Below are 57,671 nucleotides of genomic sequence, written 5' to 3' on the forward strand. Positions count from 1 at the left end.
TTTGTTTGCAAGACTCCGGTCCAATACGAAGTGGCCGTCAAGAATCCCCCGGACTGTATCTGCGATTGGTTCATTCATGTCGTCTCCATCAACCAGGACCGTGTAAAAGGATGTGATCGAACCGAATTGATTTGTCCCTGTCCGCTCCAGCAGCCTTGACAACAAGGCGAATACTGAAGGTGTGTACCCTTTTGTTGTCGGAGGTTCGCCTACTGCGAGCCCGACTTCACGCTGGGCCATTGCCACCCTTGTCACCGAGTCCATCATCAGCATGACGTTGAGGCCTTTGTCACGGAAGTACTCTGCAATCGCGGTTGCTGTATAAGCCCCTTTGATCCGCATAAGCGCGGGCTGGTCGGAGGTTGACACTACAACGATAGATCTTTGTAAACCCTCCGGGCCGAGGTCTTTTTCGATAAATTCCCTTACCTCTCGGCCTCGCTCCCCAATCAGTCCGATCACATTCAAATCAGCCGTTGTATTCCTTGCAATCATGCCCATAAGCGTGCTCTTGCCAACGCCGCTCCCCGCAAAGATCCCAACCCGCTGACCGTTCCCCACTGTCAGCAAACTGTCGATCATGCGGACTCCCACTTCAATAGGTTCAGAAATGGGCGGCCTGCTTAAAGGATTTGGCGGATCCTGTTCTGTTGGGACAGAAGTCAGCCCCCCCGGCAGCGCTGAATCGTCAAGGGGCATCCCCAGTGAATCGATGACCTTCCCGATCAGTCCTTGCCCCACTTTTACCTCAAGTGGTTTCATCGTTGTTTCGACAAGGCTTCCCGGGGCAATCTCACTCATCGTCGTATAAGGCATCAGGATGACATTCTCTCCGCTGAACCCTACCACTTCAGCGCGGATCATCCGTTTATTCCTGCCGCCGACATGTATATAGCAGACATCTCCGACTGAGCTTTCCGGACCCTGGGATTCAACCATCAAGCCGACAACGCGTTTCACTCTTCCATAGCGCTTGAAGGAATCAATTAAATCAACCCGTTGTATTAAATCTGCAGCTTTCATGATTCACTCTCCAACATTTCCAACAGCTTCTCTTTGATTTCTTGAAGCTGGCTATCAACGCTGGCATCAATCCTGCCGTTAATGGACTCAATAATGCAGTCCCCCTCAGACAGGTCATCGTCAGGGAAAATATAGAAATCCGTTTCTTTAGGAAATACGGCTGAGAGCTCTTCTTTTTGCGAAAGCAGGAAGCCGTAATGCACCGGATGGACATGAAGCTGGATGTCCCTGTATTCCCTGGCATCCTTCAATGCCCGTTTTACGAGGGATAAAAAATCCTCCCCATGTTCCTTAATCCTTTTGCCCAGGATCCGTTCTGCGACCTTCAGCCCAAGCTGAAGTATTGTTTTCTCAGACGCTTCAATATGATCGTGATAATCCTTTTTTGCCGACTCAACAACTTCCCTTGCTTGCTGGATCGTCGCCTGATACTCACTGTACCCCTGTTTTCGCCCTTCGAGGACTCCTTTTTCAAATCCCCGGCCCTCTGCCTCGCTGGCCAGCCTTGATTTCTCTTGTTCCCAGGCCTGTTTCTCTTCCTGTATGTTCAGCCTGATCTGTTCAGCCTCACGAACAGCTTCTGAAACCATTTTTTCGGCATTTCTGGCTGCCTGCTCAAGAATTTCCCTTTTTTCGTTTTCTGTATGGACAAAAACTGGCGGTTCGTCCGGTTCTCCTGATTGCTCGAACATGCGGATGGAAATCACTCTTTTCTCCGCCTGTTCCGGGTATGCCGACTGTGATTTAAACAGCCTAGACAATGATATCATCTCCCCCGCCGCGGGCTACGACGATTTCGCCTGATTCTTCAAGGCGCCGGATTACTGTCACGATCCGTGTTTGGGCTTCTTCTACATCACGAAGACGGACAGGACCCATGTATTCCATTTCATCCTTGAATGTTTCGGCCATGCGTGTCGACATATTTTTAAAGACAATTTCCTTGACTTCATCGCTTGAAACTTTGAGGGCAAGCTTGAGGTCATCATTTTCACAATCGCGGATGACCCGCTGGATCGCCCGGTTATCAAGGGTGACAATGTCCTCAAAGACAAACATTCTTTTCTTGATCTCTTCTGCAAGCTCCGGATCCTGTATTTCAAGGGCGTCGAGAATGGTTCGTTCTGTCGCCCTGTCAACTCCGTTCAGCACTTCAACAACCGCTTCGATTCCCCCTGTCTGCGTATAATCCTGGGTAACAGTCGCAGACAGCTTTCTTTCAAGGATTTGTTCTACTTCATTGATAATTTCCGGGGAGGTGCTGTCCATGACCGCAATCCTCCTGGCGACATCGGCCTGCATTTCCTGGGGCAGCTCGGATAAAATCTGGCCTGCCTGTGCGGAATCGAGATATGAAAGAATCAGTGCAATTGTTTGCGGGTGTTCATTCTGGATAAAATTTAATATCTGCGCCGGGTCGGCTTTACGTGCGAAATCAAATGGCCTTACCTGCAAGGAGGATGTAAGCCTGTTGATGATTACTGCTGCCTGGTCCGGGCCAAGCGCTTTTTCAAGGACGGTCTTCGCGTAGCCGATCCCTCCCTGGGCAATATAGTCCTGCGCCAGTGCAATATTATGGAATTCTTCCAGTATCTCTTCTTTTGATGTTGAATCTACTTTTTTCACACCTGATATTTCAAGAGTCAATTTCTCAATTTCTTCTTCACTTAAATGCTTATATACAGAGGCTGAGACATCCGGTCCGAGCGATATGAGGAGGATCGCTGCCTTTTGCTTTCCAGTTAATTGTTTTGAGTCGTTTTTGGCCATTTTCTCCCCTCCTAATCTTCAGACAGCCAGGACCTGAGCAGCTTGGCAAAGTCCTCCGGTTTATCCTTTGCCATTTTCTCCAGCTGTTTCTTTTTCAACGAACCTTCAGTTTCTACTTCCTCGTTTACATCAGGAACCTTGATCGATTCGACGGATTCTTCAAACACTATTTCTTCCTCTTCTTTATTCCTGCGTGAGCGGATAAACATAAATACCAGCACTGCAATAATTGCCAGCAGCACTCCGCCGACTGCGTAGATCCACCATGGCAGCCCTGTTTCCTGCTCGCCATCGAAGTTGATTTTTCCGTTAAATGGCTGTACCGAAACAGCAATTTTGTCCTGCACGGCCTGTTCAGTCAATTCACCGCCAACAGAATTTTTGTCGATTGTAGTCCGGACGACGGTCCCCAATATTCTGGTGATATCGTCAACCCGTTCCTGCGGCAGCGAATTCGGATCATCAGGGGTAGGTGGTTCAACCATCACCTGGATGCCAAGGTCACGGATTTTATACGGGCTTTCTGTTATTTCCCTTCGGATTCGGTTCACTTCATTATTGATTGTTTCTTCAACCCGTTCATAATCACCATTCGTTTCACCTGCTGCACCACCCTGGTAATTCGCGACTTCATTTTCCCCGGTGCCGCCGATGCCGCCCGGAGGGGCTCCATTGCCTGTGAACGTTTCAGTAATTCTTTGGGCACTGATCGCGATGCCCTCCATATTTTCCTCATCCACTGGCTCAACGAGGTTTTCTTCCCTGTTTTCCTGGGTAAAGTCAATATCGGCAGTGACGGAAACAACCACTTTATCATGTCCCATCAATGTTCCCAGCATATTTTGCACCTGGCGCTGGACATCTCTTTCGATTTGCTTTTTAATTTCATGCTGGGAGGCAAAGGACGTGCCTGTCTCATTTTGATTATTTTTCAAATCGAAATACTCAAAAAATTGGTTCATGATGACGATATTATCAGTAGGAAGGTTTGGAACGCTTTTTCCGACCAAATGGTACAAGGCCTTAATCTGTTCCTCTTTAAACTGGTAGCCTGGGCTTGTGTTCAAAACGATGGACGCTGAGGCTTGTTCCCCTGCGTCATTAACGAATATCCCTTTGTCTGGCAGAGTGATCATCACCTTGGCGTCATTCACCCCATCTATGCCTTTCATCAACTCAGCCAATTCAGTCTGCATCGCTTCCAGCTTCAATACTTTAAATTCATTATCCGTCATGCCAAGGCCGGCATTCTGGCTGAAAAACGAATAATCTATGCTCCCGGATTTTGGGATCCCTTCTGCTGCAAGCTCGACCTTCAAGGAATCGACAGCTTCTTCCGGAACCATGATCGTCTTGCCGCCATCAGTAATTTCCGATTGTACCCCTCTTGCATCAAGGCTTTCCTTTATGGTCCCGGTTTCAGCTGGTGATAAATTGCTGTACAACGGCACCATCGATGTCCTGCTCATAAAGTAAGCAACGGTCCCCGCTGCCAGGAACACAAGCAAAACAGACGCCCCCAGAGCCATCCGTTGCTTTCTGGTGCGTCTATTCCAGAAATCCCTTATGTTATGTAACTGCTTTTGAACCGTTTCTTTCATCATATTCCCCCGGTTATTATGTCTGTTTATTGGTAAGCAAATAACCGCCAATCATTTATTTTGACCAAATTACTATTAAACTTGCATTCGCATCATTTCCTGATAGGCTTCTATGACTTTATTTCTTATTTCAAGTGTAGCCTGCATGGAAATGCTGGCCTTTTGTGCTGTGATCATCACCTGGTGGAGGTCTACGTTTTCTCCACGGGCTAGCTTTTCAGTCATTTTGTCCGATTCTAATTGTGCATGATTTAATTTTTCAATTGATTGCTTCAGGACGGACGAAAAACTCTTTTGTGCTTCGTATGGTGTAGTTGAAGGGGCCGCACCTTTTACATTAAAAGGCTTTACAAGCTGGCCGACAGGATTAAAAGTCACATTATTCATTTATCGGTCTCCTTACTTTCCAATTTCAAGTGCCTTCATCAGCATGCCTTTAGAGGCGTTAAAGACAGTGACGTTTGCCTCGTAAGACCGCGTTGCGCTGACCAGGTCGACCATTTCCCTCAGCGGGTCCACATTGGGGTATGCGACATAGCCTTCCTGGTTGGCATCGGGATGCTCAGGGTCATAAACCATTTTGTATGGGGTCTCCCTATCCTCAACGATACGGGAAACTTTGACGCCGTCCCCTGCTGATCCAGTCCTTGAAGTGCCCATCGCTGTTTTAAGGAATGATGAGAACTGGCTGCCTTTAGGCTCCAACACGACCATTTTCCTTCGGTATGCCTCTCCGCCGGCCGCCCTTGTTGAATCGACATTCGCCATATTGGAGGAAATGACGTCCATCCTGAGACGTTGTGCTGTCAACGCAGAAGCGGTCGTATTCATACTATGAAAAACCGACATTACTATTTCCCACCTCTTATAACGGATTGCAGTGTCCCAAATTTACCGTTGATACGTTCAGTCAACGCGTTGTAATAGATTTGGTTTGTCGCAAGCTCCGACATTTCTTTATCAAGATCGACACTATTGCCATTATGGTTGTACTGAACGCCTATCCTTTCTGTGACAGCTGTGTTCAGTGATGAAGCTGCTTTAAAATCAAAATGCCTTGCATCAGTCCTGTGTGCGCTGAAAGGCTCGCTCATCGCCTGCTGGAAAGCTGCTTTAAAGCTAACATCGTTCGCTTTATAGTCGGGCGTATCGACATTGGCAATATTTTGAGAAATTGTCTTTTGTTTTAACGAAGCATAGTTGAGTGCATTTTCAAGCGTTGAAACAGTGCCGGAAAATAATTTCAATATTTACACCTCTCATAGGTCACATTTGCGAAAATTGTTGTTATATGGAGAATTTCGTAATCATATTCCTAATTGTAATGAATCTGAAATAATCTGTCTATGCACTTTATCGTAAATTTTATCAGGCAATATACTCATTTTCACAATTAGTTCTTAAGTTCTATTTTGATGATGGTGATTCATTCGGCTTACCCATTCTCTGACAATATTCGACTTTATTCCCATAATCCAACCTGTTTTTCTGAGTAAAAAGCAGCTTCTGTACATTAAGGGGAATAGGTAATTTATACTTTTTTTAAAACGTAGGATTTTATAAAAAAACAAATCGCGTTTAGGAATTTTCAATAAGGGCAGATAGCACTGTAATCTTACCGTTACATTTTTGACAAATTAACGACAAAAAACCCCGCCTGGCCAGCGGGGCTTTTTGTAAATTGAATGATTAGTTTGTCTTTAACTTTTCCAACTCGAGCAAAAACTTATCGTTTAATACTTTAATATAAGTACCCTTCATGCCAAGGGAACGGGATTCAATCACGCCAGCACTTTCAAGTTTGCGCAGCGCGTTAACAATGACTGAACGTGTAATGCCGACTCTGTCAGCGATTTTCGAAGCAACAAGCAGGCCTTCTTTGCCGTTTAGCTCTTCAAAGATATGCTCAATTGCTTCAAGCTCGCTGTATGATAATGAACTGATTGCCATCTGGACAACTGCTTTGCTGCGGGCTTCCTCCTCGATTTCTTCGGCCTTTTCGCGAAGAATCTCCATTCCCACAACAGTTGCCCCATATTCCCCTAGAATGAGGTCATCATCATGGAATTGCTCCTCAACACGGGCAAGGATCAATGTGCCTAAACGCTCTCCTCCGCCGATAATAGGAACAATTGTCGTCAAACCGTTGCGGAACAGATCCCTGTTTTCTACTGGAAACGCAGTATATGCACTTTCCACATCGAGGTTTGGAGAAGTTTCTTGAATATTGAACAGGTTTTTAGTATATTCCTCTGGAAACTGTCGGTCTTCCAGCATTTTTTTCATCCGCTCATTTTCTATTTGCTGATTGATCGCAAAGCCCAGCAGCTTTCCGCGGCGGCTGACAACAAATACATTCGCCTCAATTACTTCACTCAGCGTTTCCGACATTTCTTTAAAGTTGACAGGTTTTCCTGCTGCCTTTTGCAGCAATGCATTAATTTTTCTCGTTTTTGAAAGTAAGTCCATTATTTCTTCCTCCTATTGTGTGTAAAGCTTGATATTGTTTATATTAATGAATAATACCTGTTTTTCATTACTGGGACGTGCCGGCGAACAAAGGTAATCCAGTATTCGTGTACCCTTATGCTTCTTCATTAAAACGGCAACGCTTTATAATATAAATTGGCTTAAATCTTTGTTCCGCGAAATGGCTCCCAGCTTTTCCTCGACATATTGGGGAGTGATCACGACCTTTTCAAGGGTGATGTCCGGAGCTTCGAAGGACAAGTCTTCCAGCAGCTTCTCCAAAATGGTGTGCAGGCGCCTCGCCCCAATATTGTCTGTATTCTGATTGACCTCAAAAGCAACTTCTGCAATCTTACGTATAGCATCGTCTGAAAATTCAATTTGTATACCTTCTGTTTCCAATAATGCCTGGTATTGTTTAATCAGGGCATTATCCGGTTCAATCAAGATTCTGTAAAAATCTTCAACCGTTAATTTCGTCAATTCCACCCGGATTGGGAAACGGCCCTGCAGCTCAGGTATTAAATCAGACGGTTTTGCCATATGGAACGCACCGGCAGCAATGAACAAGATATGGTCCGTCTTAACCGGGCCATACTTCGTGACAACAGTCGATCCCTCAACGACCGGCAAAATATCCCTTTGAACACCTTCACGGGAAACATCCGCCGATGAACCGCCGTTGTTTTTGCTCGCAATTTTATCGATCTCATCAATAAAAATGATACCGGTTTGTTCAGCGCGATAGGCAGCCTCCTGGGTTACTTCATCCATGTCGATCAGTTTTTGGGCTTCCTCCGTTGTCAAAACCTTTCTGGCATCCCTTACAGGAAGCTTTCGCTTTTTCCTTTTCTTAGGCATGAAACTGCTCAAGGCATCCTGCATGTTCATGCCCATTTGCTCCATCCCTGATCCCTGCAGCATGTCGAACATGGACGGCTGCTGTTCTTCCACTTCGACTGTAATCATTTCTTCCTCAAGTTCACCCAATTCAAGCTTATGTTGAATGATTTTCCTTCTCTCGTGAAGATTGACATCCTCAGTTGAGTGGGTTTCCTGTTCAGGCTGGCCTGCCCCGCCAAACAGCATTTCAAGCGGATTTTTATAATTTGACGACTTTTTGGCTGAAGGAACGAGCAGTTCAATGAGGCGGCGGTTAGCATTCTCCTCGGCGCGCTCCTTCACATTCAGCATTTTTTCTTCTTTAACGAGGCGGGCTGATGTTTCGACGAGATCACGGACCATTGATTCAACATCGCGGCCCACATACCCGACTTCGGTGAATTTCGTTGCTTCAACCTTAACAAATGGTGCCCCCACGAGCTTTGCCATTCTTCTCGCGATTTCGGTCTTCCCTACCCCGGTGGGGCCGATCATCAGGATATTCTTTGGAATTACTTCATCCCTCAGGTTTTCAGATAGCAAACTTCTTCTATACCGGTTCCTCAGAGCAACTGCGACGGCTTTTTTAGCATCCTTTTGCCCGATGATATATTGGTCAAGCCGCTCAACAATTTGCCTTGGAGTCAAATTAGTTGTCTGTTTCAAGTCTCTCACTCCTCCCGCTACAGTTCTTCTACACTGATGTTTTCATTTGTATACACACAAATTTCAGCAGCGATCTCAAGCGCGGACCTTGCAATTTCCTTCGCATTCAAATGGTCGCCTGAATACTTTTTCAGGGCACGGCCGGCGGACAAGGCATAATTGCCTCCCGACCCAATTGCAAGAATTCCGTCATCAGGCTCAATCACTTCGCCTGTCCCTGAAATCAGCAGCATGTATTCTTCATTCATGACAATCAGCATGGCCTCAAGCCTTCTTAACACTTTATCGCTCCGCCATTGCTTCGCAAGCTCGACTGCGGCTCTTTGCAGATTGCCATTGTATTCTTCGAGCTTGCCTTCAAACATCTCAAACAATGTAAAAGCATCTGCGACCGAGCCGGCAAAGCCTGCTATTACCTTGCCATTAAAAAGCTTCCTTACTTTCCTGGCAGTATGTTTCATTACTACCGCGTTTCCAAATGTCACCTGGCCGTCTCCAGCCATGGCGGAACGGCCTTTGTGCTGAACCGCGAAGATTGTTGTCGCATGAAATTGTGACATCCCTGTTTTCCTCCTTTGGCCTATGCCCTGGGGTGATGGGACATATATGTTTTCCTTAAATACTCATTTGTGACATGTGTATACACCTGAGTTGAAGAAAGATCGGCATGCCCAAGCAGCTCCTGTACCGTCCTCAAATCTGCGCCGTTGCTCAACATATGGGTTGCAAAGGAATGTCTGAGCTTGTGGGGGTGGATTGTTCCAGTTAACGACGACTTTTCCACCAGCTTGTTCAAGACTTCACGGACGCCTCTGTCAGTAAGCCTCCCGCCGCGGAAATTGACAAACAGGAAACCGTGGTCCTGTTTCCCTTTTAATAGTTCGTTTCTGCCGTGATTTATGTAATCCTGCAATGCATCATCGGCAAAACTGCCAAAGGGTACGTACCTCTCTTTATTCCTTTTCCCATGTACAAGGACAGTTGATAGATGAAAGTCCAGATCTTTGAGCTCAACCTGGCAGCATTCACTCACCCTTATCCCGGTGCCGTACAGCAATTCAAGCAGCGCCCTGTTTCTTCTTCCCAGGGGGGTTTGTGGTTCACACGCATCGAAAAGAAGGGAAAGCTCCTCCTCATAAAAGAAATCGGGCAGCCTCTTTCCAGGCTTTTGGATCGACACGAGCGAAAAAGGATTGTCATCGACCAGTTTTTCCCGCAGCAAAAACTTATAAAAGCTCCGCATGCAGGAAATTTTTCTGGCAACATATTTTCGGGAAAGCTGCTGTTCATATAATTTCGTCAGGAAAATCCTTACATCTGAATACTGCACATCCTTTATGTCATGAATGGCCTGTTCAGACATGAACATAAAAAATTCACTAATATCACGTTGGTAATGTTCAACTGTATATTGTGAGTAATTTTTTTCAATTTGTAAATATTCGATAAATAACTTTAAAGAATTGTTTACATATCCTTCCATCAGCTCACCTCACAAGGCCTATTAAATAGTAACATAATTCATAGTGAGCCTGCAATAAAAGTTACAAATTTTTCACAAATTTCTGAATTGTTCCCAATGCCCGAGTAGCATGCTGTTCATTCCGTTCGGCTTTCGCCCTGATTTTTTGGGGCAGTTCAGGAAACAGCCCAAAATTTGCATTCATCGGCTGAAAATTATTTGGATTCGTAGTTGTAATATAGTGGGCCATGCTGCCCATTGCTGTTTCAGCCGGAAATTCCACAGGTGACTGCCCTGATACGAGACGAGCAGCATTTATCCCCGCGATCAAGCCGCTCGCTGCAGATTCAACGTAGCCTTCCACACCAGTCATTTGTCCGGCAAAGAAGAGGTCTTCCCTTTCCCTAAACTGATATGTTGCCTTTAGTACTTTAGGGGAGTTGATGAACGTATTCCGGTGCATGACGCCGTATCGGACAATCTCGGCATTTTCCAGGCCTGGTATGAGCCTGAGGACCTCTTTTTGCGGCCCCCATTTCAAATGGGTTTGGAACCCGACAATATTGTACAGTGTCCCCGCGGCGTCATCCTGGCGCAGCTGTACGACTGCAAACGGACGCTTGCCTGTTTTCGGATCCTCCAGCCCCACCGGCTTCATCGGGCCGAACAGCATCGTCTTTCTTCCACGCTGGGCCATGACCTCAATCGGCATGCACCCTTCAAAAAAGATCTCCTTCTCGAATTCTTTAAGTGGAACGGTTTCTGCAGCTATCAGTGCCTCATAAAAGCGATCAAACTCCTCTTCGGTCATCGGGCAGTTTAGATAGGCCGCTTCCCCTTTATCATATCTTGATTTTAAATAAACCTTGTCCATATCGATGCTGTCTTTTTCAATGATTGGTGCAGCAGCATCATAAAAATAAAGGTATTCTTCACCGGTCAGCTCCTTCAGGCTTTGTGACAGGCCCGGGCTTGTAAGCGGGCCGGTTGCAATGATGGTTGGACCTTGGGGGAGTTGTGTGATTTCTTCATTTATTACTGTAACATTGGGATGATTCTTGACGCGGTCCGTCACATTGGCTGCAAACTCATGACGGTCCACTGCGAGGGCGCCCCCGGCCGGAACCGCGCATTTATCGGCAGATGCTATGATCACCGAATCCAGCATCCTCATTTCTTCTTTTAATACCCCGACCGCATTTGTTAAATTATTGGCACGCAAAGAATTGCTGCATACAAGTTCAGCGAATTTATCAGTATGGTGGGCGGGAGTTTGTTTAACTGGCCGCATTTCATACAGCCTGACATTGATTCCGCGTTTTGCGAGCTGCCAGGCCGCTTCACTTCCTGCCAATCCTGCACCGACGACATTTACTGTTGTTTCCGTCATTTCAAATCCTCCAGTTGCTTCTATAAATATAAGCGATCCTGATGCACCGGCAAACTGATGCATACCACTTAAGAAACGTTAGAATAATCGGGTTATTTGCGACAATTATTTTACTATACCCTCATACTTGTCCATTTTGCACTTTACCCTACGAAAAGAAAAGAGAAAAGGTTTCAAATAAAATCAGCTTCCATTAAAACACATGAAAAGAGTGAGCAAAAGGCTCACTCTCAGCTTTGTGTCGCTTCCTTGTAATCACAGTTGGAACACTGTACCTGAACACCCTTCTTCAGCTTCTTCTCTACAAGATAGCTGTCGCATTTAGGGCAGTTACGGGGCAGCGGTTTATCCCAGGATAAAAATTCACATTCTGGAAATCGGTCGCAGCCATAGAAAATGCGGCGCTTTTTGCTTTTTCGTTCAATGATATTCCCTTCACCGCAATTCGGGCATTTAACGCCGATTTCTTTTACGATTGCCTTTGTATTGCGGCAGTCCGGAAAATTGCTGCAAGCCATGAATTTTCCATAACGGCCCATCTTGAATACCATTGGATTGCCGCACTGGTCGCAGTCCTCACCGGCAGGTTCATCCTTGATCTCCACTTCTTCCATCTCACGTTCTGCTCTTTCGAGATGTTTTTCAAAGTCGCGGTAAAATTCATCGATGATTTTCACCCAATTTACTTTGCCTTCTTCGACATCGTCAAGCCCCTGTTCCATTTTGGCGGTAAACTCGACATCAATGATATCCGGGAAGAAATCCACAACAAGCTCATGGATAATAATTCCCAGTTCAGTGGGAACAAAGCGCTTGTTATCAAGACTCACGTACCCCCGTTTTTGAATGGTGTCCAATGTGGGAGCAAATGTGGACGGTCTGCCGATGCCCAATTCTTCGAGTGTTCTTACAAGCCTGGCCTCCGTGTACCTCGGCGGTGGCTGTGTAAAATGCTGTTTAGGCTCGATGTCTTTTTTGATGACTTCGTCGCCTTCTTTTAAGTCAGGAAGAAGCCTGTCTTTCTCTTCTACCTGGTCATCAGTGCCTTCAACATACACCTTCATGAATCCCGGGAACTTTACTTTCGAACCTGTAGCCCGGAACAGTACATCGCCATTTTTCAGGTCAACGCTCATCGTATCCATGATGGCAGGGGCCATCTGGCTTGCCAAAAACCGTTCCCAGATCAGTTTGTACAGACGAAGCTGGTCCCTTGACAGATGCTCCTTCAGGCTGCCTGGATCTCGCATGACGCTTGTCGGCCTGATCGCTTCGTGGGCGTCCTGGGCGTTGGACTGTTTTTTCTCTTTTCTTGCTTCGGTTTGCAAATATTCCTTCCCGAACGCGCCCTCTATGAAATTCACGGCTTCTTTTTGGGCTACTTCGGAAATCCGGGTCGAATCAGTACGCATATAGGTGATCAAACCGACCGTTCCTTCTTTCCCAAGTTCAATGCCCTCGTACAGCTGCTGGGCGATCATCATCGTTTTCTTCGCACGAAAATTCAATTTCCGGGCAGCTTCCTGCTGCAGGGAAGAAGTTGTGAACGGCACTGCAGGATTCCGTTTTCTTTCTTTTTTACTGACAGACTCAACTGTGAATTTGTTTCCAGTTAACTGATTCAAAATATTCTGGACGTCCTGCTCGGACTTCAGCTCCAGCTTTTCAGAATCTACTCCAAAGAATGAAGCCTCAAAAGTGTCCTTGCCTTTCATGAACTCTGCGCCGATCGTCCAATATTCTTCCGGCTCGAACGCACTTATTTCCTTTTCCCTGTCAATGATCAGCCTTAAAGCCACGGATTGGACCCGTCCGGCACTTAAACCTTTTTTGACCTTTTTCCATAGAAGCGGACTGATATTATAGCCTACAAGCCGGTCCAAAACGCGCCGTGCCTGCTGGGCATCGACCAGATCCATATTGATTGGGCGCGGATGCTTAAACGATTCTTTTATCGCGTCTTTTGTAATTTCATTAAAGACGACCCGGCAATCGGAATGTGCATCCACGTCTAGGCTGTGTGCCAAATGCCAGGCGATCGCCTCACCTTCACGGTCAGGGTCGGCTGCCAGAAAAACTTTTTTTGCTTTTTTGGCGGCCGTCTTCAATTCTTTCAAAACTGGTCCCTTTCCGCGGATCGTAATATATTTAGGATCGTAGTTATGCTCTATATCTACTCCCATCTGGCTCCTCGGCAAATCACGGACGTGGCCCATGGAAGCTTTCACCTTATATTTTTTACCAAGATAACGTTCAATCGTTTTCGCCTTTGCCGGCGATTCAACGATAACTAAAAACTCTGACATCAATAGTCCTCCTTAGAGGGATTATAAAAATTAACACTTATTATTCTATACTATGTTATTAAATGTCAATTTCAAAAGACACAGAAATCGTTTTCAACGAATTCGCCCTTTTAAATTGTCCAGCTCCAGCGCCTAGGCGCTTCCGCAATTCTGAATACCTGATGCAAAATGTATAACAGAATCAAAATAATTTCAACCTTTTTGATGCAAATTTCTTGAAAACCGTTTAAAAAACTTGGAAAAAAGTAGTTTTTTTAAATTTTTTCTTACATTTTTAAAGGAATTCATCGAGGATATCCTGGGGTTGTTTTACCAGCTTTGCCCCCTGCTGGATAAGTTCGTGGACTCCTGCTGACCCAGAAGTCAAAATGCTTCCCGGGATGGCGAAAACCTCCCTGCCTTCGTTCAACGAATACTCTGCTGTAATGAGCGAACCGCTTTTTTGTTTTGCTTCAATTACAACTGTCCCCCTTGAAAGCCCGCTGATGATCCTGTTCCGAAGCGGGAATTGCCACCTCTCAGGCCTGGACCCAGGGGGGTACTCAGATAATAATAGATGGTGTTCCGCCATCCTTGACGCAAGCTCCTTATTTTCCTTTGGGTACAGATGGTTAAAGCCACCTGCAATGACACCGATTGTTTGCCCGCCAAGACGGATTGCCGTCCGATGGGCCTGTGTATCAATACCCTTTGCCAGGCCGCTCACGATGCAAAATCCTGTGCGCACCAGCTCTGGCAAAAGGAATTCGATTACAGCTTTTCCGTAAGCACTCGCATCTCTTGCCCCCACAACTGCAAGGCATAGCCGGGAATCAAGGAGTGACAGATTTCCTTTTGCAAATAGGACCCATGGCGGCTGGTATATTTCTTTTAGAAGCGGGGGATATTCCTTGTCAAAAAGTGTAATCATGCGGATTCCACTCTTTACATATTGGGAGGTTAATTTTTCAATTGGGATTGAAAGAAGGTCTGATTGAGGGATTGTTATCGGGGATTCATTTGTATGTGCGGAAAATTGCGGATTGGAACGATAAATATGTTTCAACTCCGGGTCTGATTTTAGTGCGTAATAGATGGTTTTCCAGCCCGCCCGTGGGCAATGTACAAGATGGACGAGTCTTTTTGTGAATTCATCCATGAAGAAGGCCTCCTAAAAGGGATTTTGTGGGGATCAATCTGCAGCTTTATTTAAAAATATGATGAAGAAACAGTCCCTCTTGTTTGTGAGGGACTGTAATAATTGGTCAGGTTTCATTAATTAATGAGTCTTGCATTTATCGTATAGTCCTTGTTCCTTCAGTACCTCAATCAATGTTTCGCCCATCACTGAAGGTGTTTCTGCCACTTTGATGCCGCATTCGTTCATCACGCGGATCTTTTCATCTGCAGTTCCTTTTCCGCCGGAAATGATCGCGCCTGCATGTCCCATCCGTTTTCCAGGAGGTGCAGTGCGGCCGCCAATGAACCCTACAACCGGTTTTGTCATGTTAGCCTTGACCCATTCTGCAGCCTCTTCTTCTGCTGTACCGCCGATTTCACCAATCATGATCACCGCATATGTTTCCGGGTCTTCATTAAAAGCTTTCAACACATCGATGAAGTTCGTTCCATTCACCGGGTCCCCACCAATACCAACTGCTGTTGTCTGGCCAATTCCAGCCTGTGTCAGCTGATGTACGGCTTCATATGTCAGTGTTCCGGAGCGGGATACAACACCTACATGGCCCTTCTTGTGGATATAGCCGGGCATGATGCCGATTTTGCACTCTTCCGGGGTGATGACCCCGGGACAGTTCGGGCCGACAAGACGGGTTTTCTTGCCTTCCATGTACCTTTTCACCTTCACCATGTCAAGCACAGGAATATGCTCAGTGATACAGATTACCAGGTCTAGCTCTGCATCAACTGCTTCCAAAATCGCATCTGCCGCAAAAGGAGCTGGAACGTAGATGACCGAAGCATTTGCCCCTGTTGCCTGCACTGCTTCGCGTACCGTATTGAATACCGGTACACCCTCAACCTCCTGGCCGCCTTTTCCAGGAGTTGTCCCGCCAACGATCTTGGTTCCGTATTCAAGCATTTGCTTCGTATGAAAAAGGGCGGTTGAACCGGTTATGCCCTGAACGATGACTTTCGTGTCTTTATTGATAAATACACTCACGTTAATTCCCCTTTCTCCCTATGCTACTAATGAAACGATTTTTTGTGCTCCGTCAGCCATTGACTCAGCTGCGATGATGTTTAACCCTGACTCATTAAGAATCTTCTTGCCCAGTTCGACGTTCGTTCCTTCAAGCCGGACAACAAGAGGCACCTCTAATCCTACCTGCTTCGCAGCTTCTACGACGCCTGTAGCAATTACATCGCACTTCATGATTCCGCCAAAGATATTAACGAAAATACCTTTAACTTTAGGGTCAGAAAGGATAATTTTGAAAGCTTCAGTTACTTTTTCAGCGGTCGCACCGCCCCCGACATCAAGGAAGTTTGCCGGCTCGCCGCCATAATGCTTGACGATATCCATCGTTGCCATTGCAAGGCCGGCCCCATTAACCATGCACCCTATGTTACCATCAAGGGCAATATAGCTTAAGTCGTACTTGGACGCTTCGATTTCCTTCGCATCCTCTTCATCCAGGTCGCGGAATTCAAGTACGTCTTTTTGGCGGTATAAAGCATTGGAATCAAAGTTCAGCTTCGCATCCAGCGCCATTACTTTACCGTCACCAGTCACAACAAGCGGGTTAATTTCAGCGATGGAGCAATCCTTTTCAATGTATGCCTTATACAAACCGAGCATAAACTTGGCAGCCTGCCCGACAAGCTCTGTTGGAATGTTGATATTGAAAGCAATCCGCCGTGCCTGGAACGCGGTGAGTCCGATGACAGGATCGATTTCTTCTTTAAATATTTTTTCTGGTGTCTCTTCCGCAACTTCCTCGATTTCGGTGCCGCCTTCTTCGGAGGCCATCAGCACTACTCTCGAAGTAGCACGGTCCAGAACAAGGCCGACATAATATTCTTTTTTGATATCGCAGCCTTCTTCAATCAGCAACCTCTTTACTTCTTTCCCTTCAGGGCCGGTTTGGTGAGTAACCAGGGTTTTCCCCAGTATTTCATTGGCATATGTACGGACTTCCTCAAGGTTTTTCGCAACCTTTACCCCTCCGGCTTTTCCCCGGCCGCCGGCATGGATTTGCGCTTTGACTACACACACCTGTGTGCCCAGTTCCTTTGCAGCTTCTACAGCTTCTTCGACTGAAAAAGCGACTTTTCCATTAGGTACAGTTACCCCGTATTTTCTGAGGATTTGTTTCCCTTGATACTCATGGATATTCATTTCCCATCCTCCTATTAATCTCTCAAAAAAAATAGACTGCGCTTTCATTTTATATAATAGGATATTGATTTGTCCACATATATGATGAAATATTTTGGCATTTAAAATATTCCGAAAAAATAATGGAAAGTAGCGTGCAACAGAAAAACACCGGGAAATATTAGGATTTCCCCGGCTGGTTTAAAAAAAATACTATTCTATTTTGGAAAACTTCGTCCATCTGCTTAGATTAACCATTGTGAAGGACAGATTTTCCTGTCCCTTCGGCGGTTTTGTCCTTCATATCTTTATGAAGGACTGTTTTTGCTTTCCTTTAGGACATTTTCTGTCCTTTATACCATTATTTAGGGCAGTTTCTCTCTCCGTCATGGAATTATGCGTAATATACCCAACAATTATGATTTTTTTTGTTGTTTATAGCTTTATTTGCTCGAATCACTTCTGTTTCCCCGCTGCACGGTCTGCCCGGTAGATAAAGGCAAACACCTCGGCAACGGCGCCATACAGCTCCTCAGGAATGCGCTCATTAATGTCCAGCTGGCTCAACACTTCAACGAGGGAAGGATCCTCCTGGATTGGCACGTCATTGGCCAATGCTTTTTCAATAATATTGTCTGCAACAATGCCCTTACCTTTGGCCAGCATCCTTGGGGCGTCCTGCCCTGAAGTGGATGGGTCATAACCAAGCGCTACGGCTTCTTTCCGCCTTTCGCCATCTCTTTTATTCATATCCTGATATCCACCCCGCTGTAATTTCCTGTGTTGTAAAATCCGTTCATTTTCTTTGTTGTGGAAGGGGACTTCGGATCTTGCTGTCTCCCGAAAGTGACCGATGAGAGAACATAGTTAAGGCTGGCAAGGCTTGTTTTCAACTCTCGCATATGCGCTCCGGCGATTGCCTTCAGGTTGTCTTCCCCGCTCACAATATGAATGTTCATCACCCTGTTTTGGATCTGCATATCCACAATCGTCTGTTTTAAATGCTCCAGGTCGAGATAAAACAATACCCGGCAATAATCAGGGTCAATTTTTCCATCCTTCTTTTTTTGGCCGCTCCATTGGATGGTCAGTTCGCCGACCCTGTCACGCAGTGGTAATGGAATTTGTACAATAAGCTGCTGGATCGGGCCAGCTTCCTGGGACAGAAGCTGAAACCCGGTGAGCTTATTCAACAGCTGTTCCGCTGCGTCCCTTACCGCCGGCGATAGCTGTTCACCAAGCAGGCGCAGCAGCTGTGGCTTAAGGCTGTCTGCGGCCAGCTCGGGCAGCTGAAGATCATTTTTGAAGCCGTCAACGAGACTGTGCTCATAGGACAATCCCAGCCTGGCAATAAACTCTTTCATGCTCGCTGGTGTCAACAACGGGCCCTCCGGCTTTGCCAATTGCACTTCGGCCTGCAAGCCGATCTGGCGGAGGAGATTCCGCTCATCCTCAGAAAGTGGTGACGCAGCTTTAGATGGTGCGTCTGCCACTTTTGCAGCAAGATCCCCCAGCGCCTGCATACGTGCATCGAGTTCAGACGCCGCTGGCCCCGAGCCGGCCAGTAATGAAACTGATGTATTCGGGACCGGCCGGTCGGCGACGGCCAGATTCAATAACGATTTTAAAAATTTTGCGGCTGCATCCGTTACAGGGATGGTTTTCACAACAAGTCCATCTTCAGCTGCCTTTCCCTGCATTATTGCAGCAGCGGCTTGAAGAGACTCCTCTGTAATTTGCAGCCCAGGCAATGCCCGGGTGTCCAGCAATGCCACTTGTTTAAGGGCTGACGGGATATCCCCATCCTTCAGGTGCATTAAAATCGAGCGGACATGACGCGTCTCGGGAGAAAAGTCTTTACTGACAAGCAATTGATCCAATAGCAGCGCAGTAAACCTAGCTTCACTCATGTTTTTGTCAACAATTCCAGAAGTCTTTAGAAGGCTGAAAGCAATCCGGGAATCGTGTCCATTGTCCTTCAGCCATTCTTTTGCCACTACCTCTGTAAGAGCCATTCCTGCATCAGATTTCACTGCTGGCACCATGTCCCTTAGCAAGCGTACTATCGGGTCTCTATTAATCCCGTCTGATTCAAGTGCAGCCATGAGGTTTTCCATGAGCATGGTCAGTGGTTCATTCTTTACTGCTGACAAAATAGCGGAAAATACCTGGTTTGTCATTGGAAGCCCGCCGCGAACCATCATTTTGACAGCTTCCAATGCCTTATCCGCCGGGCCTGCGGTTTTCAGCCAGTCAGAAACCATTTCAAGCGTTTCTTTTGTAATCGGCAGCTGTTCTTTTGTAAAGAAACGTATTAAATCGACATTTTCTTTTGATGCGGCCAAACCGAGCTCAGTAAGGAGTCCCGCAAATGGTTCACCTCGGGGATCCATGGAAATGGCTGAAATGACTTTCAAATGGATCTTTCCATTTCCCGGCTGGACCTGGAACCAGTACCTTTCGTTCGCTGACAAAGGTGTTTCCAGCTGTGCAAACACTTTTTGTGACCCGATCTGGACTTCAGCCATCTGGTCCGGATAAAGCCTGGTCACTTTTCCGTTAACCATTTGTCCGGGGCGGAATGCAGAAGTCTTGATAGGTAAACTCTGGGTTTGTTTTAATAAAGCCTCGATGGCACCGGATGTTCCCACGATATCACCCGCCTATTTTTATTGAATCCTTTACAGGGGCAAAAGTTTTCCGATGATAAGGAGTGGCACCGAACTGTTTAATGGCAGCCAGATGCTCGGCGGTTGCATACCCCATATTCCTCGAAAAGCCGTATTCAGGGTATTGAGGGCAGATTTCTTTGAGCATTCTGTCCCTGGTTACCTTTGCGATGATTGATGCAGCAGCTATGGATACGCTCCGTTCATCCCCCTTGATCAGGGCTTCTGTTGCATATGGAGTCACCAATTTTACAGCATCAACCAGTAAAAAATCAGGCTGGATGGCCAATGCAGCGACAGCTTCAAGCATTGCTTTCTTAGTTGCTTCGTAAATGTTGATCTCATCGATTTCTGCTGGAGAAACCATCCCGATGCCACTGGCCAGGGCTTGCTCTTTAATCAATGAAAAGAATTCATCCCTTTTTGCTTCCGAAAGTTTTTTTGAATCGTCTATTCCTGGCAGGAAGAAACCATCCGGCAGGATAACAGCTGCTGCAACGACCGGTCCGGCGATCGGGCCGCGCCCTACTTCATCTACCCCGGCAATCAATTGAAAGCCTTCTGCCCTTAACCGTTTTTCAAACTCATTCATCCTGGCAAATTTATCGTAAAGCTTTTTTTCCTGTTCCTGCTTTTTGAGCCATTTTTCGACCAGCAGCTTTACGCCTTTGCGGTCATCTTTTTTCAACCTTTTTATGAATTTTTGGCCTGCATCAGGATTGGAAAAAAGCTTTTGTTCTATTTCTTCGATCGTCAGTTTCTTCATATTAAAACTCCTGAATAGTTCTTATACTATGTATCGGCATATACACCAAAAAATAAAGGCCCTGGAAAAGGGCCTTCACTCTCCATCTATTTCGGTTTCTTCTGTTTTGTCCAGGTCTTCCGGACGTTCCAGCGACAACGGTCCAAGCTTTTCAGCCCTTAATTCCCTGATGACCAATTCGGCAACTTTGTCATAATCGACATCGCCGCCTGCCATCTTGGCGCCTCTCGTTTCACCGATTTTATCAAACAACGCGACAATTTCTTGCGGAATCTCTTCAAGCCTGTACCGTTCTTTTAATCTTTCAGGATAGCGGTGCTCCAAAAAACGGAGGGCGTACACAGCAACATCCTGGAGATTAAGGATGGTATCTTTGATGGCGCCCGTCACTGCGAGTTTATAGCCGACTTCCTGGTCTTCGAATTTTGGCCACAGTATCCCGGGGGTATCGAGAAGCTCAAGTTCTTTTCCTACCTTGATCCATTGCTGGGCTTTAGTCACTCCGGGTGTATTGCCTGTTTTCGCTATATTTTTCCCTGCAAGCCGGTTGATCAGTGTGGATTTCCCTGCATTGGGAATCCCCACAATCATGGCGCGGATCGCCCTTGGTTTAATGCCCTTTGCCCGCATCCGGTCAAACTTTTCTTTCAGCACTGTTTTAGCCTCGCTGACAATATGCTTCATCCCGATTCCGGCCTGGGAGTTTATCGCGATTGCAACAATGCCTTGCTCGCGAAAAAACCGGATCCATTCATCAGTTACTGCTTTATCAGCCATATCGGCCTTATTCAGGAGGACCATCCGCGGTTTTTGATGGATGATCTCGTCAATCATCGGATTCCTGGATGAATAAGGAATCCTGGCATCAACGAGTTCAAAAATAATATCAACTAACTTAAGTTTTTCCGTGACCTCCCTGCGGGCCTTTGCCATATGGCCCGGAAACCATTGGATTGTCAAAGCTGTACAACTCCTTTTCGGGGCAACACTAATCGACCTTGCGGACTTCCTGGATCGGCCAGTACACATAACTGGTTCTGCCCAATACCTCATCTATCTGTATCGTGCCGATGTGCCTGCTGTCCTTGCTGAAGCGGCGGTTGTCTCCCATAACAAATAACTGCCCTTGCGGAACAGTGTCCCTCCCGATTTTCTCTTCAAGCGTGAAGGGATCTGTCAGAGGGCCGTCAATCACCTGTTTTTTATATTCTTCCAAGTATGGTTCCTCATATGCTTTTCCGTTTACATAAAGCGTATCGTTTTTATATTCAATTGAGTCCCCCGGAAGTCCGATGACTCGTTTTATGTAATCCTTATTTTCTGGAGCATGAAATACAATGATATCAAACCTGTTGGGTTCACCAATTTTATAGCTCAGCTTGTTTACAATCATTCTGTCCTGGTCCTTCAATGTCGGCATCATCGATAAACCATCGACAACTATTGGGGCAAACAAAAAGTATCTGATTACAGCCGCCAATAATACAGCTATAGCCAGCGCTTTGGTCCATTCCCATAACTCGTTTTTCTTCTCCGCCATTCTTTCCCCACCATTCTCAAGTCAAATAATACGTATCAGTACATAGCTTTATTTTACATAAGTTGGCCATGATAAACACGATGGGTGCCATTTTTTAATAATAAATTCATAAACAGGAAGATTTCTAAAAAATCATTATGAAAAAGGAGCTTGTCAGACAAGCTCCTCTCACTTCTACTATTAACGGATTTCTTTAATACGAGCTTTTTTACCGCGTAGGTTACGCAGGTAGTAAAGTTTCGCACGGCGGACTTTACCGCGGCGGATTACTTCAAGCTTCGCAATTTTTGGTGTGTGAACAGGGAATGTACGCTCAACGCCTACACCATAAGAAACTTTACGTACTGTAAAAGTTTCGCTGATTCCACCACCACGACGCTTAATTACAACACCTTCATAAATCTGAACACGCTCACGGGTTCCCTCGATAACTTTAACGTGTACACGTACAGTATCACCGGGACGGAACGCTGGAAGATCAGAACGAAGTTGTTCTTTTGTAATTTCTTGGATTAAACTTTGCATCGTTTTCAACTCCTCCCACAAATGCTCTTGCAAAAATAACATATGCAGCGGAACATCGTTATCAACGACATCAGACTAAACAGTCCTAAGTCACAAAAAGTATCATACCATAATTCAGGCCTCACTGCAACACTATTCATGCTGTTTTGCGATTTCCCGAAGCCACTTTTGCTGTTCATCAGTAAGCTCGGCATCCTCCAGTAAATCAGGGCGCCGGACGAACGTCCTCCTCAAAGTTTCTTTCATCCTCCACTCCTCGATTAACCGGTGATTGCCCGACAAAAGGACGTCCGGAACCGTCATCCCCCGGAAATCGGCGGGCCTTGTATAATGAGGGTGCTCCAGAAGTCCCGTACTGAATGAATCCTGGATATGCGACTCCTCGCTGCCGAGGACGCCAGGCAGCAGGCGGACGACACTGTCAATTACAACCATCGCCCCAAGCTCCCCGCCTGTCAAAACGTAATCGCCAATTGAAATTTCGTCGGTAATCAAGTATTTCCTGATTCGCTCATCATAGCCTTCGTAGTGGCCGCAAATGAAAATTAGGTGATCCTCCCGTGCAAGTTCCTCTGCTTTTTGCTGCGTATAGCGCTCTCCCTGGGGGCAAAGCAGGATGATCCTCGGTGATTTGCCTGCCGCTTTCTCCTGGAGATCTGCAACCGCATCAAATATCGGCTGCGGCTTCAGCACCATCCCGGCCCCGCCTCCGTACGGATAATCGTCGACCGTTTTATGTTTGTTGTCCGCATATTCGCGGAAATTGACGAGGTTGTATTCAACCGCTTTTTTCTCCGCGGCTTTATTTAAGATCGAGTGGCCGAATACCCCGGCAAACATCTCAGGAAAAATGGATAATACATCGATTTTCATCATGGCAAGAGCCCTTCCATTGGGTCTATCACGATTACTTTCTCGTTTACGTCGACTTTCTTGACTACATCTTCAATGTAGGGAATTAAAATTTCTTTCCCTGCTTCATTTTTTACTACCCATACATCATTGGCACCCGGGGTCAAAATTTCAGTAACCTTGCCGACTTCGGTTCCGTCGATTGTCTTAACGAAGCAGCCAATGATCTGGTGGAAATAAAACTCGTCCTCTTCAAGCTCACCTTGCTGGCTCTCTGTAATTTTCAGAATACCGCCCTTCATTTTTTCCACTTGATTGACGTTGTCATATCCTTCAAACGTCAACAGGTTAAATGATTTATGGGTGCGGTGGCTATTTACGGTCAGCTCCAATGGTTCATCTGAACCTGGCATGAATAAATACAATGTGTTGCCTGGCTGATAGCGTTCATCTGCAAAGTCCGTCCGGGAAATCACCCGGACTTCCCCTCTTATGCCATGCGTATTCACTATTTTACCGACATTAAACCATTTTTCCATGTATTCTCACCTCTCGCGAATTTCTGCGACGATGCCGTCTTTAACGATAATTGTTTTGCCCGCCAGAAATGAATCCCAGCGGTCACCCTCCTGAAGTTCAACGATCGCTTGCACCTCAGTGTCTTTAATTTCACTGCCAATAGGCAGAATATGTAATTGCTGTATTTGAAAATCAAGCAGCTTTATTTTTTCATGGTGCTCGAGTATTTCATTTTCGAATTTTTTTCGTATATTCTCTGGCTGATACATTTTCGATTTTTCAAGCTTTTTTAGCTCGAATTTCAGCTGCTCCGTCTCTTTTTTCAGCTGCAGCTGTCTTGATTGAAATTTATTAAGGATCTCAGTCTTGCTCGATTCGGTAAGCACTTGTTTTACTACAACAGTTTGCAGTACCCTCACAACCGTTCCTCCCAAACATTTGCATCTTTTTTAACTTGCTCGATGTGTGTCCATGGTAGTCGTTTTAGGGGCTTAAAATAGAAAAAAAGGAGGGTTTCCCCTCCGTCATTTCTTTACCGCAAGCTTAACTGCCGCAGCCCATTTGCCCCTGCATTCTATCTGGAAAGCCTGGGGCAAATGGATTTAGGCATACATTAAGCTTTTATTTATTCTACAATTTCAAGGAATAGCTTCTTTTGTTGTGATGATCCTGCTGCATAGACTACAGTCCTTATCGCCTTAGCAACGCGCCCCTGCTTCCCGATCACCTTGCCCATATCAGTTTTGTTGACAGAAAGCTGGTAGGTCATGCGGTGATCCTCTTCGTTTACGTTCACATGAACATCTTCTGGAAAATCAACCAGGGGCTTTACGATCGTCTGAATTAATTCCTTCATGGCGTCCACTATTACTTGCCGTTTTTAACGTTGTGGAATTTTTCCATGATGCCTTGGTTTGAGAATAGGTTGCGTACAGTGTCAGATGGCTTTGCGCCATTTTGCAGCCATTTAAGAGCAAGCTCTTCATTGATGTCGACTACAGCTGGCTCGGCAACCGGGTTGTAAGTTCCAACTGTTTCGATGAAACGTCCGTCACGAGGAGAACGGGAATCTGCCACTACAATACGATAGAAAGGAGTTTTTTTAGCTCCCATACGCTTTAAACGAATTTTTACTGCCATTTTAAATAAGCACCTCCGAATAGTTTCACACAAGATAAAATAATATCAAATTGGTTATTGGTTGTAAAGGTTTTTTTCTTTACAGACTTAATTTTTTATTAAAAAGGATTGAACGGCAGTTTGAAGCCGCCTTTTTTCTTGCCTTTTGGCCCTCTTGGGTTCATGCCGGCCATTTGTTTCATCATTTTCTTCATTTCTTCAAACTGCTTCAGCAAGCGGTTTACCTCAGGCACACTTGTCCCGCTGCCTTTGGCAATCCGTTTCCTTCTGCTTGCATTGATCGTTTCAGGATGTATTTTTTCATCCTTTGTCATCGATTGGATGATCGCCTCAACATGCGCAATTTGCTTCTCGTCGATCTGGAGGTTGTTCAGTCCTTTGATCTTGTTCGCCCCAGGCATCATTTTCAATAGCTCGTCCAACGGTCCCATATTCCGCACCTGGCCGAGCTGGTCCAGAAAATCGTCCAGCGTGAACGACGCAGTCCGCATTTTTTTCTCAAGCTCTTTTGCTTTTTCGGCATCGACATTCTCCTGGGCTTTTTCAATGAGCGTCAACACGTCGCCCATGCCAAGAATCCGGGACGCCATCCGTTCAGGATGGAAAGCCTCCAATGCATCCAGCTTTTCACCGAGACCGACAAACTTGATCGGTGTATTGGTGACAGCACGGATGGAAAGCGCAGCACCGCCGCGGGTGTCGCCGTCAAGCTTGGTCAGTACTACCCCAGTTAAGCCCATCTGTTCATTGAAGCTCTGGGCAACATTCACTGCATCCTGCCCGGTCATCGCATCAACAACCAGGAAAATCTCATCTGGTTTTGAAAGTTCCTTAATCTCCTTCAGCTCATCCATGAGCTTTTCATCGACATGAAGCCGTCCGGCTGTGTCGATGAGCACGTAATCATGATGCTCTTCCTTCGCCTTGGCAATCGCCTGTCTGGCAATTTCCACCGGGCTGACCTGGTCACCCAGTGAAAAAACAGGCATGCTCAGTTGTTTCCCAAGCGTCTCAAGCTGTTTTATCGCCGCAGGGCGGTATATATCTGCAGCCACCAGAAGAGGCTTGCGATTATATTTTTTGCGAAGGAGATTTGCTAGCTTGCCGGTTGTCGTCGTTTTCCCGGCACCCTGCAGCCCGACCATCATGATCACAGTCGGCGGACGGTTTGCAGCGGTGATCTTGCTTTGCTCCCCACCCATCAGTTCGGTCAATTCTTCTTTTACAATCTTGATGACCTGCTGGCCTGGAGTCAGGCTTTTCATTACTTCCTGCCCGACAGACCGTTCACTGACTTTTTTTACAAAATCTTTTACAACTTTAAAGTTAACGTCCGCTTCCAGTAATGCAATTCGGACTTCGCGCATCATTTCTTTTACATCCGCTTCGGAAACTTTGCCTTTTCCGCGGATTTTTTGCATCGTATTTTGCAGTCGGCCGGCCAATCCTTCAAATGCCATCCATGCCGCCTCCTAATCTAGGTTACCAAGCTCCGAAAGCATGTCATCCAGGGCCTGATTTGATGAATCTTCATTAAGCAGTTCTTTCATTCTCGCAATTATTTTGCTGCGTTCCTGGAATTTTTGGAGCAGAAGCAGTTTTTCCTCATATTCTTCGAGCATTGCTTCCGTTCTTTTGATATTGTCGTATACCGCCTGCCGACTAACATCATATTCTTCGGCAATCTCTCCGAGGGAATAATCGTCGAGGTAGTAAAGAGACATATAGCTTCTCTGTTTAGGAGTCAGCAATGCCTGATAAAAATCATAAAGGTAATTCATCCTTGTTGTTTTTTCAAGCATTATTAAAACACCCCTTGTTAAGTGAAAAGCCTTTACAAAGACAGTTTACACGGTTGAGCCCGACATGTCAAGAGGAATGCCTTTACAATAACGGATTCCAGCTCATTGGACCAGGGACTGCAGGGAATCGAACATAAGCCGAGCCCGGTTTGGGGACTCGGCTGTTATCACTTATTTTTCCTACTTTTTGCATCAAGAAGCCGCTGCATCCGTTCTTCCCTTTCGGCGGCAGTCAATGGTCTTGCGTCTTTTGCCGGCTTTGGCCTTTGCCTTTTTGTGGGGGCAGGAGCATTATCAGTGCCCGTTTCAGCCGCTTGGTCTTCCTTGTTTTTGACCGGCTGGTGCGGACTTGATTTCGCGGCTTTCAACCGTTCAATTTTATTCTCATTCTTTGTTGCCGGCAGGCTGTGCTGCCGTTTGTGATTCGCAAAAACCAGCCCGAGCCTCTTCATCCCAAACCGCCTCAGGGCTATTTCAGTAAAAAACAGCAAAAACGCGGCCAGCAGCAGCCATTCGCTGATCGATTGTTTCGTATGTGCCTCTGTTTTTAGCGGCCTGAAAGCATCTTTTTCATTTGTCAGCACTTTTCCGCCGCCTATTTCAGTCAATTCCTTTAATAATTCTTTATTCGTGCCTTTTAACAAATATTCGTCAGCATACGGGACGGTAAAACCTGTCTGGTACATATGGGTATTGCCGTTTTTATCCGTCTGCTTGATACGGATGAAATACATTCCTGTCTCACTTGGCATCACAACCTCATATTTCCCGGGAGCAGTGAGCTTTGTATTTGCATCGACCGCTTCACCTTTCTCGGACACAAGCGACACTTCAACCGGCAGGCTGCTTTTTGCAGCTGATTCAAGGTGCACAACCGTGTTGCCGCCACTGCGGTTGACCGAGATTTCATAAGGTTCGCTATCGTATTTCGGGAGTGTCTTTGTCGTGATTTGGTTGATAAACTGGGGCCATTTCGGCCATGCCGCCCAGTCCCCGGACCATTTCCCGGAAAAATCCGAGGTAAACGCCACTGTGTACCCCATTCCATATTGCCACTCTGCCAACACCGGGTCCTTCTTCTCGCTTAATATCGGGACGTTGGCACGCGGCTTGGCTGTAGAAGCAATATACGCGTTCATTTTCGGCACACCATCTTTAAACAATGGGCTCCATTCAGGAAAAGGCTGGATGGACGGGTAAAACGGCTGATCTTCAATATATGTCCTCGTCGCCATTACCGTTTCCCTCGCGAGGATGCTTGGGATGACAGAGGAGTCGGTCACATCATAAAATCTTCCCCCGCCTTCCTCGGCAAGGTATTCGAGCAATCCCCGGTCCGCATCCGTCCCGATCGCCACTGAAGATAAAGTAATGTTTTTTTCCTTCCCTTCTTCAAGCAGTTCATCATATCCGGGGTTGTTGGATTGCCCGTCAGTCAGTAAAATGATATGCTTGCGCTGCAGCTCTAGATCCTCGAGTTCCTTGTAGGCCATTTCAAGCGAAGTATATATTTCTGTCCCGCCGCCCGGCATGACAGACCTGATTTTCTCCATCACTTTTTCTTTGTCCTTTAATGGCGCGGTTTTGACAATTTCCCATGGGCGGTCGTCAAATGCGATAAAGCCGAGTGTATCCTTATTCCGCAGTAATTCAACCGATCTTGCTGCAGCTTCCTTTGCAAGGGAAATCTTGCTGCCGCCCATGCTTCCCGAACGGTCCATCACGATGACAAGGCCGAGTGACGGCAATTCCTTTTTCCCTTTGATGTCCATATCGACCGGCAGCAATTTTTCAATCGGAGTCTTAAAATAACCCCCCAAACCAAAGCTCTCTTCGCCCCCAGCCATGACAAAGCCGGTGCCGAATTCCTTCACGGCTTTTTCGATTAAATTCATTTGGTTTTCGCCAATAACCGTAGCCGGAACGTTGTTGAAAATGATCGATTGGTAGGCCAGGAACCCCGCCATGGTTGTAGGCAGCTTTTCTGGCGGAAGAGTGTCAACCAGCAGTCCTGACTCCTGAACGAGCGGGGCAATTTCTCCTGCTTCATTTCCCTGCACTACGAGAATCCTCGGAGTTCCTTTCACAGTTGACACAGACTGGAGCGCATTATTCTCGATAAACCGGTCATTTTCGGCAACTAGCTCCCCTTTATACACTTGCAGGCCTGTTTCTTCTGCTTCATGATAAAAATTGTAGACATTCGTACCCTCTTTAACAGCTACTTCTTCAGCGAGGATTTCCTTGTCATTGACTGATATCCTCACCACGGCATCCTTCTCTGTAGAACTGTCAATCGTGACAGCAATCGGAGCTTTTTCTCCTTGATATAAAGCAGGGGGCACGGAAAGATCTGAAACGGCCATATCCTCATGGATCGGTGGAATCTCCATTTGTACAGTATCAAGCTCAATTCGCTGATTTTTCAAAATTTGCGCAGCCTCAGCGCCGGAACCGATTGTTTCGTTTCCATCCGTGAACAGCACAATTCTGCCGCTTGAATGAGACGGGATGAGCGAAGATGCAAATTGCAGGGCTGATTCCAAATCTGTCTCCCCGCCATCCGTCTTTCCGTTAAACTCGATGACATGTTTATTTGTTTTCCCTAGTGCCTGCTCCGTGACAGCGTTTTTCCCGAATGCAACAATTGCATAGGGATCAGCCTTTCCCTTGCCATCGATACTTTCTTCAATCCAATTAAGTACTTTTTCTTCAGTTCCTTTTACACTTGCAGACTGGTCAACGAGGAAAATCACTGCTTCACCTTTTACAGGCAGCAATATTTGCGGAACAGTCAATGCACAAATAAGCAGCAGGAACACGGACGCCCTTAATCCCGCCATGATTCCTTTTTCCAGGTTCATCCTCCCGCTGCGTGCGGCCCAGTGGCAAAATAAGAAGATAAGGAGCCCAGCCGGGATTGTCAATACAAGCAGATAAGGGTATTTAACCTCTAAACCCACGGCGGAACACCTCCCATTCGGCAGCAATCAGGATAAGTGCAATGCCCGCAAACAAAAACCAGAGGGAATCGTTCGGGGTTTTGTTTTCACCATTGTTTTTCACCTGTTGCTTGTTCAGTATGAACGACGGCGCTGTTACGGTCGTTTTTTCCCGCTCATCCAGCAACACCGAAAAATAAGAAATCGTTTCATCCGCTACAGCCTGGTATGTTCCTGGGTGAAACGGAGCTGTAAAACTCTCATTCTTTAAGTCTATCGAGTCTATATTTTCGTCCCCATCATTGTAAATCTCCCACTCCGGTGAATCGGAGCCGACATTCAGCCACTTTTTCTCACCAGGCGTAAAGTAACCTAAAAATCCTGTTTGCGAGCTGAGCCATTGATAGCTGTTATACAAAAAAATGGGGAACCCTGGCTGAAGAGGCCAGTCCGTGTCAGCGAGCGAAAAATTAAGGACAATCAGTGGCTTTCCGTTTCTGATGCCTTTTTGGATAAGGGGCATGTCACCGCTCTTTAACACCGTTTGCAGGCCGCCCTCCATTTCGTTGCTGGCTGCGGCGAAGTATATGCTACCTGGATGGACATATTCCAGCAACGGATCCTCAATGCCCTTCGGTGCCTCTTTAAGGCTTTGCTTTTCCTGACCGCTGTTAACAACAATAAGAGGCTTGTCCGGAAGTCCAGCCAGGGACGCAGCCTCGACAATTAAAATCCCGTTATCATCAATCCTGCCCTTTGAATCTGTTTGGATCAAATCCACTCCTATCGTTTCAAAGCCCTTTATCATGAACGGATTTTGTTCCCCAAGGGCGTAAACCTTCGGATTGGTGTCTGTGTAGATGGCGGTGACCTTATTGTCCACAGTATAACCATCATTCACTTTGATTGATGCTTCATAAAATGGTGATCCAGGCAGCTCCGGTATCGTCATGATGAACGGTTCCTTGTGGCTGATTTCCACATCCTGTTCGAAAAGTTTCCCTTCAGCCCCCCTGACAGAAAACAATGCTTTTTCCGCCTTATCGGATTGATTTTCAATTACGGCCACTCCCGAAATTTTACCTTCACCAGCAGCTACACCAAAGGAAGTGATCGACAGGTTTGCAAGGGTCCCTCCAAAATTATGTACTTCCACATACCGGTCCTCTCCAAGGTTTTTCAGGTGATCATCTGCTACTCCATCCGAAAAAATGTGGATTGAGGTGGAACCATCAGAGGAAAACGACTCCGCCAAATTCACGGCTTTCTCTATATTCTCATGTTCATATGTCAGCTTAAGGCTGTCTATCGCTTTACTGACTCTGCTTTTATCGGTTTCATGGTTTAATAGAACAATTGGTTTTTGGCCGGCTTCGATGATCGTGACCTCCTGGCCCTGCAGCTTACCAGCCAGCCTCGACATTTCTTCCTTTGCCTGTTCGAATCTGCTCGCCTTTCCTGCTGCCGCTGACATGGTAGCGGAAGGGTCGATGATAAAGACGATATGATCGCCCGTTAACCCATCCTCAAACCAAAATGGGCGGACAAGAGCGAACATCAGCAGCAGAAGCGCCGAAATTTGCAGCCAGAATATCAGGTTTTGCTGGAGCTTTTTCAGCCACGGCGAAGCCTGCCACTCGTTCAGCACTTCTTTCCAGAACATGTTGGATGAAACATGCCTCTCCTCGTACTGCTTGCGAAAAAAATAGAATAAAATGACGAGAGCGATAAACAAGCTTAATAAAAAATATAATGGATTCGTTAATTGCATTTGCTTATCACCTCAGTTCAATTCATTAACCCTTTGCCGGGCAAATCATGGAACAAAAAAGTTTGCAAGTCTTTATCTTCAGTTAGCAGCAAATAATGGCCTCCAAACCTCCGGCATAAAGCCTCTAGCTGTTTATTATGCTCCGCTATCCGCGCCCGGTATTCACGTGCGATTGCCTCATTCATGCTCACATTCACTACCGTGTCTGTTTCACTGTCAATCAGCCTTATATCACCGTTGTGCCCCGGCCGGAGTTCTTCTGTGCCAAGCACTTGGATGAACCATACTTCCTGCCGGAGCGACCTCAGCTTTTTAAAAAGGCCTTCGATTTGGGCGGCCGGCTCAAGTCCGTCGCTGATCAGGATGGCAAGCTGCTGCCGTTTGACCAATGCTTGCTGCGCCCGCTCCGAAAAGTTCCCGGTTTTATCCTGTTCAGCCATCTTCATGATGTCATGAAAAACCATCTTTCCATAAACAGAGCCTTTGCGCGTGACCGGAAGCATCGCTGTTGTGGACACGGGACAGAATGACAGCCGGTCCTCGCTGTTCAGGACAACAAAACAGAGGGAAGCCGCAAGTTGTTTTGCCAATTCCCATTTGCCGGTTATTGCCCTCATCGAAGACGTTGCATCAAGGTAAATCGCAATGGACACCTCCTGTTCGTCCAGGAACCGTTTAATATAATGCTTTTGTGTCCTTCCGAAAATATTCCAGTCAATTTGGCGGACATCATCCCCGGGCTGGTACAGCCTGAAATCCGAAAATTCCAAAGAGGAACCGTAGGAATTCGCCTGCCTTTGCCCTTTATGCATACCTCTTTTTCTGCTCTTCACAAGCAGCCGTTTTTTCTGGAGCCTTCTTAGCAGATGCGAAGCAGTCATCGGGCACTCCTGCTTCCCTGCTTGGTTGCCGTTTCGAGCACATCGCCGATAATCGAATCAGCGGTAATCCCTGCTGCTTCCCCTTCAAAGTTGAGCAGGAGGCGGTGGCGGAGGACGGGGAATGCCACATGTTTAAGGTCACCTGTTGAGGCATGGTATCTTCCGCTGCAAATTGCCCGGGCCTTTGCCATTGTAATCAGGCTTTGGAGACCGCGGGGGCCGCTGCCGTACTGGACAAACTGCTTCACCGTTCCCGGGGCGGATTCAGAATCCGGATGGGTGGCTGCGATCATTTCAACTGCCGTATTTAACACATCTTCTGACACGAGAATCTCCTTTGCAAGCTTTTGCAGGCCTGTTACCTGCGCACTGTCAGCGATCTTCTTTAAGCTCACAGTGCTCACGCCGGTCGTACGGAGCACGATTTCTTTTAATTCTTCTCTTGAAGGATAATGGACATTTATTTTACATATAAACCGGTCCATCTGCGCCTCTGGCAGCGGGTACGTCCCCTCCATATCAATCGGGTTCTGGGTTGCGAGGACGAAGAAAGGAGATTCCATTGTTTTTGTTTCGCCCATTACGGTGACCGTTTTTTCCCCCATCGCCTCCAGCAAGGCGCTTTGCGTTTTTGGTGTCGCCCGGTTGATTTCGTCAGCCAGAACAATGTTGGAAAAGAGTGGCCCTTTATGGAATACAAACTCCTGCCTCCCGTCCTCATTTGGCTGAAGGAGCATCGTTCCTGTAATATCGGACGGCATCAGGTCCGGCGTGAACTGAATGCGTGAAAAGCTTAAATCAAGGCATTCAGCAATGGTCCGCACCAGCATTGTTTTTCCAAGGCCCGGCAATCCTTCAAGAAGGACATGACCGCTGGAAAAAATGCTCCAAAGCACCTGGTCGACCACATCTTCCTGGCCGACAATGAAGGAGCTGATTTCCCGTTTTACATTTTCAATCAGTTCAGCCGCCTCTTTAAACTGCTGTTCTTTTTCTTTTATCGCTTCCATCTGGTCACTCCCTGTCCGGATCAATATTTGTAAAGTAGTTTTTAACCATTTCTTCCAGCTCGGCAGGCAGCTTATAGCGCTCAGTGCTCTGCCGGTACGACTGTTCGTACTCGCCGAAAACTTCACTGTATGGCCTGATAGTCCCTTTCAATACAGGGCCATTGCCTTCGGACTGCTCGGCTGCGCTCCCGTTTCCGAGCTTACCTGTATCGGTTTCGATATTTTTCTTGCCATCTGTATATTCTGGGATGGTGAGCAGCTCCCTCGAGCCCTGGCCGAGTCCGGCGCCTGAGCCTAACCCGGATCCTGAGCCGGCGCCACTTCCACTGCCTCCTGAACCATTGCCATTCCCATTGCCTGAACCGCTGCCGCTGCCGTTCTGGCCGCCAGGTTTGTTTCCTCCTGAGGAAGGATTGCTTCCCTGGCTGGATTGATTGCCATTTCCTGTTGATGACTGCATATTGCTTGGACCTTGATTGTTACTGCTTGAATTTGAAGATGAAAAAGCCAGCTGAGAAGGTGGCGTGCCATTGTCAGCCATTTGCTGCTGCATGGAAAGTCCGGTACTTTGAAGGGCAGCTTGCGCATCGGCAAGCTTTTTCAGCATTTCCGGAGACAGGAGCCCCTCCTCAATTGCTTTCATCATCGCAGCCAGTTCCTCCTCGGACATTTGCTTTTCGTGTTTTGTAAAATCGCTTAAAGCCGCTTTTTGCTCCTTGGGCAGGCTGTTCCACTTTTTGTTCAATTCAGCAAGCTCTTTTTCAATCTTTTTTAAGTCCTTCTGGGCCAGGAAGCTCGCGAGCTCGCTTAAACCTGCAGCTTTTAGGGAAGATTCCCACTTAGTAAGCGCCTCTTGTTTTTCCCGCTCCTTCAAGGTTTTCAGTTCAAGCTGCTTTTTTTGCTTGGCAAGCTCCTTCAAAGCTTCTTCAGCAGATTCCGCCTTGCTGATTTTTTCCTCCGCTTCCTTCAACGCTTTTTTTACAGCCGGATCCTTTTGTTCCTTTGCTTTCTTGTCCAGCTGCTTTTCCACATTTTTCACCAGCTTGATTTCCTCTTCCCTTTGTTTTGCGAGTTCGATTTTGTCACTTGGGATGAAATACAACGCAATAGCCACAGCGCCAAGCAATGCACCGGCCGTCAGCAGGTGAGGAATAATCAGCTGTTTTTTCCTTTTCATTACAGGCTGTTGCTGTTTTACCATATGCTGGATGGCATCCTGGAGCTGCATTTTCGCAAGCACACCGGCATGCTCCAAAAAGGTTAAGCCTGTTATAACCCGGTCATCGGGAACAAACTCGTTATATACCAGTGCCGCATCCCGCCATCCCGGGCGGCCCTGCCACACTCGGACGATGTGAACCACAACTAAAATTACAAGTCCAGTGAAAATATACCGGCTAAAAAATGGAATCACCATGAAACGGGCAGCCAACATCAACAGCACAGACCAGACAGCCGCATAGCAAAACAGAAGCTGGGCTTCCTTAATGATGGAGCCGATCAGGAGCTGCCTTCGAACCGGCTTTAACAGCCTGAAAAACCGTTTGTTGTCATCCACTGGATTTCACCGTTACCCTTTCATGTTCGGCCGCAGCTTTTTGATGCTGAACAAGACCGCGGCGATGAATATGACCGTATTGCAAATGATGAATGCTGCCCATAGCGGAAACTCAATCCCTGTCGTTTTCGTAAAATGTGCCATAAAATCCGGAACAAAAAAGCTGTACAATACTACCGGCGGATTGAACATGGCAACAAAATAAGGAGCCGGATTGACAACAGGAGAGCCGTTGAACCCCTGGTTGAGCGACATAAGGATGATCGTCAAGAACGCGGTTCCCCCGGCAAGGAACATAGTCACGCCGTATGTCGTGACGATTGATACAATTGTTTTTCTGAGCAATGTCGAAAACAGCACGCCCAGGCTCCCATAAACAAGAATGGTGAACACATACAACCCAAGCATCGTGAGCACCTGCCCCGGCGAGATGCCCCCATATAAAAACACTATGCTGTATAAAGGCAGGCTTGCGACAATCAACAACAGCAAAAACGAGACCGAGGAAACGAGCTTGCTTAAAATAATGCTTGTCGAGCTTTCCGTAGTCGTCAACAAGATATTCAATGTCTGGCGTTCTCTTTCACTGCTAATTACCCCTGCCGTCAATCCGGGAGTGATAAACAACACTAAAGCTAGCTGCAGGAAGGACAGCATCATGAACATTTCGCGGCTTTGGCTCGGCCTGACATACCCCTGGTTATTTGACATGGACTGCATGAAGATAAACCCGACAATGATAATCCCGAGCGTAATCAGGTAAAACAAGATCCCGAGAAAGCTTTTAACCGTCCGGAACCGAAGCTTAAACTCCTTGTTCAGGACTGGATTGACCATAAGATTCCTCATGAATGCCCAACCTCCTTCGTGATTTCCATGAACACATCCTCAAGGTCCGTCTCCACTTCGGCAAAACTGATAACAGGAAGTTCATTCAATATTGTCTTTTTCAGTAAAATCCTCTGATCCTCGGCAGAGCCTCTGTAAATAAACTCCAAAGAAGCATTGTCTTCCCGAACCTTTAGTTGGGCCACATTCACGTCATCTTCAAAGAAGGCTATCCCTTTTTCGATATCGTGCTGAAACCTGACAACAATCAGTTTTTCTCCTCTGAGCCGTTCTTGGATTTCAGCCACCGATCCTTCTGCAACCAGCTTTCCTCCGTCAATAATCCCTATAGTGTCACACATTTCGGCAAGCTCGGGGAGGATATGGGAAGATATCAATATCGTTTTACCCATCGTTTTCAGTTCCTTTAAAATTTCCCTCATTTCTACTCGCGCCCTCGGATCCAATCCTGAGGCCGGCTCATCGAGGATCAATACTTCCGGATCATGGATCAGTGACCTGGCAAGGCAAAGGCGCTGCTTCATGCCCCTTGACAGGACATCAACATATGAATCATGTTTATGCAACAAATTGACAAGCTCGAGCAGCTGCGGAATCAGCTTCTGCCTCTCTCCAACTGAAAGGCCATAGCTGGCACCATAAAAATCCAAATATTCTTCCGCCTTTAACTGGTCATAGACACCGAAAAAATCCGGCATATAGCCAATCTGCCTTCTTACGATTTTTGGCTCTTCGATGACACTGAAGCCATTTATATACGCGGTACCCGAAGTAGGTGCCAGCAAAGTGGCCAATATTGAGAAAGTCGTTGATTTACCAGCCCCGTTCTGCCCGACAAAACCAAAGACAGACCCTTTTTCAATTTGCAGATTCAATGAATCCAGTGCCGTAAACTTGCCATATCGTTTTGTCAGCTCATTGATTTCAATCATTTTGCCACCTCCCCTTTCATTTTGATGGTTGGCAGGCTTACATAAGGGTCGCCGTTCGACTGCTTAGTGAGCTTTAGAACAAGCTGTCCGTCTTTCGAAATATATTCCTGGGCGCTTTCCTGTTCCGCCAATACCAATCGATTGTCTTCTATCAGCGTGTATTGGCCGGTCTGTTGGTTCAGCACTTCATATTTCACAAACTGCCCGTTGAGGCGAATACTGAGTTCCTCAAGCTTGACCGCTTTGTTTTTGACCTGGTCCGGCAAACCCAAAACATACTCATACTCCCCGTCTTCAAGAAAGATTGCATTTTTTTCATGGATGCCCATTTGCTCGTGGATGCGGCCCTTTATGACGTTGACCTTACTTGCAAGTGAATCGTTAGTCAGTGTGAAGGGACCGGTGATTTCACCTTTGGCAACGAACGGTTCCAAAATAAGGTTGTAATTGTTTTCCTTTTCCTGTTTTCCTTCGATCTTGACAGAGATGACCGCATCTTTCGTCATGCCTGCAATGATTGGCTTGTTATCAGACTGCGTATTGCCAAAAACAAACACTCCTGCGGCATTTTCCAGCCGTTCCTTTTTCATTGCTTCAAAATCCGGCTGCTGGTTCGGCATCATCGGCGGGTTTCCGCCCATAAATGCTGGGCCGGTCAACAAGCTTTGTTTTAATGACTGGTTAACCTTTATCATTTCTCCCTTTTTGACCGGGCCAATTTTGATTTTTTCAGATCCCGACCAGATGAAAACTTCGTCAAAATCATACGGATGACTATTTTCAACCGTGCCTGTGAGCAGGTTGTCTTTAACAGTCAGGTCGGCATTCAAGCTGCCGGACTGTGTTTTGCCAGCTTTTCCGTAAAGGGTCCGGGAAGACCAATATTCCACAGCCTTGAAGAACACATCAGTCTCTTTGCGGCTTTCCTGAAACACAGCGTCCGCCAGGTAAGACATTCCCGACATGTTTTGCGTGCTCGCGACCGGATGAAAATTTTCCTTCGGAATGGAAAGCTTGTACGTCCCGCTTGTATTTGAAAGGAAAGTGGCTGCCTGATAGCCGCTCAGAACACCATTTTCCGCTTTAAATACGCCCATCTGGTTAAGCTGCGGCTGCGAAATCCGGTCTTTTGCACCGATTGCAAACACAGCCGCCGACACCCCGAGCGCAATAACAGGGACGATCCACCACGAATGCTCCCTGTTGTCGAATTTTCTTAAAATAAGATATAGAACAGGAACAATTAAGATGATATAGCCAAGCAGCAACCCGATCAGCTGTCCCATTGAAAAATTTGATGTCGGAAAATACTCATTGGACTCAGCGAACTCGTAATAGAGCGGGTCGTACAAATCAGTTCCATATTTCCCATTGAGAGTATTTGTGCTGGAACCGGATTTTATCAAATCACTGAACCAGTCAGCGTATCCCTTCCAGGAAGCCAGCGGCTGGTCCCCGAGGGAAAAAGCGCTCTGGATGATCGTGCCGGTGCCTAAATTCTTTTTAATAACGGCTGGTTTTGCACTGCTTTCAAACAAAATGGAGGCATCCTTTTCTACTGAGCCCGTGAAGACATTCAACTCATGAAAGCCTGGTTTGGCATGTTGATTGCCTGACAGAAAGTCGGAACTGACCGTTCCTTCACTGTCCGGCTTCATTGGCAGCAGGGAGTATAGTAAGCCGTACGAACCTTTTGCATCCGGGGCTCCCCCGGCGATCAGGACGCCTCCGCCATAAACCCAATCCTGAATGGCCTGCTGCTGTTTTTCTTCAAGCTCTGAAACGGCAAATTCGTCGATAACTAAATAATCAATCATTTCAAGGCCCATTGCCTCGTTAGGAATTTCTTCTTTATTCAACTGGAGTGTCTGGGTTGGCATAGCGGCAGGCAGAACTTTCAATTCCTTTAACCGGTCAAAGTTCTCGGTCAATACGCCCATTACTTGCTCACCCGGATCTATGTATCTCGGTTTTATCGTTTTCTCACCTTTAAAATCCAGTTCCTTCCCGTCCTGCCAATCCCCTTCATACAGATGGATCGCAGGCAGGTTCTGCTGCTGGTATTGATGCTCATCGGTCATTCCTTGCAGTGAAATTTCATAGGTTTTTGAACTGTTCCCTGCAACATCAACAGGTATGGACACAGACCCCCCGGTGTTATATGACGGAAAAAAATCGATCAGCAAATCCCCTCTCAGGTCCTTTCCCGTGTTCTCAATCGTTACAGTCAATGGAAAGCCCCTGCCTCGCTTTACTTTTCCATCGAAGCCTTCATCCACGGTCACTTTTAGGCCTGTTGGCGCTGCTGCCACGGGCTGGCCCACAAAAGCCGCCAATAACAGCAGGCAAATGAACGCGGAAAATGCTTTTATTTGTCTCGTCAAACATAACTCCCCCTTTTTTATCTCTTTACTATACTTTATTACTGGCATGCTCAGTCAAAACAGACCTTCCATAATATAGACGAAAGAAAACCAGTTTCCCCTACAGAAATGGAATAATTTTTATAAAAAAAGAGACTTGCCTCAGGATGAGACAGTCTCCAATGGACTCAAATCGATTTTTCAATAGTAGTTAACAACTTTTCTATTCTTCATGTTCTATGAGATCGGCAAACAACCCGTAAACATATTTCTCGGCATCAAATTGCTGGAGGTCGTCCATTTTCTCGCCGAGGCCAACGAATTTGACTGGAATGTCAAGTTCGTTGCGGATCGCCAGCACAATTCCGCCTTTTGCTGTGCCATCCAGCTTAGTCAGTACTATCCCGCTCACATTGGTTGCTTCTTTAAAAGTTTTGGCCTGGACGAGGGCGTTCTGTCCGGTAGTGGCATCCAGCACGAGCAGAACTTCATGCGGCGCGTCCGGAACCTCGCGCTCGATCACACGCTTCACCTTTTCAAGTTCCTTCATCAGGTTAACTTTATTTTGCAGGCGCCCGGCTGTATCGCAAAGAAGAATATCAGCTTTGCGGGATTTAGCCGCCTGGACGGCGTCAAACATCACGGCCGCAGGATCAGAGCCTGCCGCCTGTTTGATGACCTCAACTCCGACCCTGTCTCCCCATACCTCCAACTGCTCGATTGCCCCGGCGCGGAAAGTGTCACCCGCAGCCATCAATACCGTCTTGCCCTCGCTTTTGAACTGATGGGCGAGCTTCCCGATCGTCGTGGTTTTCCCAACCCCGTTCACACCGACGAATAGAATCACCGTCAACGCGTTATCCTGGACATTCAGGTCAAAGGAATCTGAGTCCCCGCCTTTGTATATGTCAACGAGCTTTTCGGAGATCACAGCCTGGACATCGCGCGGATCCTGGATATTGCGCCGCTTGACCTCCATTTTTAATTCATCGATAAGTTCCATCACAGTTTCAAATCCGACGTCCGCCTGAATCAGGATTTCCTCAAGCTCTTCAAAGAAATCTTCATCCACCTTGCGGTACCGGGCAACGAGGTCATTCACCCGCCCGGAAAAATTGTCGCGTGTTTTTGACAGGCCGTCCTTGAATTTTTCAGTGACGCTTTCTGTCTGTTTGGTAATCGATTCTTTCAGCTTTTTAAAAAAACTCACGCTCTCACTGCCTTTCTTTTTGTCTGGCTCAAGCGCCTAGGAGCTCTGGTCATAAGCCCAATCCGTCATGTAGGCAAAAGAGCAGCCTTCTCGCCGGCTAGTCTTATGCCTGTGCTCCTGGGGAAGGCACTTCCGCTTTTCTAAATTCTGACCAGCTCTTTCGATTCTTCAAGCCGCACAGAGACAAGCTTTGACACACCTGATTCCTGCATGGTGACGCCGTATAGGACATCCGCTTCCTCCATTGTGCCTTTCCGGTGGGTGATCACGATAAACTGTGTACCTTCGCTGTACCGTTTCAGGTACTGGCTAAAACGGTGGACATTTGCTTCATCAAGGGCTGCTTCCACTTCATCAAGAATACAGAACGGGACAGGCCTGACCTTCAGGATCGAGAATAGCAGCGCAATCGCTGTCAGTGAACGCTCTCCCCCGGACAGCAGGCCGAGGTTCTGAAGCTTTTTGCCCGGAGGCTGTGCGACCAGTTCTACCCCAGTGTTCAGCAAATCGTCCGGTTCTGTCAGCCGCAGGTCTGCCCTGCCGCCGCCGAAAAGCGCCTGGAATACAGGCTCAAAATGGGTGCGGATCGCCTCGAATGTATGCTCAAACCGTTTCTTCATTTCAAAATCCATTTCACCTATGACCTGGAAAAGGGTATCCTTGGCGTCCTGCAGGTCCGACCGCTGTTCATGAAGAAACTCATACCGTTCGGAAACACGGTCATATTCCTCAATGGCACCAAGATTGACTGTGCCAAGCTCATCAATCGCAAGCTTTATGAGCTTTACTTTTCGCCGCGCTTCATCCGCAGGGATTTCGAGCGGATATTGTTCTTTTGCGGCTTCAAATGTCAACAAGTATTCTTCACGAAGGTGTGAAAGCCGGTTGTCGAGCTCCACATCAAGCCGGCCGAGCTTTACTTCTTCGTCTTTAAGGACTTCATTCAGCCCTTTAGACGTGCGTTTGAGTTCTTTTGCCTCCAGCTCGGCATCTTCAAGGCCGTTTTGCATTTTTAATCTTTCATCTCTTCTTGAAGCGATCAGTTCCAATGTCTCATTTTTATCGCGGAGCTTTTGCCTTGCCGCCTCTTCAAGCTGTGCTTCCCCTGAAGAACTGTCCGTCATCTCTGAAGAAAGCAGGGACAGATCCTCCTTTAGGACCCTCAATTTCTCTGTTTGTTCCGCCAATTCCGCCACAGTGCTGTCAAGCTTTTCAATAGCATGGTTTAATTGCTCTCTTTTTGCCGCAAGCGTTATTTTCAGCTGATTGATTTCGCCATTGAGCGTTTCTTTTGAAGTGACATTGCTGTTTTTCTGTTCTGTTAAGCTGGAAATCTCATTATCAAGGCCGGCGAGCTCTGTTTTGTAGTGCTCAAGCCTTGCCGCGAGTTCCTGTTTCCTTGCTGCCAACTGGTCTTTTTCCTGCCCGAATTGCAGCATTTCTGAATCATAGACAGCGAGCCGTTCGTTGATGTTTTTTTCTTCTATTTCCACTTCCCGGAGCCGGCCCTTCAAGGACTGCTCGTCCAGGCGGAGCTCCTCTCCCTTTTTGCGCAGGTCTTCCAGGTTTCTTTCTCCAGTTTGGATATCCGCTTTGAGAGCCTTGACCTGGTTTTCCAGCTGGGCAGTTTTTGACTCCATGCTTGCAAGCCTGGCTTTCAGTTCCTCCAGGTCGCCTTTACGGCTCAGCAGTGATGAAGACTTCTGCTTAACAGCACCACCGGTCATCGACCCGCCAGGATTGACGACATCCCCGTCAAGGGTCACAATTCTGCTTCTGTATTGAACCGTTCGGGCAATTTCGTTGGCACCCTTTAAATCCTTTGCGACAATGACATTTCCAAGTAGATTATCAATAATTCCCTGGTATTTTTCATTGAATTGCACTAGTCCTGCTGCTGTCCCAATATAAGCCGGGTGCCCTGCGGCAGCCTGTAGCATCGACGCAGACACAGATTTACCTTTTATGATGCTGAGGGGCAAAAATGTTGCCCTTCCGTACGAGTGCTGCTTCAAAAACTGAATGGCCTTTCTTGCGCTTTCTTCCGTATCGACGACAATATGCTGCATTGCTCCGCCCAGTGCCGTTTCAATTGCTGTTTCATACTGCTTCGGCACCTGGATTAATTCAGCCACTGCCCCTTCAATTCCTGACAGCCTGTTATTGCGCGCTTTTAAAATTTCCTTGACTCCCTGAAAAAAGCCAGAATAGTCTTCTTCCATTTCTTCCAGCATTTCTTTTTTCGATCTTGCCTGCTGAAGGAACTGGTAAGCCTGGTAAAGGTCCTTTTCCTGTTTCTGATAGTTGTGTTTGAGTGATTCAAGTTTTTTTTGTTCCTCATAAAACCGGTGGACCTGTTTCTTGAGCATTTCTGTCGCTGCCGATAGCTGCTGTTCGGTATCCGCCTTTTTTTGGGCGATTTCCGAGCGTACTTTTATATATCTGTCGTTTTCACCATCCAAGCGTGAGCTTCTGGCCGTTTGCTGCTCCAGCTGCTGCTCTATATAATTCACTTCATTTTTGGCGCTCGCCTGCTTGTTAAGGATTTCGATATAGTCACTTTTCAATGAATCAATTTTTAATTCTATATCCTGGCTGAACAGCTTCAACTGGCCCTGTTTTTGGAGAAGGGCAGCTTCAAGCTCTGCTGCAGAACTGCGAAGTGACGCAACAGCAGTGTCGCTTTCAGCCTTTTGTACCTCAAGAGCTTCGATCCGGCTGGTGATGCCGGTGATATTTTTCTCAAGCTGTTCCTTATTTTGGCCGGCATTTTTCTTCCGTTCTTTTAAAACTTCTTTTCGGCCCTCAAGCTTTTCCAGTTCCTCAGTGGCATGAAGAAGAACCGTTTGCAGGTCGCTCACCGATTCATCGATGGCGGCAATCTGGTCACGCTTCTGTTCAATTTCCGCTTCCTTTTTTTGAAGGACAGCAGCGAGCTTCAGTTCGTCTTGTTTATGAAGCTCCAGCTGGGCTGAGAGATGCTCCCACCGGCCGTGGAGCTCTTCAATTTCATAGGCAGTCAGGGCTACTTCTATTTTTTCAAGCTCATCTTTTTTTTCGAGAAAATCTTTGGCGATCGAAGCCTGAATTTTTAAAGGCTCCACCTGCCCTTCGAGCTCATGGAGAATGTCCGCGACGCGATTAAGGTTTTCCTGCGTCTCGAACAGCTTTGCTTCAGCTTTTTTCTTTCTTGTTTTATATTTCAGCACTCCAGCCGCTTCTTCGAAGATCGTCCTTCTGTCTTCAGGTTTGCTGTTCAGTATTTCTTCGACCTTCCCCTGGCTGATGATCGAAAAAGCTTCACGGCCCAGGCCTGAATCCATAAACAATTCGACAATATCTTTCAGCCTGCATGGCTGCTTATTGATTAAAAACTCGCTTTCACCCGAGCGGTATACCCTTCTTGTCACACTGACTTCATTGTATTCGATTGGCAGGGATTGTCCTTCATTATCCAGTGTCAGAGTGACTTCGGCGAAATTCAGCGGTTTCCTCGTATCACTGCCGGCAAAAATGATATCCTCCATTTTTGAGCCGCGCAGGGATTTAGCGGATTGCTCGCCCAGAACCCAGCGGATTGCGTCGGTTATATTGCTCTTCCCGCTGCCATTCGGCCCGACGACCGCTGTCACACCCGGGACGAATTCAACGCCAATCCGTTCGGCAAATGATTTAAAGCCGACTACATCTAAACGTTTTAGAAACACTTCCCGCTCTCCCTTTCCAGTTATTATGATTCCTTGCTGTCATTTTGCTTTGAGATAGCTTCCATGTGTGTTCTGAGTTTTTCCAGCGCCATCTGGGCGGCATGCTGTTCAGCCTCTTTCTTGGAACGGCCCGATCCCGTTCCCAGCACTTCGCCGTTCAGGGACACGCGTGATTCGAATTCACGGTTGTGGGCCGGTCCCTTCTCTTTTAAAATTTTATATTCGAGAATGCCTGCCGCGTCCCTTTGGACAAGCTCCTGCAGCTGGCTTTTAAAATCCATCACATGAGAAAAAGCACCGGCATTGATTTTTGGAAACACGACTTTTTCAAGAAATGAAGTGACAGTTTCGATTCCCTTGTCCAAATATAAAGCCCCGATAAAAGCTTCAAACACGTCCGCCAGCAGTGCCGGCCGCGCACGGCCCCCGGTCATTTCTTCCCCTTTGCCGAGAAGGACCAGCCCCCCAAAAGAAAGCTCGTTTGCAAAGGAAACAAGGGACGGTTCACAAACTACAGCTGCCCTGAGCTTAGTCAATTCTCCTTCGCTCATCATCGGGTATTTTTTAAATAAAAATTGTGACACTGTCAGCTCCAACACGGCGTCTCCAAGAAATTCAAGCCTTTCGTTGTCTTCATAAGGCTTCCTGCGATGCTCATTCACATAGGATGAATGGGTGAATGCCTGTTTTAACAGCTTTTCGTTCTCAAACTGGATTCCGATTCTTTCCTGGAATTCACTGAATTTAGTATCTTTTGCGCGGATGATTCGTTTTTCCTTGTCTTTTCCGTTGTTGCGCATGAATGACTCCACCTTGATCAAAATTTACAAACCGACAACTAACTACAGAAGAAGCCCCGTTTAGTAAACGGAGCTTGTTTTAATGGAAGAACAAGACAAAATAACATGATGACTGCCTTGCTCCAGCGCCTTTCTCATTACATTTGGCTATTTATGTAATTAACCGCGTCACCAACTGTAGAGATCTTTTCAGCATCATCGTCAGAGATTTCAGTGTTGAATTCGTCTTCTAATTCCATCACAAGTTCTACAACGTCAAGGGAATCAGCACCTAGATCATCTTTGAAGGATGCTTCGAGAGTTACTTGGGATTCGTCTACACCTAAACGGTCAACAATAATTTTTGTTACACGTTCTAACACATCTGCCATGCTCGTTCACCTCCCCTCAAGCAATTATAGATGATTTTATTTAAATAATAAACGCTTATCGACAATTTTTAAAGAAAGCAGGGGCCCCGGCAATCACATCACCATTCCGCCGTCGACATGGATTGTCTGCCCGGTTATATAGCTTGTGTCATCCGAAGCAAGGAAGACGACTGTCCTTGCAATATCTTCCGGCTGGCCGAACCTGGCGAGAGGGATTTGCTTAAGCATTTCATTTTTCACATCTGCATCAAGCTTGTCTGTCATGTCAGTGGTAATGAAACCCGGTGCGACTGCGTTGACAGTGATTCCCCTGGAGGCAAGCTCTTTTGCCGTCGTCTTTGTCAGGCCAATAACGCCTGCCTTGGCTGCAACATAATTGGCCTGGCCAGGATTGCCGCTGACCCCGACGATGGAGGAGATATTGATGATCCGGCCGCTCCTCTGCTTCATCATTTGTCTTGTGACTGCCTTTGTGCAGAGGAAAACACCCTTCAGGTTTGTATTAATGACATCATCCCATTCGGATTCCTTCATCCTCATGAGCAGGTTGTCTTTTGTAATTCCGGCATTATTTACGAGAATATCGAGTTTTCCAAAGGTGTCAATCGTCTCCTTTACAAGAGATGCAACCGATTCAGGGTTGGATACATCAGATTGGACGGCAATCGCTTCCCGGTCCATAGATTTAATTTCTTCAACCGCTTCGAGTGCCCTTGCTTCACTGCCTGCATAATTAACGACGACATTGGCTCCTTCCCTTGCGAGTTCAAGGGCAATTTCCTTGCCAATCCCTCTTGACGCTCCGGTGACGAGAGCCACTTTACCTTCCAGCTTCATTTTGTCTCCTCCTTCAGGGCCGCAACGGCTGTTTTGCAGCTTTCTTCATCAAAAACGGGCAATGTAGTGGCTGACCGGCTGATTTTTTTAACAAGCCCGCTCAAAACTTTACCAGGCCCGATTTCCACAAACGTATCAACACCCAAATCCAGCAATTTTTGGACTGAGTCCTCCCAGAGCACGGGGGAATACAGCTGTTCAATCAGCTTCTGTTTGATCTCCGAAGACGATTGCATCGGTTCTGCGGTGACATTTGCGATAACCGGAATCTGCGCGGCCCTCACGTTTATGCCTGCTAAAACATCTTCAAACTGTCCTGCGGCCGGTTTCATCAAAACGGAATGGAAAGGGCCGCTGACATCGAGGGGAATGACACGTTTTGCCCCGGCTTCCTTCGCTTTGACGGAAGCTTCGTCAACACCTTTTCTTGAACCAGAAATGACTATTTGTCCAGGGCAGTTCATATTTGCCAGCCCGACAGGATACCCCTGCGCTGTGACGCGGTCCGTAACGGCTGATAATGTTTCCCGGTCCAGCCCAAGAACAGCAGACATCGTGCCTTCACGGTTAGGCACTGCTTTTTCCATCAGCTCTCCCCGTTTACGGACTGCGTAAACACCGTCTTCAAATGTAAGGGCGCCTGCTGCAACTAGGGCCGAGTATTCTCCAAGGCTGTGGCCAGCAACATAATCCGGTTCGATCCCGGATCCCCTGAAATATTCCAGGATGGCAATGGATGTGGTCAGCAGGGCTGGCTGTGCGTTAACTGTCAAGGTCAGCGTCTCCTGGGGCCCTTCAAAAATAAGGTCGCTTAAGTTTTCCTGGAGCACTTCATCTGCCTTTTTGAAAACGGCCATTACTTCTTCATGTGATTCTGCAAGCGCCTTTCCCATTCCGGCAGCCTGCGATCCCTGCCCTGGAAAAATAAAAGCAATTTTACCCATGTATAATACCCCTCCTGCCTGATTTTTATTTTTGTATCAACTTTGGCTGGCTTTCGATTGCTTTTTTTATCGTTCCTGAAACATCGTTCTGGACCATTTCCCGTGCCTGGCGGATAGCGTTATATACAGCATTCGCATCAGATGAACCGTGGGCTTTGATGACCGGGGCCTTTAGGCCGAACAGACCGGCGCCGCCATATTCCGAATAATCCATCTTGTTCTTGAGGACGGTTAAGTCAGGTTTAAGCACCGCTGCGGCAAGCTTACTTTTGAGACTGGCCGTCAGTGCAGATTTAAGCATTTTAAACACGGACATAGCTGTGCCTTCAATTGTCTTGAGCACCATATTGCCGGTAAAGCCGTCTGTTACTACGACGTCGGCTGCTCCTTCCAGAAGCTCCCTGGCTTCAACATTCCCTACAAAATTGATGTCCGCTTCCTGCAGCAGGGAAAAAGCCTGCTTGGTGAGCTCATTTCCTTTTTTCGCTTCGGTACCTATATTTAAAAGGCCGACTCTTGGCTGCTTGATCCCTCTTGCCTTCTCGGTGTAAATCGACCCCATGATCGCGTACTGCAGCAGGTGCTCAGGCCTTGCATCAACATTTGCACCGACATCAAGGAGCAAAAAACCTTCTCCGCCGATTGTCGGCAATGTCGGGGAGAGCGCAGGACGTTCTATACCCTCGATCCGGCCCACCACAAACAGTCCGGCAGCCATCAATGCCCCTGTATTCCCGGCTGAGATACAGCCGTCCGCTTCCCCTTCTGCTACCTGCTGTGCAGCGAGCACCATGGAGGCATTTTTCTTTCGCCGTACAGCCCGGACAGGCTCATCGGTTCCTAAAATCACTTCTTCTGTATGTATGATTCCGATTCTTTCTTCATTGGAAAGATGTTCACGAATCTTTGGCTCGTCCCCAACCAGAGTAATCGAAATGTCATTAAATGCCTGTACAGCTTTCATTGCTCCAAGGACGATTTCTTTAGGGGCGTTGTCACCGCCCATTGCATCTATCGCTAATTTCAATGGTCTCATCCCTTATGTTTATTTTTTGGACCGGTACATCTGAAAATCACCTTTGAATACAAGTTCGGAATTCACATAACTGCTTACTTCAACGGTTGTTCTGCCTGTATCTGCATCAATTCTTGTGACCCTTGCCTTGGCAATGACCCGCTCGTTTTCCTTCACGGATCTAGTGAACTGGATACTCGCCTTTGCCGTCAATGCGAGTTCATCATTGATGACCGCGACTGCGAGGGAGTTTGCCTGGGCAAACACATGATGCCCTCTTGCGATGCGGTTTCTTTTAAAGACATGCTCCTGTTTCACATCGAAAATCGAAATCGCGCTCTTGTCCAATTCTATGTCAATAATTTCACCAATCACTTCTTCAAGCGGCAGTGACCTGACTTCATCCTCAATCCGCTTTTCCGCCACGCTTTTTATGCGTTCCCTCAGTTCGGGAATCGACAATTCCAGGCGGTCCAGCCTGATTGTCTGAATGCTCACTGTAAATTTCTCTGCCAGCTCTTCATCTGTGATAAATGGGTTTTCTTTTATCGTCTCAGCCAGCAGCTGCTGCCGTTCCCGTTTATTCCGCTTCATATTTCAACCACACCGTCCGTGATATTATGACTAGGTACTAAAAGTAGTATATGGTTAATAAAAATAGATTGTCAATAAGAAAAGTGGTCTATATAAACTCGCTGGGCATTGGAACTGGGCAAAAGAAAAGCGCTCTCCCTTGTTTGGGGAAGCGCGTAACCTATCAATCCAGCTTTTCACCCGCAAGTGCCCCGGTCTCTTCAAGGTAGCTGCGCAGTTGAGCGTATTTTTCTGATCTCCAGAAAACTGACGACTGGATTAACGCCGCTGCATCATTGCGGGCAGTCTCGAGTGCCCGGTAATCATGCACCATGTCAGCTATTTTAAACTCGGGAAGGCCGCTTTGTTTTTTTCCGAAAAAGTCGCCCGGTCCACGGAGCTCCAAATCTTTTTCACTTAATAGGAAGCCGTCATTCGTTTCTGTCATGATCCTCATTCTCTCTTTTCCGACCTCACTTTTCGGGTCTGCGAGCAATATGCAATATGACTGTTCTGTGCCTCTTCCTACCCGGCCCCGAAGCTGATGCAGCTGGGCCAGGCCGAATCTCTCAGCATCATAGATTACCATAAAAGTAGCATTGGGCACATTCACGCCCACTTCCACAACTGTCGTAGAAACGAGGACTTGTACCTCATTGCGGCTGAATGCTTTCATCACATGGTCTTTTTCATCTGAGGCAAGCCGGCCGTGCATCAGCCCAACCTGATAGCGATTATTGAAATACATAGTTAACGTATGGTGGACATCAATGGCGTTTTGGACATCAAGCTTGTCAGATTCCTCAATCAACGGGCAGATGACATATGCCTGCCTGCCTTTTGACAGCTCCTTTTCCATAAATGCCAACACCCGGTCAAGCATTTCCTGTTTGGCCCAGTATGTTTCGATTGTTTTGCGGCCCGCCGGCATTTCATCCAGCACGGAAACGTCCATTTCACCAAAAACAGTGATGGCCAGTGTCCTCGGAATGGGAGTGGCAGTCATGAAGAGCACATCAGGATTGATCCCTTTTTCGCGAAGCACCCTGCGCTGCTCGACACCAAACCGATGCTGCTCGTCAGTTATAACAAGGCCAAGCCTGTTGAATATGACCTCATCCTGGATCAAGGCATGTGTTCCAATGAGGATGTGGATCTCACCTTGTTTTAATTGCTCGAGAATCTCCCTGCGGCGCTTGCCCTTGACCGAACTGGTCAGCAATTCCGAGCGAACCCCGAATGGAGACAGCAACGCTTGCAGTGACTCGGCATGCTGCTCGGCAAGGATTTCTGTCGGCACCATCAGTGCGCCCTGAAAGCCGGCGGTAACACTGGCAAATAAAGCGATGGCCGCCACAACGGTTTTTCCGGATCCCACATCGCCCTGAAGCAGCCGGTTCATCCGGTAAGGGGATTTTATGTCGCTCAATATTTCGGTCATGACTCTTTTTTGTGCTCCAGTAAGCGGAAACGGCAGGCTGGCTATAAACTCATTCAGCCTTGCATCATCATAATCCTGCTCCACACCTGCTGTCTGCTCGCGTTCGAGCTTACGCAATGACTGCATTTTTAATTGGAACAGCAAAAACTCTTCATAAACAAACCTTCTCCGCGCCTGCTTTACGTCATCTGAAGACAAGGGCAGGTGCAAGGCCCGGAGAGCATCCTTCCTGTTCATCAATTTATACTGCCGTAATAGTTCATCTGGCAGTATCTCTGCCATAGCGCTTCCAAACTGGGAGAAAGCCTGGGTTATATACCGCCTCATGCCTTTTACAGTGACCTTGCCTTTAAGGGCATATATCGGTTCAAATTGATGGCCCCCGGCGTAAGTACCTGATTTCATTTCGCTGACATTGATCGTCTGCCTGTGCTGGTCCCACTTTCCGGTCACTGTGATGGTATCATTGACTGAAATCTTTTGCTTCAGATAGGGCTGGTTGAAAAAAACAGCCAGCACGAGATAACGGCCAACGAGCAGCCTTACTGTAAGCCGCGATTTTTTTCTCCCATAATAGACTAGAGAAGGCTCACCGTGAACCTTCCCTTCAACCGTCACCTTTTCATCATGTTTTACTTCTGCGAGGTCACGTAGGCGGTAGTCCTCGTAACGATATGGAAAATACTCAAGGAGGTCCTTGACCGTATAAATATTCATTTCCGAAAGAGATTCGGCTATTTCTTCACCGATGCCTTTTACGGCGGTAACTGGCTGTTTCAATTGATCATCCACGTTTATCAAGCGGTATGCCGAATATTTTCGCTTCCAGTTCCCTGCCTGTCGGCGTAGCCGCTAACCCTCCCTGTGCCGTTTCTCTTAGCGCAGAAGGCATTGTCTGGCCGATTTTGTACATCGCGTCAATTACTTCATCACAGGGAATGCGGCTTGTGATTCCTGCCAGGGCCATATCAGCTGCCACCATGGCGTTGGCCGCCCCCATGGCGTTCCGTTTTACACATGGAACCTCAACTAGTCCGGCAACCGGGTCACAGACAAGTCCAAGCATGTTTTTCAGGGTGATAGCCATGGCTTCTGCGGATTGTTCAGGGGTTCCCCCCGCCATTTCAACGATCGCTGCCGCAGCCATGCCCGATGCTGATCCAACCTCGGCCTGGCAGCCTCCAGCCGCCCCAGAAATCGATGCGTTATTTGCAACCACAAAGCCAAAGGCTCCGGCAGCGAACAAAAACTCGACCATTTGCTCACGAGTCGGGTTCAATTTATGTTTAACAGCAAACAACGTCCCGGGGACAACACCTGCAGAACCTGCGGTAGGTGTGGCACAAATTGTTCCCATTGCTGCATTGACTTCGTTGGTTGCCACAGCTTTGCTGACTGCGTCCAAAATGGTCGCACCGGATAAAAAATTGCCTTTTTCAATATATTTTTGCAGAAGCACAGCATCTCCCCCGGTGAGGCCGGAATGAGATTTGACCCCCTTTATCCCTCTTTCGACCGCCTGCTCCATCACTTCAAGATTTTTTTCCATCATGGAGATAATGTCTTCCCTGGAGCGTCCGGTGACTTCCATTTCCTGCTCGATCATAAGCTGTGATATTTTCTTGTTTTTGCTTACTGCAAGTTCTACCAATTCGGCCACATTTCGAAACACGAAGGTATCCTCCTATCTATATGAAAGCGCTAACATATATTCTCTTAATCAACTATTTTTGTAACCTGGAGAATGTTAGGCAATTGTTCCACCTGTTTAATAATTTCTTCATCGATGTTTTGGTCCACTTCGATTGTCATGAGGGCCAACTGGCCTTTTTCCCGGCGAGAGACCTCCATATGGCCGATATTGATTTTATGGCTCGCCAGAATATTGGAGACCGCTGCAATTGCCCCGAAACGGTCATTATGCACAACAAGGATTGCCGGGTGGTGCCCGGACAGTTTAAGTTCAAAGCCATTTAGCTCGATGATTTCAATTTTCCCGCCGCCGATGGAGATACCGACGAGCTCCAAATTGCCCTGTTCATCGCCAATCGTTACCCTGGCTGTGTTTGGATGGTCGGTGATTGCATCTTCTTCAATGAAGCTGACTTCCATTCCGGCTTGTTCCGCTATCTCTATGGAGTTTCTGATTCTTTCGTCATACGTATCAAAGTCCAACAGGCCGCCGACAATTGCCACATCTGTTCCATGGCCTTTATACGTCTTTGCAAATGAACCGTAAAAAGAAATATGCGCCCATTTCGGCTGTCTTCCGAACAGGCTCCTGGCGACTCTGCCAATTCTGGCAGCTCCGGCCGTATGAGAGCTCGACGGTCCGATCATGACCGGTCCGATAATATCAAAAACACTCCTGTATTTCATGTCTGATCTCCCCCTGGATGCATTTTGCATCCGAAAAAAAGATTTAAATACATAAATAGAAGGGGGTTCCCCTTCTATTTTGAGTTTTACAATATGAATGTATAGTCAACCAGGAAATTTGTCCAGCCTGATGTATGCTGAATAAAAAAATCCTCTCTTACTCGATTGCAAAAATAAACGCATATAGAGGCTGTCCACCATTATGCACTTCGACTTCAACGTCCTTGAACTCTTTTTCAACGAACTCAACCAGTTCGTCCAGGTCTTCCGTTGAAGCATCTTCCCCCTGCAGGATAGTAAGGATTTCAGTATCCTCGTCAAGCATCTGGGAAAGGAGTTCTTTTGCTGCGCTCAGCTTATTTTTATCCTTCAAGATGATTTTCCCGTCAGCTATCCCCATAAAATCGCCTTTCGAGATTTCAAGTCCGTCAATGCTGGTATCCCTTACTGCAAACGTTAATTGGCCTGTCTTTACATGACCAAGAGCATCTGTCATTGCAGCTGCATTGCTGTCCAGTCCAGCTGCCGGATTAAAGGCCAACAGTGCAGACATTCCCTGCGGGACGGTTTTTGATGGAATGACGGCTACTTCCCCTTCTGCCATCTCAGCGGCCTGCTGGGCAGCCATAATGATGTTTTTATTATTGGGAAGGATAATGATTTTCCGTGCATTCACTTCTTCTATTGCTTTTACGATATCTTCAGTGCTCGGATTCATTGTCTGCCCGCCTTCAATTACCGCATGCGCACCAATGCTCCTGAACAGGTCGGCTATTCCGCTTCCCATTGACACTGTGATAATGCCGTATTCCTGCTTCTCCTTCTTCGCCTCTTTGGCATCGGTCCTGAGCGGACTGGTTTCCCCGACGATGCTGGAATGCTGTTCACGCATATTTTCTATCTTCATTTTTATCAGGCTTCCATATTTCTGGCCGTAGGACAACACTTCTCCCGGCTGTTCGGCATGTATATGGACCTTGACAAGATCATCATCGGAAATAACGAGGAGAGAATCACCAAATTGGCTTAAATCCTGACGGAACTGTTCTTCGGAAAATGGCTTTCCTTCAAAAAGTTTTTCATCCAGTTTGACCATGAATTCGGTACAATAGCCAAATTCAATGTCTTCAGTATTGATATGGCCTTGGACACTTCTGTGGTGCTCGGCGTTGACGAGTTCATTCATGTCTGGAAGCGCAGCTGGCGAGTCAGGAAGTTTTTCTCCCTTTAATTCAGCAAGAAAGCCTTCATACACCAGCACCAGTCCCTGTCCGCCGCTGTCAACCACGCCAACCTCTTTTAGCACTGGGAGCAAATCAGGGGTTCTGTTCAAAGAAGCCTTTGCTTCTTTCAGGACATCCTCCATTAAAAGGACGAGATCCTCCCTGGTTTTCGCGCTGTGCACCGCTTTTTTGGCGGCATCCTTAGCAACCGTTAAAATGGTTCCCTCCACAGGCTTCATGACAGCTTTGTACGCTGTTTCAACCCCTGCTTCAAGTGCTGCTGCGAAATCTTTCGAAGAAACGGTCTGTTTTTGTTCGATGTATTTGGCAAAACCCCTGAACAATTGTGAAAGAATGACTCCCGAATTGCCCCTGGCGCCCATCAAAAGGCCTCGCGCCAATGCTGTACCGACCTTGCCGATATGATCGTGGACGTTATTTTTAACTTCCTTTGCACCTGAAGTCATTGATAAATTCATGTTTGTCCCGGTATCTCCATCAGGAACAGGAAAAACGTTCAATGCATCGACCATTTTGGCATTCGCCGACAAATGGTTGGCGCCCTGGATGACCATTTCCGCGAAACGTTTTCCGTCTAGAACTTTAATTGACACAAACCTTTCCTCCTCACTACGGGTTCGTTACACGAACTCCCTGAACGTAAATGTTTACCGAGTCAACAGCCAGTCCAACTGTTTTATCAAGAGTGTATTTTACTTTGGACTGAACATTGTTGGCAACCTCGGAAATTTTCGTTCCATAACTAACAATAATATACATATCAATATGTACTTCTTCGTTTTCCTGGCGAACGACTACTCCGCGGGTGAAATTTTCTTTCCGCAAAATATCGGTTAATCCGTCTTTTATCTGATTTTTGGAAGCCATCCCGACAATGCCGTAACAATCAACTGCTGCACCGCCTGCAATCGTGGCAATTACATCATTTGATATATCAATTTGCCCGTATTTCGTTTTTAGCTCGATGGACATGGATCGTTCCCCCTTTGGAAAATTGCACGTGGCTACAGCTATTTTACTATAGACGTCATTTTTTTAAAAGTCATTCTGCCCCCATCTTATTATTGAGCAAGAATCCGCGGCATATGTCAAGGTTTTTTTCTTGAAAGACTTATCCGTAACTATTGCATTCGGTTTGGTTGTGTGATAAATTATTAAAGTGCCTTTTGATGTCAGGGACTCGAATTTACTATTTCATTCGCAGTTCTTGCAATCATGCAAAAAATTGCATCAAAAATAGCTTAGCTTCTGTTAGTTAGGAGGGAAATAAATATGCCACGCAAATGTGTAGTGACTGGTAGAAAAACCCGTTCAGGTAACGCACGTTCCCACGCTATGAATGCAAACAAGCGTACTTGGGGTGCAAACCTTCAAAAAGTTCGAATTCTTGTAGACGGAAAACCAAAGCGTGTTTGGGTTTCTGCAAGAGCTCTTAGATCCGGAAAAGTTGAACGCGTGTAATACGCTGACACCCATTGTTGGGTGTCTTTTTTCATCTTTGCCCTTTATGGCCGCTTTTAAAAACAATAAAAAGCACCCTTTCGCCGGGTGCCAATTATTTTCCAGGAAGCTATGCCTGGCATCGATATGGAATCTACATTATCTTTTCAGCCTTTTTTAAAAGCACCCAACATAGCACGGACGAGGCCGCCCAGGAATTTGGGCAGCTTGATTGTATAGAATTTCATAATGTCCCTCCTCACGTCTCTTGCAAACCCGCCTTGATTTTTCCTCCCTTGCTATCCTATTCAAAGCTCACTGTTATTTGTGCATAGAACTTTTCAGTCACTGCTCCTTACCACCAATAATATGCCTTCCTCAAATGAAAAAGTACCATAATCGCTTATAAGTTCATTACTTATACATAGTGTTGAGCCGAGAGGAATATTACAACCATTTAGTGGATATTTGAACCCTTTCAGGGTGAGCGCTGATACGGAAGGTGTCACAGCGACAAAAGAAATGTATTTGCGGCTGGGCATTTTTGCGATGGAATGCACACCAGGCCCTTTTACATAAATATGGTTATTGTTGTCTATCATTTCTATCTCTGCATCGAGATTCTGCAACAGGGGCTTAAGGAGAAGCTGGATGTTGGCAAGCAAATGGTCCAGCCTCCCTCCCGTCGCCCCGAACAGGCGGATTGTCCCTGCATCCTGTTCAAGCGCCCAATTGATTGCGAGCTCCATGTCTGTTTCATCCTTTTCAGGCTTGAATCTTATAAGGTTGGTTACTTGCCGCTCGATTTTCAGCCATTCTTCGTCTGTGACTGAATCGAAATCACCGAATGCATATTGAGGCTCTATACCTGCATCAAGTAAAGCGAGGACCCCTTTGTCCACCCCGACCCAGATTGTGTTCTCCTGCTTGTACGCCCGTAAATCGGGGACGAATTCAGGCGGTCCCCCCGCCATAATATGTATGTTCATCGAGTCACCCGTATTATATTTATTGAAAAAGGCCAACCAATGAACGGCTGGCATTCTCTTATCCTCGTAATGCTTCAATTGCCTCTTTGCGGTCGGCCTTGTTGTACACTGCGGAACCGGCGACAAGCACGGTTGCTCCTGCTTCCACACAAAGCCTGGCCGTTTCTTCATTCACGCCTCCGTCTACTTCGATTTCCACATTGATTTCCTTCGCGGCAGCCATTTCCTTTACCTGCCTGATCTTTGGAAGTACTGACGATATGAATTTCTGCCCGCCAAATCCGGGGTTTACCGACATCAAGAGTACCAGGTCAACCTCCTCGATCACATGCTGGATCGTATCAACCGGCGTGGCAGGGTTTAATACAACTCCTGCTTTAATGCCATATGACTTGATTAACTGGATTGTCCTGTGGAGATGGCGGCACGCCTCCACATGGACGGTAATGTAATCTGCACCGGCTTTTGCGAAAGCTTCAATGTACATATCCGGATTTTCGATCATCAAATGGACATCGAGCGGAAGCTTTGTGTGCGGCCTGATAGCTTCCACAATGAGCGGCCCGATTGTTATGTTGGGGACAAAATGGCCGTCCATTACATCAACATGGATGTAATCGGCACCTCCCTGTTCAACATCCTTGATCTCTTCACCCAGCTTTGAAAAGTCCGCGGACAAAATGGAGGGGGCTATTTTTATCATAATTAATACCTCGGCTTCCTGTCTTTTATTTCCTGTAGAAAATCCTTGTAATGGATATAGCGATACTCTGGAATTTCGCCTTGTTCCACCGCCTGCTTAACGGCGCATTTGGGCTCCGCCATATGGAGGCAGCCGCGAAACTTGCATTCCTCACTTTTCCTCTCTATTTCAGGAAAGCAAAAGTTCAACTCTGCCGCCTCAATATCCGTAAATTCGAGCGAGCTGAAGCCTGGCGTGTCGGCCAGGAGCCCGGTTCTTACTTTTATCAGTTCAACATGCCTTGTCGTGTGTTTTCCACGTCCAAGATGAGACGAAATATCATTTGTCTTCAAATCCAGTTCGGGCTGGATTGCATTGAGCAAGGACGACTTGCCAACCCCGGACTGGCCGGAAAAGACAGAGATTTTCCCTTCTAGGTAGGGGTGCAGTTCTTCCAGGCCGGCAGCTGTCTCGGAGGAAGTCAAAATCACGTTATAGCCAGCATGCCGGTATTCTGATGCATATTTGTCAATCTGTGCCTTTTCCTCGTCATCGATCAGGTCCATTTTGCTGATGACAATAAGAGGCTCGATGTGGTTGTATTCAACCAATACAAGAAACCGGTCAAGCAGGGAGGTGCTAAAATCAGGCTCGACGGCTGAGAATACGAGGATGGCCTGGTCCACGTTCGCGATCGGCGGCCGGACCAGCTCATTCTTGCGCTCTTTCACTTCAAGAATATAGCCTTCAGTATCATTTTCCGCCTGGAAAACGACGTCATCGCCGACGAGCGGGGTCACCTTGTTTTTACGGAATACACCCCGCCCGCGGCATTGGACAATCCCTTCCTGACCTAAAACATAATAAAAACCGCTCAGCGCCTTAATAATTTTGCCCTCTGGCATAGCCACACTCCTTGTTTTTTATTCTTCCGGATACTCGATTTCATCTTCGTCTGTTACTTGGCCGTCCACCATTACTTTGTATGCTCCCGTGCCCCCGGGTGCAATGCGGAATTCCAGCACCCTTTTT

At 46.9% G+C, this 57,671-nt stretch carries 56 protein-coding genes (2 of these 56 cut by a window edge); 1 reads left to right on the forward strand and 55 read right to left on the reverse strand.

What is annotated here, in order from left to right:
• The 50 genes from fliI to CVD19_RS07470 form a co-directional block, all read right to left on the reverse strand.
• Nucleotides 1–1,023 carry the 5' portion of a flagellar protein export ATPase FliI gene (gene fliI, locus CVD19_RS07225; RefSeq protein WP_101581181.1) on the reverse strand. It extends 291 nt beyond the left edge of the window, so 1,023 of the gene's 1,314 nt are visible here — the first part of the coding sequence; it begins with the start codon at nt 1,021–1,023; its stop codon lies beyond the left edge, outside the window.
• The gene (gene fliH / locus CVD19_RS07230; protein ID WP_101581182.1) at nt 1,020–1,793 is read right to left on the reverse strand and encodes a flagellar assembly protein FliH; all 774 of its coding nucleotides are present in this window, start codon (nt 1,791–1,793) and stop codon (nt 1,020–1,022) included. Before fliH ends, fliI begins: the two co-directional genes overlap by 4 nt.
• Nucleotides 1,777–2,793, reverse strand: a complete 1,017-nt coding sequence (gene fliG / locus CVD19_RS07235; protein WP_101581183.1) for a flagellar motor switch protein FliG — start codon at nt 2,791–2,793, stop codon at nt 1,777–1,779. Before fliG ends, fliH begins: the two co-directional genes overlap by 17 nt.
• Before the next feature lie 11 nt (nt 2,794–2,804).
• A complete protein-coding gene (gene fliF, locus CVD19_RS07240) occupies nt 2,805–4,394 on the reverse strand; it encodes a flagellar basal-body MS-ring/collar protein FliF (RefSeq protein WP_101581184.1) in 1,590 nt (529 codons plus the stop codon).
• 75 nt (nt 4,395–4,469) lie between these two features.
• Nucleotides 4,470–4,781 (reverse strand): flagellar hook-basal body complex protein FliE, encoded by a 312-nt coding sequence (gene fliE / locus CVD19_RS07245; protein WP_101581185.1) that lies wholly within the window; start codon nt 4,779–4,781, stop codon nt 4,470–4,472.
• 12 nt (nt 4,782–4,793) lie between these two features.
• Complete coding sequence (gene flgC / locus CVD19_RS07250) at nt 4,794–5,243, reverse strand: flagellar basal body rod protein FlgC (RefSeq protein WP_101581186.1); 450 nt, start codon at nt 5,241–5,243, stop codon at nt 4,794–4,796.
• A gap of 2 nt (nt 5,244–5,245) precedes the next feature.
• Nucleotides 5,246–5,641, reverse strand: a complete 396-nt coding sequence (flgB, locus tag CVD19_RS07255) for a flagellar basal body rod protein FlgB (RefSeq protein ID WP_101581187.1) — start codon at nt 5,639–5,641, stop codon at nt 5,246–5,248.
• Between the two features lie 442 nt (nt 5,642–6,083).
• On the reverse strand, nt 6,084–6,863 hold the full coding sequence (gene codY / locus CVD19_RS07260) for a GTP-sensing pleiotropic transcriptional regulator CodY (RefSeq protein WP_101581188.1): 780 nt from the start codon (nt 6,861–6,863) through the stop codon (nt 6,084–6,086).
• Nucleotides 6,864–7,007: 144 nt separating this feature from the next.
• On the reverse strand, nt 7,008–8,411 hold the full coding sequence (gene hslU, locus CVD19_RS07265) for an HslU--HslV peptidase ATPase subunit (RefSeq protein ID WP_101581189.1): 1,404 nt from the start codon (nt 8,409–8,411) through the stop codon (nt 7,008–7,010).
• 17 nt (nt 8,412–8,428) lie between these two features.
• The gene (hslV, locus tag CVD19_RS07270) at nt 8,429–8,971 is read right to left on the reverse strand and encodes an ATP-dependent protease subunit HslV (RefSeq protein ID WP_101581190.1); all 543 of its coding nucleotides are present in this window, start codon (nt 8,969–8,971) and stop codon (nt 8,429–8,431) included.
• Between the two features lie 20 nt (nt 8,972–8,991).
• A complete protein-coding gene (xerC, locus tag CVD19_RS07275) occupies nt 8,992–9,894 on the reverse strand; it encodes a tyrosine recombinase XerC (RefSeq protein ID WP_101581191.1) in 903 nt (300 codons plus the stop codon).
• Between the two features lie 61 nt (nt 9,895–9,955).
• Nucleotides 9,956–11,263: an FADH(2)-oxidizing methylenetetrahydrofolate--tRNA-(uracil(54)-C(5))-methyltransferase TrmFO gene (gene trmFO / locus CVD19_RS07280; protein ID WP_101581192.1), complete on the reverse strand. Its 1,308-nt coding sequence runs from the start codon at nt 11,261–11,263 to the stop codon at nt 9,956–9,958.
• A gap of 230 nt (nt 11,264–11,493) precedes the next feature.
• Nucleotides 11,494–13,569, reverse strand: coding sequence for a type I DNA topoisomerase (gene topA / locus CVD19_RS07285; RefSeq protein ID WP_101581193.1), 2,076 nt, complete (start codon nt 13,567–13,569; stop codon nt 11,494–11,496).
• A 274-nt stretch (nt 13,570–13,843) separates the two neighbouring features.
• Nucleotides 13,844–14,707: a DNA-processing protein DprA gene (gene dprA, locus CVD19_RS07290; protein WP_101581194.1), complete on the reverse strand. Its 864-nt coding sequence runs from the start codon at nt 14,705–14,707 to the stop codon at nt 13,844–13,846.
• A 120-nt stretch (nt 14,708–14,827) separates the two neighbouring features.
• Nucleotides 14,828–15,730 (reverse strand): succinate--CoA ligase subunit alpha, encoded by a 903-nt coding sequence (sucD, locus tag CVD19_RS07295; RefSeq protein ID WP_101581195.1) that lies wholly within the window; start codon nt 15,728–15,730, stop codon nt 14,828–14,830.
• 18 nt (nt 15,731–15,748) lie between these two features.
• Nucleotides 15,749–16,909, reverse strand: coding sequence for an ADP-forming succinate--CoA ligase subunit beta (sucC, locus tag CVD19_RS07300; RefSeq protein WP_101581196.1), 1,161 nt, complete (start codon nt 16,907–16,909; stop codon nt 15,749–15,751).
• 435 nt (nt 16,910–17,344) lie between these two features.
• A complete protein-coding gene (locus tag CVD19_RS07305; protein WP_101581197.1) occupies nt 17,345–17,638 on the reverse strand; it encodes an EscU/YscU/HrcU family type III secretion system export apparatus switch protein in 294 nt (97 codons plus the stop codon).
• Nucleotides 17,635–19,539, reverse strand: coding sequence for a hypothetical protein (locus tag CVD19_RS07310; RefSeq protein ID WP_101581198.1), 1,905 nt, complete (start codon nt 19,537–19,539; stop codon nt 17,635–17,637). Before CVD19_RS07310 ends, CVD19_RS07305 begins: the two co-directional genes overlap by 4 nt.
• A 4-nt stretch (nt 19,540–19,543) precedes the next feature.
• The gene (locus tag CVD19_RS07315; RefSeq protein ID WP_101581199.1) at nt 19,544–20,323 is read right to left on the reverse strand and encodes a ribonuclease HII; all 780 of its coding nucleotides are present in this window, start codon (nt 20,321–20,323) and stop codon (nt 19,544–19,546) included.
• Nucleotides 20,324–20,398: 75 nt separating this feature from the next.
• Nucleotides 20,399–21,283, reverse strand: a complete 885-nt coding sequence (gene ylqF / locus CVD19_RS07320) for a ribosome biogenesis GTPase YlqF (RefSeq protein WP_101581200.1) — start codon at nt 21,281–21,283, stop codon at nt 20,399–20,401.
• Nucleotides 21,284–21,311: 28 nt separating this feature from the next.
• Entirely contained in the window at nt 21,312–21,863 is a 552-nt protein-coding gene (lepB, locus tag CVD19_RS07325; protein ID WP_101581201.1) for a signal peptidase I, read from the reverse strand.
• 180 nt (nt 21,864–22,043) lie between these two features.
• The gene (gene rplS / locus CVD19_RS07330) at nt 22,044–22,388 is read right to left on the reverse strand and encodes a 50S ribosomal protein L19 (protein WP_101581202.1); all 345 of its coding nucleotides are present in this window, start codon (nt 22,386–22,388) and stop codon (nt 22,044–22,046) included.
• 132 nt (nt 22,389–22,520) lie between these two features.
• On the reverse strand, nt 22,521–23,264 hold the full coding sequence (gene trmD, locus CVD19_RS07335; protein ID WP_101581203.1) for a tRNA (guanosine(37)-N1)-methyltransferase TrmD: 744 nt from the start codon (nt 23,262–23,264) through the stop codon (nt 22,521–22,523).
• Nucleotides 23,261–23,779, reverse strand: coding sequence for a ribosome maturation factor RimM (rimM, locus tag CVD19_RS07340; protein ID WP_101581204.1), 519 nt, complete (start codon nt 23,777–23,779; stop codon nt 23,261–23,263). The genes trmD and rimM overlap by 4 nt, the downstream gene beginning before the upstream one ends.
• A 6-nt stretch (nt 23,780–23,785) precedes the next feature.
• Complete coding sequence (locus CVD19_RS07345; protein WP_101581205.1) at nt 23,786–24,178, reverse strand: YlqD family protein; 393 nt, start codon at nt 24,176–24,178, stop codon at nt 23,786–23,788.
• Nucleotides 24,179–24,384: 206 nt separating this feature from the next.
• Nucleotides 24,385–24,615: a KH domain-containing protein gene (locus CVD19_RS07350; protein ID WP_101581206.1), complete on the reverse strand. Its 231-nt coding sequence runs from the start codon at nt 24,613–24,615 to the stop codon at nt 24,385–24,387.
• 11 nt (nt 24,616–24,626) lie between these two features.
• On the reverse strand, nt 24,627–24,899 hold the full coding sequence (gene rpsP / locus CVD19_RS07355) for a 30S ribosomal protein S16 (protein WP_101581207.1): 273 nt from the start codon (nt 24,897–24,899) through the stop codon (nt 24,627–24,629).
• 98 nt (nt 24,900–24,997) lie between these two features.
• The gene (ffh, locus tag CVD19_RS07360; RefSeq protein WP_101581208.1) at nt 24,998–26,359 is read right to left on the reverse strand and encodes a signal recognition particle protein; all 1,362 of its coding nucleotides are present in this window, start codon (nt 26,357–26,359) and stop codon (nt 24,998–25,000) included.
• 12 nt (nt 26,360–26,371) lie between these two features.
• Entirely contained in the window at nt 26,372–26,701 is a 330-nt protein-coding gene (locus CVD19_RS07365) for a putative DNA-binding protein (protein ID WP_101581209.1), read from the reverse strand.
• A gap of 167 nt (nt 26,702–26,868) precedes the next feature.
• Nucleotides 26,869–29,664 (reverse strand): VWA domain-containing protein, encoded by a 2,796-nt coding sequence (locus CVD19_RS07370; protein ID WP_101581210.1) that lies wholly within the window; start codon nt 29,662–29,664, stop codon nt 26,869–26,871.
• Nucleotides 29,648–31,414, reverse strand: coding sequence for a vWA domain-containing protein (locus CVD19_RS07375; protein ID WP_101581211.1), 1,767 nt, complete (start codon nt 31,412–31,414; stop codon nt 29,648–29,650). The genes CVD19_RS07370 and CVD19_RS07375 overlap by 17 nt, the downstream gene beginning before the upstream one ends.
• Before the next feature lie 17 nt (nt 31,415–31,431).
• Nucleotides 31,432–32,295: a DUF58 domain-containing protein gene (locus tag CVD19_RS07380; RefSeq protein WP_101581212.1), complete on the reverse strand. Its 864-nt coding sequence runs from the start codon at nt 32,293–32,295 to the stop codon at nt 31,432–31,434.
• Nucleotides 32,292–33,305, reverse strand: a complete 1,014-nt coding sequence (locus CVD19_RS07385) for an AAA family ATPase (protein WP_101581213.1) — start codon at nt 33,303–33,305, stop codon at nt 32,292–32,294. The genes CVD19_RS07380 and CVD19_RS07385 overlap by 4 nt, the downstream gene beginning before the upstream one ends.
• A gap of 4 nt (nt 33,306–33,309) precedes the next feature.
• Nucleotides 33,310–34,863, reverse strand: a complete 1,554-nt coding sequence (locus CVD19_RS07390) for a hypothetical protein (protein WP_101581214.1) — start codon at nt 34,861–34,863, stop codon at nt 33,310–33,312.
• Between the two features lie 12 nt (nt 34,864–34,875).
• On the reverse strand, nt 34,876–35,712 hold the full coding sequence (locus CVD19_RS07395) for an ABC transporter permease (protein ID WP_101581215.1): 837 nt from the start codon (nt 35,710–35,712) through the stop codon (nt 34,876–34,878).
• The gene (locus tag CVD19_RS07400) at nt 35,709–36,644 is read right to left on the reverse strand and encodes an ABC transporter ATP-binding protein (protein WP_101581216.1); all 936 of its coding nucleotides are present in this window, start codon (nt 36,642–36,644) and stop codon (nt 35,709–35,711) included. The genes CVD19_RS07395 and CVD19_RS07400 overlap by 4 nt, the downstream gene beginning before the upstream one ends.
• Entirely contained in the window at nt 36,641–39,028 is a 2,388-nt protein-coding gene (locus CVD19_RS07405) for a hypothetical protein (protein ID WP_101581217.1), read from the reverse strand. The genes CVD19_RS07400 and CVD19_RS07405 overlap by 4 nt, the downstream gene beginning before the upstream one ends.
• Nucleotides 39,029–39,230: 202 nt before the next feature.
• Nucleotides 39,231–40,217, reverse strand: a complete 987-nt coding sequence (gene ftsY, locus CVD19_RS07410; protein ID WP_101581218.1) for a signal recognition particle-docking protein FtsY — start codon at nt 40,215–40,217, stop codon at nt 39,231–39,233.
• Nucleotides 40,218–40,357: 140 nt separating this feature from the next.
• On the reverse strand, nt 40,358–43,924 hold the full coding sequence (gene smc, locus CVD19_RS07415) for a chromosome segregation protein SMC (protein WP_101581219.1): 3,567 nt from the start codon (nt 43,922–43,924) through the stop codon (nt 40,358–40,360).
• Between the two features lie 23 nt (nt 43,925–43,947).
• Entirely contained in the window at nt 43,948–44,724 is a 777-nt protein-coding gene (rnc, locus tag CVD19_RS07420) for a ribonuclease III (RefSeq protein WP_101581220.1), read from the reverse strand.
• Nucleotides 44,725–44,861: 137 nt separating this feature from the next.
• Nucleotides 44,862–45,095, reverse strand: coding sequence for an acyl carrier protein (locus CVD19_RS07425; RefSeq protein WP_101581221.1), 234 nt, complete (start codon nt 45,093–45,095; stop codon nt 44,862–44,864).
• Between the two features lie 93 nt (nt 45,096–45,188).
• Nucleotides 45,189–45,932 (reverse strand): 3-oxoacyl-[acyl-carrier-protein] reductase, encoded by a 744-nt coding sequence (gene fabG / locus CVD19_RS07430; protein ID WP_101581222.1) that lies wholly within the window; start codon nt 45,930–45,932, stop codon nt 45,189–45,191.
• Nucleotides 45,929–46,876 (reverse strand): ACP S-malonyltransferase, encoded by a 948-nt coding sequence (fabD, locus tag CVD19_RS07435; protein WP_101581223.1) that lies wholly within the window; start codon nt 46,874–46,876, stop codon nt 45,929–45,931. Before fabD ends, fabG begins: the two co-directional genes overlap by 4 nt.
• A 25-nt stretch (nt 46,877–46,901) precedes the next feature.
• Nucleotides 46,902–47,903 (reverse strand): phosphate acyltransferase PlsX, encoded by a 1,002-nt coding sequence (plsX, locus tag CVD19_RS07440; protein WP_101581224.1) that lies wholly within the window; start codon nt 47,901–47,903, stop codon nt 46,902–46,904.
• A gap of 18 nt (nt 47,904–47,921) precedes the next feature.
• On the reverse strand, nt 47,922–48,485 hold the full coding sequence (gene fapR, locus CVD19_RS07445) for a transcription factor FapR (protein WP_101581225.1): 564 nt from the start codon (nt 48,483–48,485) through the stop codon (nt 47,922–47,924).
• Nucleotides 48,486–48,648: 163 nt separating this feature from the next.
• Nucleotides 48,649–50,697 (reverse strand): ATP-dependent DNA helicase RecG, encoded by a 2,049-nt coding sequence (gene recG, locus CVD19_RS07450; protein WP_101581632.1) that lies wholly within the window; start codon nt 50,695–50,697, stop codon nt 48,649–48,651.
• Entirely contained in the window at nt 50,690–51,577 is an 888-nt protein-coding gene (sdaAA, locus tag CVD19_RS07455; RefSeq protein ID WP_101581226.1) for an L-serine ammonia-lyase, iron-sulfur-dependent, subunit alpha, read from the reverse strand. The genes recG and sdaAA overlap by 8 nt, the downstream gene beginning before the upstream one ends.
• Nucleotides 51,578–51,621: 44 nt before the next feature.
• Complete coding sequence (gene sdaAB, locus CVD19_RS07460; protein WP_101581227.1) at nt 51,622–52,284, reverse strand: L-serine ammonia-lyase, iron-sulfur-dependent subunit beta; 663 nt, start codon at nt 52,282–52,284, stop codon at nt 51,622–51,624.
• A gap of 157 nt (nt 52,285–52,441) precedes the next feature.
• Entirely contained in the window at nt 52,442–54,121 is a 1,680-nt protein-coding gene (locus tag CVD19_RS07465) for a DAK2 domain-containing protein (protein ID WP_101581228.1), read from the reverse strand.
• Nucleotides 54,122–54,137: 16 nt separating this feature from the next.
• Nucleotides 54,138–54,500: an Asp23/Gls24 family envelope stress response protein gene (locus tag CVD19_RS07470; RefSeq protein ID WP_101581229.1), complete on the reverse strand. Its 363-nt coding sequence runs from the start codon at nt 54,498–54,500 to the stop codon at nt 54,138–54,140.
• 300 nt (nt 54,501–54,800) lie between these two features.
• On the opposite strand from CVD19_RS07470, the gene rpmB reads away from it, so the two are divergent.
• Nucleotides 54,801–54,989, forward strand: a complete 189-nt coding sequence (gene rpmB, locus CVD19_RS07475; RefSeq protein ID WP_101581230.1) for a 50S ribosomal protein L28 — start codon at nt 54,801–54,803, stop codon at nt 54,987–54,989.
• A gap of 146 nt (nt 54,990–55,135) precedes the next feature.
• Here rpmB and spoVM read toward each other — a convergent pair whose 3' ends face one another.
• From spoVM to pknB, 5 genes are all read right to left on the reverse strand, one after another.
• Nucleotides 55,136–55,216 carry a stage V sporulation protein SpoVM gene (gene spoVM, locus CVD19_RS07480; protein WP_003348972.1) on the reverse strand — a complete coding sequence of 27 codons (81 nt, stop codon included), beginning with the start codon at nt 55,214–55,216 and terminating at the stop codon, nt 55,136–55,138.
• A 93-nt stretch (nt 55,217–55,309) separates the two neighbouring features.
• Nucleotides 55,310–55,957, reverse strand: a complete 648-nt coding sequence (locus tag CVD19_RS07485; protein ID WP_101581633.1) for a thiamine diphosphokinase — start codon at nt 55,955–55,957, stop codon at nt 55,310–55,312.
• A 58-nt stretch (nt 55,958–56,015) separates the two neighbouring features.
• Entirely contained in the window at nt 56,016–56,660 is a 645-nt protein-coding gene (gene rpe / locus CVD19_RS07490; RefSeq protein ID WP_101581231.1) for a ribulose-phosphate 3-epimerase, read from the reverse strand.
• Between the two features lie 2 nt (nt 56,661–56,662).
• Entirely contained in the window at nt 56,663–57,544 is an 882-nt protein-coding gene (gene rsgA, locus CVD19_RS07495) for a ribosome small subunit-dependent GTPase A (RefSeq protein WP_101581232.1), read from the reverse strand.
• Nucleotides 57,545–57,562: 18 nt separating this feature from the next.
• A protein-coding gene (pknB, locus tag CVD19_RS07500; RefSeq protein ID WP_101581233.1) for a Stk1 family PASTA domain-containing Ser/Thr kinase crosses the window boundary here: on the reverse strand, nt 57,563–57,671 show its end. It continues 1,853 nt past the right edge of the window; only the last 109 of its 1,962 coding nucleotides appear in the window; its start codon lies beyond the right edge, outside the window — the gene reads right to left on this strand; the stop codon is at nt 57,563–57,565.

Source organism: Bacillus sp. T33-2, assembly GCF_002860205.1.
Lineage (GTDB): Bacteria > Bacillota > Bacilli > Bacillales > Cytobacillaceae > T33-2.

Excerpts from the sequence above, each read along its gene's own strand:
- fliH (WP_101581182.1), bottom strand. The coding sequence starts at position 1,793 with ATGATATCATTGTCTAGGCTGTTTAAATCACAGTCGGCATACCCGGAA.
- fliG (WP_101581183.1), bottom strand. The coding sequence starts at position 2,793 with ATGGCCAAAAACGACTCAAAACAATTAACTGGAAAGCAAAAGGCAGCG.
- fliF (WP_101581184.1), bottom strand. The coding sequence starts at position 4,394 with ATGAAAGAAACGGTTCAAAAGCAGTTACATAACATAAGGGATTTCTGG.
- fliE (WP_101581185.1), bottom strand. The coding sequence starts at position 4,781 with ATGAATAATGTGACTTTTAATCCTGTCGGCCAGCTTGTAAAGCCTTTT.
- flgC (WP_101581186.1), bottom strand. The coding sequence starts at position 5,243 with ATGTCGGTTTTTCATAGTATGAATACGACCGCTTCTGCGTTGACAGCA.
- codY (WP_101581188.1), bottom strand. The coding sequence starts at position 6,863 with ATGGACTTACTTTCAAAAACGAGAAAAATTAATGCATTGCTGCAAAAG.
- hslV (WP_101581190.1), bottom strand. The coding sequence starts at position 8,971 with ATGTCACAATTTCATGCGACAACAATCTTCGCGGTTCAGCACAAAGGC.
- xerC (WP_101581191.1), bottom strand. The coding sequence starts at position 9,894 with ATGGAAGGATATGTAAACAATTCTTTAAAGTTATTTATCGAATATTTA.
- trmFO (WP_101581192.1), bottom strand. The coding sequence starts at position 11,263 with ATGACGGAAACAACAGTAAATGTCGTCGGTGCAGGATTGGCAGGAAGT.
- topA (WP_101581193.1), bottom strand. The coding sequence starts at position 13,569 with ATGTCAGAGTTTTTAGTTATCGTTGAATCGCCGGCAAAGGCGAAAACG.
- dprA (WP_101581194.1), bottom strand. The coding sequence starts at position 14,707 with ATGGATGAATTCACAAAAAGACTCGTCCATCTTGTACATTGCCCACGG.
- sucC (WP_101581196.1), bottom strand. The coding sequence starts at position 16,909 with ATGAATATCCATGAGTATCAAGGGAAACAAATCCTCAGAAAATACGGG.
- CVD19_RS07305 (WP_101581197.1), bottom strand. The coding sequence starts at position 17,638 with ATGAATAAAAGAGATGGCGAAAGGCGGAAAGAAGCCGTAGCGCTTGGT.
- CVD19_RS07315 (WP_101581199.1), bottom strand. The coding sequence starts at position 20,323 with ATGAAGAAACTGACGATCGAAGAAATAGAACAAAAGCTTTTTTCCAAT.
- lepB (WP_101581201.1), bottom strand. The coding sequence starts at position 21,863 with ATGGCGGAGAAGAAAAACGAGTTATGGGAATGGACCAAAGCGCTGGCT.
- rplS (WP_101581202.1), bottom strand. The coding sequence starts at position 22,388 with ATGCAAAGTTTAATCCAAGAAATTACAAAAGAACAACTTCGTTCTGAT.
- trmD (WP_101581203.1), bottom strand. The coding sequence starts at position 23,264 with ATGATGAAAATCGATGTATTATCCATTTTTCCTGAGATGTTTGCCGGG.
- rimM (WP_101581204.1), bottom strand. The coding sequence starts at position 23,779 with ATGGAAAAATGGTTTAATGTCGGTAAAATAGTGAATACGCATGGCATA.
- CVD19_RS07350 (WP_101581206.1), bottom strand. The coding sequence starts at position 24,615 with ATGAAGGAATTAATTCAGACGATCGTAAAGCCCCTGGTTGATTTTCCA.
- rpsP (WP_101581207.1), bottom strand. The coding sequence starts at position 24,899 with ATGGCAGTAAAAATTCGTTTAAAGCGTATGGGAGCTAAAAAAACTCCT.
- ffh (WP_101581208.1), bottom strand. The coding sequence starts at position 26,359 with ATGGCATTTGAAGGATTGGCCGGCCGACTGCAAAATACGATGCAAAAA.
- CVD19_RS07365 (WP_101581209.1), bottom strand. The coding sequence starts at position 26,701 with ATGCTTGAAAAAACAACAAGGATGAATTACCTTTATGATTTTTATCAG.
- CVD19_RS07375 (WP_101581211.1), bottom strand. The coding sequence starts at position 31,414 with ATGCAATTAACGAATCCATTATATTTTTTATTAAGCTTGTTTATCGCT.
- CVD19_RS07380 (WP_101581212.1), bottom strand. The coding sequence starts at position 32,295 with ATGACTGCTTCGCATCTGCTAAGAAGGCTCCAGAAAAAACGGCTGCTT.
- CVD19_RS07385 (WP_101581213.1), bottom strand. The coding sequence starts at position 33,305 with ATGGAAGCGATAAAAGAAAAAGAACAGCAGTTTAAAGAGGCGGCTGAA.
- CVD19_RS07395 (WP_101581215.1), bottom strand. The coding sequence starts at position 35,712 with ATGAGGAATCTTATGGTCAATCCAGTCCTGAACAAGGAGTTTAAGCTT.
- CVD19_RS07400 (WP_101581216.1), bottom strand. The coding sequence starts at position 36,644 with ATGATTGAAATCAATGAGCTGACAAAACGATATGGCAAGTTTACGGCA.
- rnc (WP_101581220.1), bottom strand. The coding sequence starts at position 44,724 with ATGCGCAACAACGGAAAAGACAAGGAAAAACGAATCATCCGCGCAAAA.
- CVD19_RS07425 (WP_101581221.1), bottom strand. The coding sequence starts at position 45,095 with ATGGCAGATGTGTTAGAACGTGTAACAAAAATTATTGTTGACCGTTTA.
- fabG (WP_101581222.1), bottom strand. The coding sequence starts at position 45,932 with ATGAAGCTGGAAGGTAAAGTGGCTCTCGTCACCGGAGCGTCAAGAGGG.
- fabD (WP_101581223.1), bottom strand. The coding sequence starts at position 46,876 with ATGGGTAAAATTGCTTTTATTTTTCCAGGGCAGGGATCGCAGGCTGCC.
- fapR (WP_101581225.1), bottom strand. The coding sequence starts at position 48,485 with ATGAAGCGGAATAAACGGGAACGGCAGCAGCTGCTGGCTGAGACGATA.
- sdaAB (WP_101581227.1), bottom strand. The coding sequence starts at position 52,284 with ATGAAATACAGGAGTGTTTTTGATATTATCGGACCGGTCATGATCGGA.
- CVD19_RS07470 (WP_101581229.1), bottom strand. The coding sequence starts at position 54,500 with ATGTCCATCGAGCTAAAAACGAAATACGGGCAAATTGATATATCAAAT.
- rpmB (WP_101581230.1), top strand. The coding sequence starts at position 54,801 with ATGCCACGCAAATGTGTAGTGACTGGTAGAAAAACCCGTTCAGGTAAC.
- spoVM (WP_003348972.1), bottom strand. The coding sequence starts at position 55,216 with ATGAAATTCTATACAATCAAGCTGCCCAAATTCCTGGGCGGCCTCGTC.
- CVD19_RS07485 (WP_101581633.1), bottom strand. The coding sequence starts at position 55,957 with ATGAACATACATATTATGGCGGGGGGACCGCCTGAATTCGTCCCCGAT.
- rpe (WP_101581231.1), bottom strand. The coding sequence starts at position 56,660 with ATGATAAAAATAGCCCCCTCCATTTTGTCCGCGGACTTTTCAAAGCTG.
- rsgA (WP_101581232.1), bottom strand. The coding sequence starts at position 57,544 with ATGCCAGAGGGCAAAATTATTAAGGCGCTGAGCGGTTTTTATTATGTT.